Raw genomic sequence first — 57,120 nt, forward strand, 5'->3', positions numbered from 1 at the left:
CGCTCGGCTCTCTCTGCGATATTGATCCAAAGCCGGAGTTCATGCTGCTGGGCACAGGCAGTGGTCTCATCCAGCCGCCCCGGGCCTTCGTGCGGGCGATGGAGGAGCAAGGCATCGGCGTCGACGTGATGGACAGCCGCGCCGCCGCCCGCGCCTGGGGCGTGCTGCGCGCAGAGCAAAGATGGATCGTTGCGGCGTTGATGCCTTTGTGAGTCTGGACGGAAGGCCAAATACCCTCCGTTCGCCCTGAGCCTGTCGAAGGGCTGCCCTTTCTTCAAGTAAGACAGGGCTTCGACAAGCTCAGCCCGAACGGAACAGGGAAAGCGATCTGCTCAACCCTTCCCCGCAATCCCCCGCAAATGCTCTAGCAGCCCATCGCCATTCGCCTGCCAGGTGAAGCGGAGCGCCGTTTCCCGCACAGCCGCCGGATCGGGCGGATTGTCGATCAGGGACCGGATCGCTTGCGCGATCGCCTCCGGCTCACGGTCGACGATATAGCCAGCCTCCGGACGGTCCATCAGTTCCCGCGCGCCGCCGACATCGCTGATGACGATCGGCCGCCCGCAGGCCAGCGCCTCGACCCAGGCATTGGCCAGCCCTTCCGATGCCGAGGGAAGCGCCATGACATCCGCCGCCGCGAACAGGCGGGGCAATTGGTCATGCGACACCGCGCCAAGGAAGCCGACGCGGTTCGACACGCCCTCCGCCTCCGCAAGCTGCTCGTAGCTGCGCCTGTGCGATCCCTGACCCACCAGCATCAGGGTGACGTCCGGCAGATGTTTCAGCGCCCGGATCAGCAACTCCTGTCCCTTGCGCGGGATCAGCGCGCCAACGCTCAGCACCACGGGGCCGGAAAGCTGAAAACTCTCCTTGGCGGAGGCGCTGTCGCCGGGCTGGAACCGGTCAAGATCGACGCCGGTATAATGGACCCGTATGCGCTCGCCATCCATGCCGAGCGAGATCATGGACCGGCGCATGGTCTCGGACACAGCAAGCAGACCCGCCGCCGCATCCGCCGCCTTCAGCACCGCCCGCCGGGTGGAGGGCAGCTTGCCCCAATAATGGATGTCGGCCCCGCGCGCCTTGACGGAGAAGGGAATGCCCAGCTTCTTCGCGATCCGCGCGGCAACCGGTCCGTCGGGATAGAAGAAGCTGGCGTCGATGACGTCGAATGGCTCCTGCCGGTGCAGCTTGCGCACCAGCGGCAGGATGGCGCGGGTCATGAAGGCCACGTTCATCGCGCCGCTGACCTTGGGGATCACGGTAAAGCGTGGGCGATAGACCGTCAGGTCGCGCCAGAACTCCATGCGCGGAATGTAGCGCAGCTCCTTGTACGGCGCGGCCATGGACAGGGGCCAGGGCGGAATGCCGATCGGCGCGACCACCGTCATTTCGACACCCGGCCTTCCCGCCAGCTCGCGCGCCTGCCGTTCGACGAATACACCGAAATTGGGTCTGCTCACATCCGGGAACAGGGTGGAGAGCATGAGGACGTGAAGCGTCATGGGGTGAGCTATACCAGCGTGGATCAACAAGCGTTAGATGCGCAAACGCAACAAGCCGTGCCCATGCGTCCTGTCATGGCGATTTTCTACAACCGGCGGACCAGCCGGGACACCACCGCAGCCCATGGCGGATCGTTCACCACCTGCTGGCGCGAACCTGCTTCGAGCGGCAGAAGCTGCAGCTTGTCGCCCTCCCGCCCGATCAGCCGGCCGAACAGGAACCGGCCGCCGGGGCGGGGCACCAGCATGTCGCGATTGAGCGCAGAGCCATAGCTGTCCGGCGCAAGCTTCTCGCACCACAATTCGTCGCCCGCCCGATATTCGCCCAGCGACGTCGCCAACCGGACGCCCACCATATCGGGCGCGGGGAGCGGCGGCGCCATCATCAGCGGCTGGGTAGGGGCCTTTGCGCCCTCCTGACCCAATAATGCCGCCACGGGCAGCGATTCCTGACCGGGCATGTCCACCAGATCGGCGGCGGTCACTTCAAGTGCGGCGGCGATGCGGTTCAGCCAGTTGACCGAAACGGTGCGGGTGCCGGTCTCCAGCCGTCCGATGGTCTGCGCGGTGGTGGGGGGATCGCATCGTTCGGCGACCTGCTCAAGCGTCAGCCCCTTGGCTTTGCGCATGTCACGGATACGTGTGATCATGATGATCTCCATAACCCATATGGTTTTTATTCTTTCCTACATTTTGCCGGGCGTGGCAAGCGATCTGCGGCGGATGGAAAGGATGGATGATATGACCCAATCGGCGCAGCATGTGGAACGCAGCGTGCAGGATCAGCAGGGGCAACCGCAACATGTTCGGGTCAATCTGGGTGAATCTCCGCTCTCCTGGCTCCATGCGCGCGGCAGGCTGAGCGATCGGCAGTTCCTGGCAGGGGAAGCGATACGGCTGGACTGGGAAAAGGCCGGGCTGGGGTCAAAGATAACGATGCGGTGGGATGCGGCTCCGCTATCAAAAGCGCGCCGTGGCGCCCCATCGGCGGCGGATCCAACATTGTCGCAAATGTCAGCGCGTAACCGGTTCGATGGCGCGATCGCGATGGCCGGGCCGAGGCTTGCCGATGTGCTGTGGCGTGTCGCCTGCGCCGGCGAAGGGTTGGCGGCGGCCGAAAAGGCGCTGGGCTGGCCGGCCCGCGCAGGCAAGCTTGTGCTCACGCTCGCGCTGGACAGGGTGGCGGAATTTTACCGGATACCGGATTAGCTTCCAGACCGAACAGGGTTTGCCATGTTCAGAGGGGGTGTGCTCCTGCGAAAGCAGGAGCCCAGTTCGGAGCTTGCAACTGGGTTCCTGCCTTCGCAGGAACACGCTACATTATCGGCGCGTCTAGGCAGGTCGAAAACGAGCGACCCATTTATACGTCGTCCCTCTATCCCGCCATGCCCTCCGCCTTCTCGGCCAGTTCCAGCCAGCGCTCCTCCGCAGCGTCCTTCTCTGCGCGGGCCTGCTCTATCGCCGTGGTGAGCGCGGCGAACCGGCCGGGATTTTTCGTGTAGAGTTCGGGATCGGACAGCGCCGTCTCATCCTTCGCGATGCGCGCTTCGATCTCCTCTATCTGCCGGGGCAGCATTTCCAGGTCGCGCTGGTCCTTATAGCTCAGCTTCGTGCGAGTTCTTACGGGCGCAACGGGTTCGGCCTCCGCCTTCTTGGCGGCCTTGGGTGCATTCCGCTGCCGCCGCTGCTTCACCCAGTCCTCATAACCGCCGACGACGATGTCGACATCGCCCGATCCGTCCAGGCCCAGCGTCACCGTCACCGTCCGGTCCAGGAAATCGCGGTCGTGGCTGACGATCAGGACAGTGCCGTCATAGTCGGAAATCACCTCCTGTAGCAGGTCGAGCGTCTCCAGGTCGAGATCGTTGGTCGGCTCGTCCAGCACCAGCAGGTTGGACTCGCGCGCAAATTCCCGCGCGAACAGCAGCCGCGACCGCTCGCCGCCTGATAGCGTCCCGATCCGCGCCTCCGCCAAAGACGGATCGAACAGAAATTCCTTCAGATAACCGTGCACATGCTTGCGTACGCCGCGCACGTCGATCCAGTCGCCGCCCTCGGCCAGCACTTCGCGCACCCGCTTTTCCGGGGCCATCAGGCTGCGCTGCTGGTCGATGAAGATCATGTCCAGCGTCTTGGACAGGGTGACAGTTCCGCTGTCCGGCTCCAGCTCGCCGGTCAGCAGCTTCAGCAAAGTCGTCTTGCCCGCGCCATTGCCGCCGACCAGGCCGATCCGGTCGCCGCGCCGCACCCGCAGGCTGAAGTCGCGAATGACTGTGCGGTCTCCGAAACTCTTGCCCGCATGCTCGGCGGTGATGACGCTCTTGGTTTTCGATCCGTCGCTCGCCACCGCGATCTTCGCCGTGCCCTGCGGCCCGACCATCGCCGCCCGTTCGGCCCGCATCTCATACAGCTTCGACAATCGCCCCTGGTTGCGCTTGCGCCGGGCGGTGACGCCGCGCTCCAGCCAGTGCGCCTCGATCTTCAGCTTCGCGTCCAGCTTCTCCGCCGCGCGCGCTTCTTCGGCATAGACGGCCTCCATCCACGCCTCGAACCCGCCAAAGCCGATCTCGTTGCGGCGGATGCTGCCCCGGTCCAGCCACAGCGTCTGTTTCGTCAGCCGCGTCAGGAACGTCCGGTCATGGCTGATGACGACGAATGCGCCGGTGTAGCGGTTGAGCCAGCTCTCCAGCCAGTCGATCGCCGCAATGTCCAGATGGTTGGTCGGCTCGTCGAGCAGCAGCAGGTCCGGTTCACTCGCCAGCGCCCGGCAGATCGCCGCCCGCCGTCGCTCACCGCCGCTCGCCGTCGCCGCCTCGCGCGACAGGTCGATGCCGAGCTGGTCGGCGATCGCCTCAATCTCGTGCAGCGGCGGCGCGTTGTCGCCGGACAGGGTGAAGTCGCGCAGCGTTGCGAAGGGGCGGACGTCCGGGTCCTGTTCCAGCGTGATGATGCGCGCGCCCGGCTGGACCGACCGCGTGCCCTCATCCGCCTCTATGCTGCCCGCGAGCAGTTTCAACAGCGTCGTCTTGCCCGCGCCGTTGCGCCCGATCAGCGCCAGCCGGTCGCGCTGGCCGATGAAGATGTCCAGTCCCCTGAACAGCCACTGGCTGCCTTGATTAAGGCCGAGATTTTCGAAAGAGAGAATGGGTGCCGCCATGCCGGAGCAGCTAGGCGTTTGGCCGGTGCGGGGCAAGTACCACCCTCGCATTCCCCTTCGCTTTCGCAATGCTGCAAGGACGGGTCAGCCGCCATTCAGCCGTCATGACGCTATGGCAATGAAACTTCCACGGCCGGTCGAGGGTTCGGGCGGCTGGAAGCCTGTAAGGAGTCGATGAACATGAAACTGGCCGCATTCGCCCTTTGCACCGCGGCGCTGGGCGCCGCCATTCCGGTCGCCGCGATGGCGCAGACCAGCGTCAACATCGCTGATCAGGGACCGGTCGTGACGCTGAACGTCACGGAAAGCGTGGAGGCCGCGCCCGATGTCGTCAATGTCGGCACCGGCGTAGAGACCCGCGCCCCGACCGCGAAGCAGGCGATGGCGGATAATGCGCAGCAAATGACCGCGCTGATTGCCGCCCTGTCGAAAGCCGGGATTGCGAAGAAGGACATCCAGACCAGCGGCGTGCGCCTGAACGCGCAGTTCGACTACAGCCCGCGCAACCCGGACGGGACGCAGGCCCCGCCGAAATTCATCGGTTATGAGGCGTCGAACCAGCTTTCGGTCACGCTGCGCGATGTGAAGAAGGTCGGCGACCTGCTCGACCGCATGGTGGAGGCGGGCGCGACGACGATCAGCGGGCCGAACTTCGCCATTGACGATCCTGCGCCGTTGCTGGTGCAGGCGCGCGGGGCGGCGCTCAAATCCGCCAGGGCGCAGGCCGATTTCTACGCGCAGGCGGCAGGGTATCGCGCGGCGCGGCTGCTCACCATTTCGGAAAGCAACAGTGGCGGCAATCCGCCGATGCCGATGATGGTGCGCAGCTTCAAGGCGGACGCCGCCGCCTCGACGCCGATCGAGCCGGGCCAGGTCTCGGCATCTGTGACGCTGACGGTGCAATACGCGCTGGAGAAGTAGGTCCATAAACCGCGTCACCCCTGCGGAGGCAGGGGTCCCGCTATCTTTGCCAAGCCGGAGAAAAGCGGGATCCCCGCCTTTGCGGGGATGACGGGGTTGGGATTAGGTCGGCTAAACTCACCACCCAACCCGCGCAATGCTCCATTCACCACCTGTTCAATGCCGCGCGGCTATGCCATTCACCATGTCCATGCCCGGAAAACTCCTGATTGGCGGTTTCTTCGCCGGCCTTTTCCTGACTGCGGTGTCGCCGCAGGCGGATGCGCTCGGCCGCCGCGATGAGCAGGATGAAGCGCGCCGCGCGATGCTGGATGGGCAGATCATGCCCTTTTCCATCCTCAAGCGCAGGGCGGACGCCGCCATGGGCGACGCCACCTATCTGGGACCGGAATTCTTGCCAAATAACCGCTACCGCCTCAAATATGTGAAGGACGGCCAGGTTGTCTGGATTGATGTGGACGGACGCACGGGCGATATCATAGGCCGGGCGCGCTGACGCGGAACCGGTGAAAATTGAAGGAAAAGGGGCCATATGCGGCTGCTGATCGTTGAGGATGAGCCCAGTCTGGGCCAGCAATTGAAATCCACGCTGATGGGGGCGGGCTATGCCGTCGACCTGGCGACGGACGGAGAGGATGGCCATTTCCTCGGCTCGACGGAAAATTACGACGCCATCGTCCTGGACCTTGGCCTGCCGGAAATTGACGGCCTGACCGTGCTGGATCGCTGGCGCAAGGAGGGCAAGACCTTCCCCGTGCTCGTCCTGACGGCGCGCGATAGCTGGTCGGACAAGGTGGCGGGGCTTGATGCGGGCGCCGACGATTATCTCGCCAAGCCGTTCCAGAGCGAGGAACTGATCGCCCGTCTGCGCGCCCTCATCCGCCGCGCTTCCGGCAATGCGTCGAGCGAGCTGATCGCGGGTGACGTGCGCCTCGACACCCGGTCGGGCAAGGTCACGCTGAACGGCGAACCGGTAAAGCTGACCGCGCAGGAATATAAGCTCCTGTCCTACCTGCTCCACCACAAGGGCAAGGTGGTCAGCCGCACCGAGTTGATCGAACATATTTACGATCAGGATTTCGATCGCGATTCCAACACGATCGAAGTGTTCGTCACGCGCATCCGCAAGAAGCTGGGGCCGGACGTGATCACCACGATCCGCGGCCTCGGCTACAGCCTGGAAGAACCGGCGCATTAGTCGCCCACCTTTCCCCGTTCGTCCCGAGCGAAGTCGAGGGACGGGGACTAGGCGCAGCGTGTCTCGACTTCGCTCGACACGAACGGCTTGATGAACGATTCCGTCGAAAATCCCCCCGTCAAATCCACCGGCTCGCTCAGCCGGCGGATGATCGGCATCGCCGCGCTGTGGATCAGCGTGCTGCTGATCGGCGGCGGCGTGGCGCTGGACCGGGTGCTGGCGGATGCGATCACCCGCAATTTCGACGACGGCATGAATTATGTGCTGACGGCGATGATCGCTTCGGCCGAAATCGGGCCGGACGGCGAAGTGCTGTTCAACCGCGCCCCTGCCGACCAGCGTTTTCTGGAACCGAACAGCGGCCTTTATTATCAGATCAGCGCGCCGGGGCATGAGGACTGGCGCTCCCGCTCCCTCTGGGACCGGGCGTTGAAGGTCAATGCCGACCATATCGACCGGGATTTCCACGCCTATAACAGCAAGCAGTTTCCGGGCGAGGACCTGCGCGTCATGGAGCGGACGATCATCCTCCCGGGGTCGCAGTCCCGCTGGACCTTCATGGTTGCGCAGGCGCGCTCCAGCCTGGACGATCAGATCGCGGCGCTGCGCTCCACCCTGTTCGAAAGCTTCGCACTGCTCGCGCTCGGCCTCATCTTTCTCGCCGGGGTTCAGACCGTCTACGGCCTCCTACCGCTGCGCAAGGTGCGCAAGGAAATCGTGCGTATGCGCGGTGGTCAGCAAAGCCGCGTGACCGAACCGATGCCCGCCGAGGTGCTGCCGATGGTCGAGGAACTGAACGCGCTGCTCGCCCATAATGAGCGGCAGGCGGAGGAGGCGCGGACCCATGCGGGCAACCTCGCCCATGCGCTGAAAACGCCGCTGACCGTCATCATGAACGCCGCCACCGCGCAGTCGCCCGACTTGGGCGACACCGTGATCCGAGAGGCGACGACGATGCGGCGTCAGGTCGATCATCATCTCGCCCGCGCCCGCGCGGTGGGCCGCCGCGGCGCCGCGCAGAGCCGGGCAGAGGTCTGGCCCAGCCTGCAGGCGGTGGAGCGCGCCGTCGGGCGGCTCTATCCCGAAGCCCGCATCGACATGGATGGCGACAAGGAGGCAAGCGTGCGCGTGGAGCGGCAGGACCTGGACGAACTGCTCGGCAACCTCATCGAAAATGCCGCAAAATATGGCGGCGGCAGCGTGTTCGCCACCGTCACACCCGCCGACGATATGGTCGAGATACTGATAGAAGATGACGGCGCAGGCATCCCCGCCGCCGACCGCGTCCGCATCTTTGACCGCGGCGCGCGGCTGGATTCGGGCAAGCCCGGCACTGGCCTCGGCCTCGCCATCGTGCGCGACGTGGCGGAAATCTATGGCGGTTCGGTCACGCTGGAGGAAAGCGAGGATCTGGGCGGGTTGATGGTGCGGCTTAGGTTGCCTGCGGGGTGAGGGGCGCCATTCGGGGGCGTGCGCGGGCGAGAAGCGGCATTCTCATCATCGTCATCCCAGCGCAGGCTGGGATCTCAGGCCCAGTGGCGCATCATCTCTTGAGATGGCGAAGCGAGTCTCATGCCTCGCATCGCCCTGCGCTGGCATGACGAGGAGGGTAGAAAGCTGACACCATCATGTTAAGTGTTTGTCGCCCCAGTCGGAGACGGAAGCGTGATCGTTATCATGATGCTGGCCAGTATCGGTCGCTGTGCATCCCCGGCGCTATGCCCTACTGATGCGGAGTTAATAACTGCCGTGCGTGGTCGCGACAACGCAGCGGTACGGGCCGTCTCGGACCAAGCATATCAAGACGATCCTAGCAGCGTATACCTCGTGCATTCCGAGCGCATAAGGCGTATTTCCGACGTAACCTGTGGCGATAAGCTGCCCAATGAGCAAGACACCAAACTGACGACGATCAACTGCAAGTTCACCGTGCGATATTGGAGCCGGAATGCTTATCAAGTCGCTCGATTGATCTTTCGGGACGGCAGTTGGGAAATCGCTGATGCTCTCATCGTGACACGGGATCGGCGCTAGATTTGATGTCCGCTCTTGGCCGCACCAAGCCGTTCGCCCTGAGCTTGTCGAAGGGCTGCACTTCCCCCGTTCAAGAAGAACAGGGCTTCGACGAGCTCAGCCCGAACGGAAGATAGTGTCGCAATACAACCCCGCCCTTGCGCGGCGGGCCTTGCCATTCCCCTGTCCTACATCCCGGCGTTCATGCTTCACTGCCGCGCATGAAGCCGCACGCCGGACCTGCCCTGCATTCCCCTGCGCCGATGATCGGGGGGCGCTCGGGATACGACCCGGCTACGACGCAGGCGCGACGCGCATGAGACGTACATGCGACCTACATGAGACGCATATGCGACGTACCTGCGACGTAGATGCGAAGCACATGGGACTCACCTGCGACGTAGATGAGACGCACATGAGACGTGGATGCGACGCAAGTGAGACCAACATGCGACTTTCGGGCAAAACCGCGTCACAACCCGCAACTTCCGCAACTTAGCCCCCGAACAGCGTCGCCGCCGCCCCACTGGCCGGGATTACCCCTCCCGCATCCTCTCATGATGCCGGATCACCTCGTCGATGATGAAGCGCAGGAATTTCTCGGTGAAGTCCGGGTCCAGTTTCGCGTCCAGCGCCAGTTGCCGCAGGCGGGCGATCTGCCGTTCCTCGCGGCCCGGATCGGCGGGGGGCAGGGCGTGGGTCGCCTTATATTGGCCCACCGCCTGCGTGACCTTGAATCGCTCCGCGAGCATGAAAACCAGCGCCGCGTCGATATTGTCGATGCTTTCGCGGTAGCGTTGCAGCGTCTCGTCCAAGGCCGTCTCCGTCGTTTCGCCCGGCTTTTTGCCGGATATGGCCGCGCAGGCAAGCTATTCCGCTTGCCTAATGCATTTTGCATCGCCACATCGCGTCGATATGACCGCTACGATCCATCGCCTTGGCCGCGATCAGGCCCCTTCGCTCGAACCCATGATGGCGCTGGTCGCGGAGGATATGAACAGCGTCAACGCCGTCATCCTGGACAGGATGCAGTCGCGCATTCCGCTGATTCCCGAACTGGCCGGTCACCTGATCGCGGGCGGCGGCAAGCGGATGCGGCCCATGCTGACGCTCGCCAGCGCCCGGCTGCTCGACTATTCCGGCACCCGTCATCACAAGCTGTCCGCTGCCGTGGAGTTCATCCACACCGCGACCCTGCTGCATGACGATGTCGTCGATGGATCGGGCCTGCGCCGCGGCCGCAAGACGGCGAACATCATCTGGGGCAACAGCGCCAGCGTGCTGGTCGGCGATTTCCTGTTCAGCCGCTCGTTCGAGCTGATGGTTGAGGACGGCTCTCTCAAGGTATTGAAAATCCTCTCCAATGCCTCGGCCGTGATTGCGGAGGGAGAGGTCAACCAGCTCACCGCCCAGCGCCGCATCGACACGGATGAGGAGCAATATCTGGAGATTATCGGCGCCAAGACCGCCGCGCTTTTTGCCGCCGCCTGCCGCATCGCCGCCGTGGTGGCGGAGCGCGACGAGAAGCAAGAGCAGGCGCTCGACGCTTATGGCCGCAACCTCGGCATCGCCTTCCAGCTTGTCGATGACGCCCTTGATTATGAATCGGACGGCGCGACCATGGGCAAGGATGCGGGCGACGACTTCCGCGACGGCAAGGTGACGTTGCCCGTCATCCTGGCCTACGCGCGCGGCAACACGGATGACCGCGCATTCTGGAAAGCTGCGATCTCAGGACATCGCATATCCGACGAGGATCTCGCCCACGCCACCGGCCTGCTGCGCAGCACGGGCGCTATCGCCGATACGCTGGCCCGCGCCCGCCACTATGGCCAGCGCGCCATCGATGCGCTCGGCATGTTCGGCAACGGCAAGGCGAAGGCGGCGCTGATCGAGGCGGTTGAGTTCGCGATCGCGCGGGCCTATTAACGCCACCGCCTGTTTGGGAGAGGACATATGCGCCAGGCCGAAGCCTATGAACGCTTCAGGGCGCTTCACGACCGGCCTGGTCTTTTCGTCATGCCCAACGCCTGGGATGGCGCTTCTGCGGCGCTTATGGCGCATGAAGGGTTCGAAGCGCTGGGCAGTTCTTCGCTTGCTATCGCCTTTGCTCTTGGCCGCCGCGATGGCCGTCACGCCATAGATCGCGACATGGCGATCGCGAACGCAACCCTGCTTGGCGATGTCAGTGGCCTTCCGGTCAATGGCGATCTGGAGGATGGCTTTGGCCCAGATCCGGAAGATTGCGCGGCTACCGTGGAGGCCGCTATCGCAGGAGGATTGGCTGGTCTTGGCATAGAGGATACGACCGCCGACCCCGATCATCCAATTCATGATTTCGACATTGCCGTGGCGCGTGTCCGCCGGGCGGCGGAGGCAGCGCGGGGCCGTATCCTGCTCACCGGGCGAACGGACAATTATCTGCAGGGGCGTCCGGATCTCGACGATACCATACGCCGTCTGGTGGCTTTTGCGGAGGCGGGCGCCGATGTGCTTTATGCGCCCGGTGTTCCCGACATGGCCTCGATCAGCGCTATTGTCCGCGCCGTGGCGCCAATGCCGGTAAACATCGTCGTGGGGCCTGGCGCTACGCTCGCCGAGCTGGAAGCGGCAGGGGTGAAGCGGGTCAGCCTGGGCGGCGCGCTCTATCGCCGGGCCATGGCGTCACTGGTCGATGCCGCCGCCCTATTGCGTAACGGCGACATTGCCGGGGCGGCGCGGGGCATTCCCTCTGCGCAGATCGATGCGCTCTTGCCCCCTGAGCGTCCGGCTTGAGGCATTGGCGTTCGACCCCGTCGGGTCTATGAACCGGCTGAAGGAGAGGTCATGCACGTCAAATCGCTGGATCACGTCAATATCCGTACCACACGTTATGACGAAGCGGTCGCATTCTACCGTGACTCCATAGGTTTGCAGATCACGCCTCCGCCAACCGCAAAGGACATCAGCAACAGCGCCTGGGTCCACGACGCTAGTGGCCGTCCGATCATTCATCTGGTGCGTGCGGGGCAGGTGGTCAGTGCGCTTGGATCAATGGAGGTGGACGATGACGCGGCAGTTGGCACAGGCCCGTTGCATCATGTCGCGCTGGACTGCGCGGACTATGAGAATTTCCGTAACCACCTTGAGGCGTCGGGCCGGGAACTGCGCTTCAACGATATCCCGCAGGCAGGGCTTCGCCAGATATTCGTGCGCGATCCCAATGGCCTGCTGGTCGAGCTGAACTTCCGTTAGGATGCCATGCCGCTTCCGATAGAGGCCGTTCTTCCCGATATCCGCGCTGCGCTGCGCGCCGGGTCGAACGCCGTGCTCGTCGCGCCGCCGGGCGCGGGCAAGACCACTGCGGTTGCCCCGGCATTGCTGGACGAGCCGTGGTGTACGGGGCAAATCCTGCTGCTCTCGCCCCGCCGCCTTGCCGCCCGCGCCGCCGCAGAGCGCATCGCCGAGCAGATGAGCGAACAGGCCGGGGGTCTGGTCGGCTATGCTACCCGTATGGACAGCCGCCAGTCGGCCCGCACCCGCATCCTTGTCCTGACCGAAGGCATTTTCCGTAACCGGATACAGGATGATCCCGAACTGTCCGGGGTATCGGCGGTGCTGTTCGACGAAGTGCATGAGCGCAGCCTGGACAGCGATTTCGGCCTTGCGCTGGCCCTTGACGCACAAGGCGCTCTCCGTCCCGACCTGCGCCTTGTCGCCATGTCGGCGACGCTGGACGGCGCGCGCTTTTCCACATTGATGGACGGCGCGCCGGTCGTGGAGAGTGAAGGCCGCATCTTCCCGCTCGACCTGCGCCATATCGGCCGGGCGGGGGAAAAGCGGATAGAGGATGACATGGCCGCCGCCATCCGCCGCGCTCTGGCCGAAGAAGGGGAGGGTGATCTGCTCGCCTTCCTGCCCGGCGTGGCGGAGATCGAACGGACGGCCGAGCGTCTGGACACGCTGCCCGGCACTGTAGTCATCCACCGTCTGCACGGATCGCTCGACCCTGCAGACCAGCGCGCCGCGATCCGCCGCGCCGCGCCGGGCGCGCGCAAGGTGATATTGGCGACCAGCATTGCCGAAACCAGCCTGACCATCGATGGCGTCCGCATCGTCATCGACAGCGGTCTCGCCCGCCGTCCCCGCTATGATCGCGCAGCAGGCGTCACCCGGCTTGTCACGGAGAAGGCCAGTCAGGCGGCCGCTACGCAGCGCGCGGGGCGCGCGGCGCGGCAGGGGCCGGGCGTCGCCTACCGCCTGTGGGAAGCGGCGGCGACCAGCGGCATGCCGCCCTATGATCCGCCTGAGATATTGGAGCGCGACTTATCCGCCCTGCTCCTCGATTGCGCAGGATGGGGCGTGGCCGATCCGGCAAGCCTGAGATGGCTGGATGCGCCGCCAGTCGCCGCCGTCGATGAGGCGCGCAGGCGGCTGCAAACGCTAGACGCGCTCGATTCGGATGGCCGCATTACCGCGCATGGGCGGGCGCTGGCGGCTTTGCCCGTTGAACCCCGCATCGGCCATATGCTGGTGCGGGCAGGGGAGATGGGCCTTGGCAAAATGGCGGCGGAGGTCGCGGTATTGCTAGGCGAACGTGGCCTTGGCGGCAGCGATACCGACCTGACGGCGCGGCTCCAGCGCTGGCGGCGGGAGAGCGGCAAGCGGGCCGAGGCGGGCAGGCGCCTTGCCCGGCGCTGGGAAGCCTTGGTCGTTCAGCCCAACGCGGATGCCGCATGGACATCGAACGGCGTAGGCATGGCGCTCGCGCTGGCCTTTCCCGACCGGGTGGCGAAACGCCGTTCCGCCGATGGGGCCGACTGGATCAGCATTGGCGGCCGGGGCTTCCGTCTCGATCCGCTAAATCCTCTCGCCCGTGAGGCGTGGCTTGCGGTTGGCGAGGTGCAGGGCAGCGCCGCCGGCGCACGCATCATCTCGGCCGCGCCATTGGATCAGGCGGCCGTCGAAAGGCTTTTTGCCGGCCGTATGGAGGAGAAGCGCATCGTCCGCTTCCGCCCGGAAACACTTGGCGTGGAAGCGGTGCGGGAGCGGCGTCTGGGCGCGATCCGGCTGTCCTCCGGGTCTGACGACAGGCCCGATCCGCAGGCTGTTTCGGACGCGCTGCTGTCCGGTGTCCGAACCGGTGGCCTCGACTTGCTCCCCTGGTCGGAAGCGGCCCAGTCGCTGCGCATGCGCGCCGCCTTTGCAGGGATAGCTGCCCTGTCCGATGCGGGCTTGTCGGAAACGCTGGAGGAATGGCTCCCGCCCTTGCTTGCGGGTATCCGCCGCTTATCGGATATCGACCGCTCGGCCCTGTCGAACATGTTGGAGGGCGTGATCGGCTGGGATGGCAAGCAGCAACTTGATCGTCTGGCGCCCGTCAGTTTCACATCGCCGGCCGGGAGCAGCCACGCCATCGACTATGCGGCGGAGGGCGGGCCGCGCGTCGAGCTGCGCCCGCAGCAGCTTTTCGGGCTGACCGAGCATCCCTGCGTCGGCAGCGCGCGCATCCCCCTTGTCCTCAGCCTGACCTCGCCCGCCGGACGGCCGATCCAGACGACGCGGGACCTCCCCGGCTTCTGGGCCGGGAACTGGGCGTCGGTGGCGAAGGAGATGCGGGGGCGCTATCCACGTCACCCCTGGCCTGACGATCCGGCAGGCGCGGCGGCGACGATGCGGACCAAGAATGCCGACGCCCGTCTTTCCGGCAAGGCTTGACGGGACTCGGCGATTTGATGCAACGCAGCGAAAGACGAACCGGAGAATGATCGTGGCCGCCCGTATCTATCAGATTCAGAAGAACGCGATGCAATCGGGTAAGGCGCTGACCCACAAATGGGTGCTGGAATATGTGCCTGCCGAGGCGAAGAAGCCTGATCCGCTGACCGGTTGGGCCGGGTCCGGCGACACGAAACAGCAGTTGCGCCTCACCTTTCCCAGCGCCGATGCGGCCAAGGCTTATGCTGAGAAGGAAGGCATTGCCTACACTGTCACGGCGGCCGCACCCAAGACGCTGAAGATTCAGGCCTACGCCGACAATTTCCGCTAAAGATTAAGCCGGGCATCAAGCTAAAATCCGTTCGTTTCGAGCGTAGTCGAGAAACGGATGCGCGAGGCTTCTCGACTACCCTCGAAGCGAACGGGCGTGGAATATGGTTATGGGATGTAATTCCTAACCCACCATCCCCACGCCAAGCATCAGCAGCATCTTGACGTCGATCGCATATCCTTCGTCGCGCTTTTGCGACAGGAAGGCGGGCAGGGCGTCCAGTGAAACGCGATGAACGCGAATATCCTCGTCGTCCACGCCGCCGCCATCTCCGATTTTGGTCAGCCCTGAAGCCCTGAACAGGGTGAAGCTTTCTGACACCATCCCAGGCGAGCTGTAATATTCGCCCAGATTTTCCATCGCCTGTGCACTGTACCCGGTCTCCTCCTCCAACTCGCGCAGGGCCGCGACGGATGCATCCTCATCCTCGCCATGATCGCCGACGAGACCTGCGGGCAATTCGATGCAGCGCTTGCCCAGCGGCACGCGGAACTGGTCGACCAATATGACATGGCGGCCATCCGCGGTTTCCTCGATGGCCAGGATGACGGCGGCCCTGATGCCCCGGCTGCGTCCCACATATTCCCACCGTCCGCGCTGCTTGGCGGCGATGAACTTGCCCTGCCACTTCACTTCTTCAGGCAGGGTCATTTCAGCTTCGCTCATAATTCTATCAACCTGTCCGGCAATTCGTTGCGATCGTCCGCGCTGCGCGGAAAATGTTCGGCCAGGACTGCGCCGACGCTCGCCACCGCCTGCGCCAGTCCGTGTCCCGCCCGGTCGGCGCGCACCTGTTCGATCAGGGCGGCCATGATGTCGCCCCAGGTTTCGGGCGCAACCCTGGATGTGATCGCTGCGTCCGCCACAATCTCCGCCCGGTGCTCGTCGAGCGAAAGGTAGATAAGGACCCCGGTGCTGCCACGCGTACGGCCCTCCGCCGCTGCCCGGAAAAGGGTGATCGCCCGCCGCCTGACGCGCCGCGCCTTGGTGGATTTCGGCGTCAACGCCATCCGCAGCGGCATCCACGCCAGCAGGTAGCGCACGAAAAGGAACTTCAGGATCAGCGCGCAGAGCAGCGCCGTCAGGAACATGCGGTCGGTCAGCTCATGCTCCCATCCACCCATGATGGCCAGGATCAGTTCCCGGTAAAAGCCAGGGAAGGCGGCGTAGACCGACATGGCGAGAAAGACCGTCCCGATCGCCCAGTGCAACCCGGCGTCATGATAGGAATCCGACCTGCGCGCCACGATCGTCACGATCTCGCCGTCGGTCGAAAGCTCCGCCTGCGCCACGGCGGCCGTCACCAGATCATGATCCGCTTCGGACAGGGAGGGGAGGGCGCTCATCACCAGCCCCCCGATGCGCCGCCGCCGCCGAAGCTGCCGCCGCCGCCCGAAAAGCCGCCGCCGCTGCCGCCGCCCCAACTGCTTCCACCGCTGCCCCAGCCGGAGCCGCCGCCTCCGCCGATCGTCGGTCCCCAGATGATCACCGGCCCCGATCCGCCGCGATAGCGCCGCCCGCCGCGCCGTCCGAAGATCATCGGCAGAATGATGAACAGCGCGATGGCGATCCAGAAAATGACCATCACCGAATTGCCGTCATCCCCGCGTTTCCGTTCCGCTGCTTCGGCCTGTTTGGCGAAGGCATCCGCCTCATCGGGGGGCAGGGTCAGTATCTTGCCGATCTGGTCCGCGCCTGCATCTATCCCGCCGGGAAAATCGCCTGCCTTGAAACGCGGCGTAATGTCGTTGCGGATGATACGGGAGGACACGGCGTCGGTCAGCACGCCTTCCACGCCATAACCAACCTCTATCCGCACCTTGCGGTCGTTCGGCGCGACGATCAGCAGCGCGCCGTCATTTCTCTCCTTGTCGCCAATGCCCCAGGCCCGGCCGAGGCGGTAGCCATAATCGGATATGTCATAGCCCTGCAGATCGGGAATGGTCGCCACGACCAGTTGCCGCCCGCTCTGCGCCGACAATGCCGCCAGTTTCGCGGTCAGCGCCTGCTCCTGCGCGGGGTTCAGCAGGCCGGCCTCATCGACCACCTGCCCCGACAGCTTGGGAAAAGTCTGCGCGGCGGCCAGCGGCGCCCACAGGAGCGCCGCTAACGCCAGCAATGCGCGCAGATAGGGTGTCACGGCTTTGGCCTCAGGCGCCGAAGTCGACCTTTGGCGCGTCCTCAGCTTTCGGGCTTTTCGCCTGATAGGGCGTCATGGGCTTAGCCCCGTGGATCAACTTTGCGCCGATGGCATCGGGAAAGGTCCGGATGCGCGTATTATAAGCGCGAACCGCATCATTATAGTCGCGGATCGCGTAGGCAATCCGATTTTCGGTGCCTTCAAGCTGCGATTGTAGGTCACGGAAATTCTCGTTGGATTTAGTTTGGGGATTAGCCTCGACCGTTGCGATCAGCCGACCCAACGACTGATTCAAAGTCGTTTGCGCCTGTTGAAATTGCTGAACTTTTGAAGGGTCTGACAAGTCGTCAGTGTTGATTTGAATCGACGTAGCTTTCGAGCGCGCTTCCGCGACGCGGACAAATGTGTCTTGCTCTTGTTTGGCAGCGGCTTTCACCGTTGCCACCAAATTGTCGATAAGATTGTAACGCCGCTGATATTGCGCCTGAACATCCGCCCACTTCGCCTTGGCCTCCTCCTCTGCGGTAGGGACGCTGTTGATGCCGCATGCGCTAAGCGAAAGCGCAGCCATCGCCGCCAATATCGCAGGTGCAAAGCGCCGGAAAAAACTGCCGGAGCGGTGGGCTTGGGTCATGGTCGAACATCCTCCCATTTGGCGCGGTGACGCCGTGCGTGACGCATTGAATAGGGATTGGCCGACCTTCCCGCAACTGGACATCGCGTGGTTAACATTCCAAGATACCGGCTCAACAGGAGGAGCCGGTCATGGGAATCGTGTCGGAATTCAAGACTTTCATCGCGCGCGGCAATGTTATCGACCTGGCTGTCGGCGTCATCATCGGCGGCGCTTTCGGAACGATCACCAAGTCTTTGACGGACGACATCATCATGCCGGTCGTTGCTGCGATCTTCGGCGGCGTGGACTTTTCCAGCCACTTTATCCGGCTCGGTGAAATTCCCGCCACGTTCAAGGGCGATCCCTCAAGCTATGCCGATCTGAAGGCTGCGGGCGTGGCGATGCTGGGGTGGGGCGAATTTCTCACCGTCTTTGTCAACTTCGTCATCCTGGCCTTCATCATCTTCCTGATGATCAAGGCGATCAACAAGATGATGCCGCCCGAAGCGCCCGCAGCCGAAGCCACGCCGGAGGATGTTCTGCTGCTCCGCGAAATCCGGGATTCGCTTAAGAAATAGGTAAGGGTTGCGATGAGCCGAGCGGAAATGGGGAACCATCCGCCTTCCTGCCGGTTGATGGGCGTCAAGCGGCGACTGGGATTTACCCCTGCGCCGCTTGTGTGCAGATCGTCAGCCCACCGGGGCGTAACAGGAGAATGAGCCGTGAAGATCGCCATCAAGACCACCGCAATGATGCTTGGTCTTTCAAGCCTCGCAGTGCTCGCCGCATGCGATTCCAAGCAGGAAACCGCTGTCGAGAACGCCTATGATAATCAGGCGGCCATCATCGACAACCAGGCCGACAATGTGGAGGATATGGCGGACAACATGACCGGCAACGCCGCCGTCGCGGCGGAGAATGCCGCCGACGCTCTGGAGGATAAGGCTGACGCTGTGCGCGCGGCTGGCGAGAAAGCTGGCGATGCTGTCGAAAACAAAATGAAATAAGCCCCCGCGCCCGTCATGGGCGCCAGGCTTCATGGAAAGGCCCCGCCATTGCCAATGGCGGGGCCTTTTCATTTGCCTGTATCGTCTACTAGCGCTGATATGGGGTGGCTTGGACTACGCCCGGACAGCTTTCCTTGCGCCGGTCACTTTTCATTCATGCGCAATGGCCTATATAGGAAGGTGCCGGAGCAATCCGGCTATGGTGATAAAGTATGCCGTGTAATAGACGCAGCGGACGCGGGGGCAGTACCCGCCGGCTCCACCAAAAGCCCTGAGCGATCAGGGTCTCTGACGGGGCCGAACCAGGATCGACGTGTGTTCAAAGACGGTGTTTTTGCCCGGCCCGAGTAAGCCGTGAAACTGTTCAAAACCTACAAGTGCCAACGATAACGAGGCTCTTGCTCTAGCTGCGTAATTGAGGGGCTCACGCCCTGACATTACACAAATAGAACGCGGTTGGACCCACCGGGCAACAGAAGGGATTCCAGCGGTACGGGGAGCACCGGGCAACAGAAGCTCCCCACTTCCTCTCAATCATGGTCTTTTATGCGATGTTTTTCCGCTATTTGGCGGGGAGGCGCGTCTTTCGTGCGCGCATTGCGGTCATATTACGACCATCGAATCAGATGCTTGTATGACCTGTTATTTGTGTTACAGTTTGATGACACAAACCCGAATATCTCCTAAGGATCTGAAAAACAACAAAACTTAGTTTTGTTACACTGGTCCTCTCCATCTTGTCGTCATGTCATTAAAGTGAAATACTTCTCGCTATAGTAAGAAGTTTTTTTCGTTGGAGGGTGACATGGTTCGCGCTGTTTCTGCATCTCTGGGTATCCTGCTTGTCGCAGGGGTTTTCGCAACTCCCGCGCTGGCGGGCGGGCCGAGTGAGGTAGGGTATCGCCAGGGCGCGCTGGGCGTGTCCGCCATCAGCGCCGCTGACTATCGCACTGCCGAGGCGCAGCTCAATCGGATGGATGGTGTTGCGGCAGGTGATCCCCTGCGGCTGATCAATCTCGGCAATGTATATGCTGGCACCGGCCGGATGTTCGACGCCGAAAAGGCCTATGTCGCAGCGCTCAACGCAGAGTCTGTGGATGTTCTGACGGCGGACGGTGCGGAAACCAACACGCACGCTGTGGCGCGCAAGGCGTTGGGCCGGGTGCGTGCGGTGGTCGCCGCGCGCTAAACCGCTTTTGTAATGTAAGGAGAGGGCGGCTTTTTGCCGCCCTTTTTCGTGTCTTTCTCGATGCCTATCCGTCTGTGTCACACGTTCGTCATCAATGACATAAAACAGTAATTTTTCTGTCATTCCAAAGACGCACAAACACAATCTGATTGTCATGCCCCGCCTCTAGTGGCCCGTCCCAGGGGAAACGGGGGGCAGCGACGATTCGCCTCTCTTGCTCCGATCACTGTTCACAACCCGGCGTTGCCGGAGCGGAGAAGATATGGCTAAGATTTCGCGCATTTCCAAGATGTTGCTCGCAAGCTGCGGCTGTGCGGCGCTCGCCGCATGCGGCGCTGACGACGTGGCATCGCCAGGGGAAGGCACTGTCGTCATTCCCGCACCCACGCCGACCCCCACCCCGACCCCGACCCCCACGCCGACCCCTGGCGCGGCAGTGACTCCTGCTTCGGCCTGCCCGACCATCGCCGGTCCTGACCAGCTCACCAACCTCAGCACGATCACAGACGGCACCAACACCTGGCTCAACTGCCAGCTCCCGGCGCGCTTCACGGCGTCGACCGCGCTGGCCAAGGTTGCAGGCGTTGTCTATTCGCTCGGCGGCCGCGTTGATGTCGGCACGGACCAGGGCGCTGCAAGCACCAGCAGCGTCGTGACCCTGACCATCGATCCCGGCGTCGTGATCTTCGGCGGCACGGGCGCTTCCTATCTTGCCGTCAACCGCGGCAACAAGATCAATGCCGTCGGCACCGCATCGCAGCCGATCATCTTCACCAGCCGCGACAATGTCCGCGGTCAGAACAATGATCAGTCCTCCGGTCAGTGGGGCGGCGTCGTGCTGCTCGGCCGCGCCCGCATCACTGACTGTCTCGCGCCTGCGGCTGCGCCCGGCACCACGGCGTGCGAACGCGATACCGAGGGCACCAGCAACGCCCTGTACGGCGGCGCCAACGACGCGGACGACAGCGGCCGCATGAGCTATGTGCAGATCCGCTATTCCGGCTTCGTGCTTGCCAACAATTCGGAGCTTCAGGGCCTGACCCCCAGCGGCGTCGGCACCGGCACCCGGCTCGACCATATCCAGATCCACAACAGCTCGGACGACGGCATCGAAATCTTCGGCGGCAGCGCCCACCTGAAATATCTGGTCCTGACCGGCAATGAAGACGATCAGCTCGACAGCGACGTCGGCTATCGCGGCACCGCCCAATATGTGATCTCGGTTCAGCGCGCCAATAACAACATCGGCGACACCTTCACCGAAACCGACTCGAACGGTTCGACCGTGAACACCAACGCCGGTGAAGACGCACTGCCTCGCCAGTATCTGAAGGTGGCCAACTTCACGCATATCCAGCGGTCGACCACCGGTGCCGACCTTGCCAGCATGATGATCCGCGGCGGCGCCGACCTGACGATGGTCAACGGCATCGTGGTCAGCCCCAACTATCCCTGCATCAACCTCGCCAGCACCGCCACGAGCCGCGCTGCCGACGGCGCGCTGCAGGATGCAGGCCCGCCCAGCTATCGCTCGGTCGTGATGCAGTGCTCCAGCACGCCGTTCCTCGGAACCCGCGGCGTCACCAATGCTGAAGTGCAGGCCATCTTCGCCGCCGGCGCGAACAGCAGCTTCGCCTACACGCCGTCGCTGACCAGCCTGTTCATCAATGGCGCAACCGAAACCGCCGTAGTCGCGACCGATCCGAAGACGATCGACACGAACTTCGACACCACCAACTATGTTGGTGCGGTGAAGGATGCGACGGACACCTGGTATGCCGGCTGGACCTGCAACTCGGCCACCGCGACCTTCGGGACCAGCAACGGCAACTGCACGGCCATCCCGACCACCTGAACTCTTGTTTGACAGGGCGGGGCGCGCGGCAACGACCGGCGCTCCGCCCCCATTTTTATTAACCTCTCTGGGGGAAATTCCATGTCGAAGTCGCTGACTCTGGCGAGCCTGCTTCTGCTCTCATCTGCGCTGGTCGCTCCTGCGGCTCTCGCCCAGTCGGACGTCTCTGCGCCCGCCGATGGCGCGGCGACCGGCACGACCAACACCGGCGCTGCCAACCCCGGCATGCCGACGGCGGCGGAGGAGGCTGCAGACCAGTCCGGCAATGTCGACGTGTCCATTCCGGGCGCGGACATCGTTGTGGTCGGCCGTCGCGGCGCCAATATTGAGCGCGCCGCTCCCCAAGTGGTCAGCGTTCTGTCCGCAGCCGACATCAAGCGTACGGGCGAAGGCGATATCGCCGGCTCGCTCCAGCGCGTTACCGGCCTCAGCGTTGTTGGCGGCGGCTATGTCTATGTCCGTGGTCTTGGCGATCGCTATTCGCTGGCGCTGCTCAACGGAGCGCCTCTGCCCAGCCCCGAACCGCTGAAGCGCGTTGTTCCCCTCGATATCTTCCCGACCAGTGTCATCGCATCGACCCTGGTCCAGAAAAGCTTCTCGCCCAACTTCCCCGGCGAATTTGGCGGCGGCGTGATCAACCTCACGACCAAGGCGATCCCGGCGGAAAGCTATCTGGAAATCAGCGGCGGCGTATCCGGCAACAGCGAGACGACCGGCAAGCTTGGCTACACCTATTTCGGCAGCGGCTCCGACTGGACCGGCTTTGACAGCGGTTCGCGCGACGTGCCGCCGCTGCTTCAGTCGGTATTCGACGATCGCGTCCGCCTTTCGGACCTGTCCCTGACGGAGCAGCAGGCCATTGCGATGCAGTTCAAGAATGCGCGCACCACCTTGCTGCAGAAGAACAACAATATTCCCGTCAACTGGTCGGCGAGCCTGAATGGCGGCACCGCCTTTGACATGGGCGGCTCGACCCTGGGCGTCATCGCCACGGCGTCGATCAGCAATAAGTGGCGGACGCGCGACGCTCTGCAGCAGGCGTCGATCGACCTGACGCAACCGGCCGGCAAATCGTTCGAGCAGGTTACCACCGACAATGAGATCACGGTGAACGGCCTGGTCGGCGTTGGTCTGGAATCGGATGTCGCAAAGGCGCGCTGGACCGCGCTTTACATTCGCGACACGTTGAAGCGCGGCCAGCTCGCCGTGGGCCAGAATGACGGCGGCCTCATCGGCGCCGACTATATGCAGCAGAACACTGCCTGGTATGAGCGCCAGCTTCTCGACCTGCAGTTCACTGGCGAGTTCAAGCTGTCCGATCCGCTCTCGTTCAACGTCCGCGCCAGCTATGCGAATTCGCAGCGTGAAGCGCCCTATGAGCGCGAGTTCGAATATGTCCGCTCCAATCAGGACCTGGCGATCGATCCGGTGGGCAACCGGTTCATCAACCGCCTGGACCGTCAGCGCGGCGACGCCTCGGTCACGTTCAGCGATCTGAATGAAGACCTGATGTATGGCGGCGCAGACCTTACCTACGAACTGACCCCGGACATCAAGGCGACGGTCGGCTACGCCTATCAGAATACTGAGCGCACCTCCTCGCGCTACGAACTGCACTATGACGCGACCAATCTGCCGATCCCGGTGCAGCAGCAGCGTCCTGATTATCTGACGTCGGACTATACGATCCAGTATTTCGGCCTCCGTCTGCTCGACTTCTCGGACAATTATCCGATCTACGAAGCGAAGCTTCGGGTGCATGGCGCCTACGGCCAGCTTCAGGCGCAGATCACGCCGGAAATCGCGCTGAACGGCGGCGTCCGCTTTGAATCCGGCCGTCAGGAGGTCACGGGCCGTGACATCTATCTGACCGGCACGGTGCCATCCAACACGATCAGCAAGGAATATTGGCTGCCTGCGGCGACGCTGACCTGGGAGTTCCAGGAGAATATGCAGCTACGCTTCAGCGGGTCCAAGACGATCGCCCGTCCGCAGTTCCGTGAGCAAATCGCCCAGATCTATATCGACACGGAATCCAGCCGCGCCTTCCGCGGCAACCCCTATCTGCTCGACAGCACCTTGTGGAATGCGGACGCGCGCTACGAATGGTATTTCGCGCGTGATCAGCGGGTGTCGATCGCCGGCTTCTACAAGAGCATCAAGAACCCGATCGAAGCCTATACCACGATCAACGACCGTTATGACGTCGTGACCAGCTTCGCCAACGCGCCGAAGGCGACGCTGTACGGCGCGGAAATCGAAACACAGAAATATTTCGATCTTTCCGACTGGTCGAGCAGCGGTTTCTTCGCCAGCCGCCGCGCAGTGCTGATCGCGAACTATACCTACACCCAGTCGAAGATTAAGGTTGGGGATACGGATACGACGATCCCTTATACCTTCGATCCCGCCAACGGCTCGGCGCCTCCTCTGGCGTCGGACTATTTCATCGATGGCCGTCCGATGACGGGCCAGTCCGATCACCTGGTCAATCTGCAGATCGGCCTGGAGGATACGGATCGCCTGTCGCAGCAGACCCTGCTTCTGACCTATGCCAGCAAGCGCGTCACCAGCCGTGGTCCCAACCTGCAGCCGGACATTATCGAACAGCCCGGTCTCAGCCTGGACTTCGTGGCGCGTCAGGGCATCGTTCTGGGCGGCGTGAATGCCGAACTGAAGGTTGAGGCGCGCAACATCACTGGCCGGAAATATAAGGAATTCCAGAGCCTTGGTGACAACCGGGTCTATTATAACCTGTATGACATCGGCACGTCCTACGCCGCGTCGCTGTCCGTCAACTTCTGACGAACCCTGCCGTCACCCCGGCGCAGGCCGGGATGACGGCGTGGCGCTGCTCAGCCCCAGGGCCGCTCCCGGAACCATTTCGTGATGATATATTTGGCGCCCGCCCGCACCTTCATGCCGTGATGGATGGAGGCCGGGTTGGGTTCGCCGGTCGGCAGGCGATTGTTCCACGCCAGCAGCTTGCCCGGCTCCGGCTGGATGATCTTGTTTACCTTGGTGAAACGGGTTGCGCCGCCAGCGCCGGGTTCATTCAGATAGATCATGAAGGTCCATGTCCGGTTGCCAGCGACCGAACAGAAGCGCGCGAAATCCTCGCCCTTGGGATCGAAATAGTCGGTATGCGCCTTGAACTCCTGTCCGGGGGCGTAGCGCTGTCCCTGGATCGGTTCGCCATGTGAGGGAGCGATCCCGGCATAGGCGGCGATCTTCGCGTCGATCGCCGCGACAAACGGATCGTCAATGCTGAGGTCGCATGTCTCGCTGGTGCGGAAATAATGGTCGCCGTTGGAATCCGCGATTGTCGAGGGACGGCGGTTCGCATCGATCCGTTCGATCAGCCCCATGCATTCATCAGCGTCCAGAAAATCGCGCTGGATAAACAGGGTCAGGTCGCGGTTGGGGAATCGCTGCACACGCCCATGCCCGGAAAGGCGAACGGGGTCGGCGTCAGTTGCAATGGGAATGACTGTTTCCATGATGAAAGACGCCTAACGCCGACCGGCCGTTATGCAAACATGGTAAAGCGACACTTGCATGACGTAATATTTTCGTCACAAATTGGTCATGCAAGCGTAAGAAGGCGTGCCTAGGCCCCGTCATGCGAACGCGCCCTGGGAGGGCCGATCAACCGGGACATTTTATTTCAATGCCCATGCCGACATTCGACACGCTGCGTGGCCGGGGAAGCAGGACGATTGCGTCCGGCCGCTGGCTGTCGCTTGTCGAACTGCTGCTCCTGGCGCTCCTGGCGATACAGCTCGCGCGGCTGGTCTGGGCGGTTGTGACGCCAGTGGGCAGTTTCGGCGACTGGCGAGGGCGTCAGGCGGCGATTCCGGCTCCGGCGGCCCGTCAGGCGCTTTTTGCGGCGTTCGATCCCTTTTACCGCACGGCGGACGGCGCGCAGCCCGGCTCGGTTGTGACCTCGCTTGCCCTCACGCTGTACGGCACGCGCGTCAATGAGGGGTCGGGCATCGGTTCGGCCATCATCGCGACGCCCGATGGCGTACAGAACAGCTTCGCTGTCGGCGATGAGATCATGCCGGGCGTCATCCTGAAGGATGTGGCTTTCGACCATGTGGTGATCGACCGGGGCGGGGCGGTGGAGAATATCTTCCTGGACCAGTCGGTCGCCGCGCCGGTTGCCGACCCGGAGAGTTCGGGTGCCGCTGCCCCGGAATCGGCCGTTCCGCCCATTACGCCGGGCGGTGGAGAGCCTGCCGCTGCGGAGGGCGCACGCCGTTCCCCCAACGTCGCATCGATCAAGTCGGATATCGGGTTCGCCCCCCGGCTTCAGAATGGCAAGGTCACCGGGCTTGTGCTTTCGCCCAAGGGGCCGGCTTTCCAGTCGGCAGGGTTCCAGCCTGGCGACATCATTGCGCAGGTCAATGGCCGGCCCATTTCTTCGGCCGCCGACGTGCAGGCGCTCCAGTCGCAGCTTGCTCCCGGCGCGCGTATTTCCCTTTCCGTTGAGCGCGGCGCCGCCGTCGTGCCCATCGCTCTCATCCTGCAAGGCCAATGAAAAGCAGAACCCTTCTTCACGCCGGCGCTGCCGTCGCTCTCATCCTCTCGACGCCGTTCCTGCCTGCGCCTGCCTTCGCGCAGCAGACGTTGAACGTGCGTGACGCCGATATTCGCGCCTTCATTCAGGATGCGGCGCGCGTTACCGGCCGCACCTTCATCATCGACAACCGGGTGCAGGGGAAGGTGTCGGTCGTCACCGACCGCCCGCTCAGCAAATCGGAATATTTTGAGATCGTGCTGTCCACCCTGCGCGCCAACGGCCTGATCGCCGTGCCCGCGCCGGGCGGAGCCTATCGCATTCAGCCAGCCGATGGCGCGGCGGGCCAGCCCAGCGCGGTCGGCGCGGGCGCGACGCGCAACCAGTTCGTGACGGAGGTTTTCCGCCTGCGGTCCATTGACGCCGCCTCTGCTCTTGAAACGCTGCGTCCGCTGGTCAGTAAAGACGGCTCCGTCACCGCCAACCGGGCTGGCAACAGCATTGTCGTCGCTGACTATGCCGACAATATCGCCCGCATCCGTCAGGTGATCGCGCGGGTTGACCGGGACTCCTCCTCCACGCAGATTGTTACCCTGCGCAACGCAGGCGCGCGAGAAATCGCGCAGTCTCTGCAGGCGCTGGTCGGCGGCGGCGCGGGCGAAGCGGGCAGTTCTGCCGCAGCCGCAACCGTGGTTCCCATCGACAGCAGCAACAGCGTCGCCATTCGCGGCGACGCAGGCACTGTGGCGCGGCTATCGAACATCGCCCGCGATCTGGACAAGCAGGCGGCAAGCGGCACGGAAATCCGGGTCTATTGGCTTGAACATGCCGATGCGGAGAAACTGCTCCCGGTTCTCCAGCAGCTTGTCGGCCAGACACCTACGGTGTCCGGCGTCAGCTCCTCTGACGCGTCCTCCTTCATCACATCATCGTCATCCGCGGCGCGCGGCATGGGCGGCAGTTCTGCGGGCAACGCTAGTCCTGTTCCCGCGCCGTCAGCGGCGCCCTCGGCTGCTCCCGCCGCCACGGGCGGCTCAGGCGGCGGCATCGCCACGCGCGGGCCGGCGATCGTCACGCGCTATGAAGGCGCGAACGCCATCATTGTCGCCGCCAACAGTGATGTGCAGCGGATGCTGGGCGAAACCATCCGTCAGATCGACACGCGCCGCGAGCAGGTGCTGGTCGAGGCGATCATCGTCGAGATCGGCGATGTCGCCGCCAAGAATCTGGGCGTCCAGTTCCTGATCGGCAGCACCAAGACAGGCTTTGCCGCAACCAACTATTCCAACGCCACGCCGAACCTGCTGACGCTGGCCGGGGCCTATGGCGCTACAAAGCTCGGCAATCAGACGACGACGGTCGTTGCGGCGGACGGCACCACGACCACTACCACCGTTCCGCAAAGCGGCGACCTCGCCACCAATCTGCAGGAGGCGGCCTTCAACTCGCTTACCTCCGCGACTGGGGGCATCGCGGGGCTTGGCGGACAAATCGGCAAGAACGGCATTTTCGGCGCGATCATCAATGCCGTGAAGTCGGACACCGGCTCCAACCTTCTGTCCACCCCGTCCGTCATGACGCTGGATAATCAAAAGGCGTCGATCCTTGTCGGGCAGGAGGTTCCGGTCACTACCGGCGAGGCGCTCAGCCAGAATTTCGACAATCAGTTCCGCACCGTTCAGCGCCAGAATGTCGGCATCCAGCTCGACGTGAAGCCGCAGATCAACACGGGCGGTGCGATCAAGCTGTTCCTGCGGCAGGAGGTTTCCAGCATCGCCGGCCCCGTATCGAACAACAGCAATGACCTGATCATCAACAAGCGCGAGATTGAGACCACCGTCACCGTCGACGATGGCGAGATCATCGCCCTTGGCGGCCTGCTCGACGATAATGAGCGCAAGACGATCGAGCGCATTCCGCTCCTGAGCGATATTCCCGGCATCGGCGAACTGTTCAAATCGCGCAGCCGCAGCCGCAGCAAGACCAACCTGATGGTCTTTATCCGCCCGACCATATTGCGCAGCCGGGAGGACGCCCGCGCGCTCACTGCTCAGCGTTACGGCTATATCCAGAACCAGCAATTGCTGCGCAGCCCGGACCGGGAGCCGACGATCGACGAACTGTTGCGCGACTATATGGGCGTGGAACCGCCGGTGTCTCCTCCGGGCGCAGCCGCTCCGCCGCCTGCGGCTCCAGCCGCTAGCGCTGCCCCAGCCCAGGGACAGGTCATCACGCCGCAGTCACGCCAATCCTCCACAGTCGTCCGCCCGGTCGATGTTCCGCCCAGCGAGAAACCGAAATGAGGATGGCAGACGGCTCCCCACATCCGTTCGCCCTGAGCCGGTCGAAGGGCTGTCCTTTCTTTGAGACCTGTTCTGGCAAAGAAGTGCAGGGCTTCGACACGCTCAGCCCGAATGGTTTTATAAGTGCGCCTCCAATTAATGGTGGCCAATCATGAAAAAGGGCTCCGAAATCAAGCCTGAGGCTCCAAACGAGCAAGAGAGCGGCTTTGCGATCACGCCGCATATCGCCCCCCGGTTGATCGACATCCCCTATGCATTCGCCCGGAAATTCGGCGTGGTCCTGATGAACGGTACGGATACCGGCCGTCTCGCCGTCGCCATGCGGGAGGGGGGCGATCCACGCGTGCTGCTGGAGGTGCGCCGTCATCTCGCGCAAAGCTTCGACATCGAATTTGTCGATGCAGCGCAGTTCGACCGGCATCTGTCGGATCATTATGCGATGGATGGCAGCGCGGCGGCGGTCGCCGGTACGCTGGCGGTGGGCGCGGATGAGCTGGACATGCTGGCGAGCGACCTGCCGACGGCCGACGATCTGCTCGACAGCGCCGACGACGCGCCCGCCATCCGCCTGATCAACGGCATCATTGCGGAGGCCGCGCGGCAGGGTGTGTCGGACATCCATATCGAACCCTATGAGACTGGCCTTGTCGTGCGCATGCGCATCGACGGCGTGCTGCGCGAGACGCTGCGCATGCCGCCGCACGTCGCCCCCGTCGTCGTCAGCCGCATCAAGGTCATGGCCCGCCTGGACATTGCCGAGCGGCGCGTGCCGCAGGATGGCCGCATCGGCCTGACGCTTGGCGGCAAGCTGCTTGACGTGCGCGTGTCCACGCTCCCCAGTCGCGCGGGCGAGCGTGTTGTGCTGCGTATCCTGGACAAGGAGAATGCGGGCATTTCGCTTGACGTGCTCGGCATGACGGGCGCTGCGGACCGCATCTTCCGTGAAGCGCTGGCCGAACCCAATGGCATCATCCTGGTTACGGGTCCCACCGGTTCGGGCAAGACCACGACCCTCTATGCGGGCCTGCGCAACCTGAATGACGGCAGCCGCAACATCCTGACGGTCGAGGACCCGGTCGAATATGCGATTGAGGGCGTCGGCCAGACCCAGGTCAATCCCAAGGTCGGCCTGACTTTCGCGGCTGGCCTGCGCGCCATTCTGCGTCAGGACCCTGATGTCGTGATGGTAGGCGAAATCCGCGACCGCGAAACCTCCGAAATCGCCGTGCAGGCGTCGCTTACTGGCCATCTTGTGCTGTCCACCGTTCACACCAATGACGCGGTGGGCGCGATCACGCGCATGCGGGACATGAAGGTGGAGCCGTTCCTGCTCGCTTCCACCCTGCGCGCCGTCGTTGCCCAGCGCCTCGTTCGCCGCCTCTGCCAGCATTGCCGCGAACCGCATCAGGCGGACAAGTCGGCGAGCGCGCTGCTTGGCTTCGACCCCGGCACCATCGTCTATCAGGCGAAGGGCTGCGGCGAATGCAACGGCACCGGCTATAAGGGCCGGATCGGCGTGTTCGAAGCGATCCGGGTGGACGACACCATCCGCCGCCTCATCAATGATGGCGGAGACGAATCCCTTATCGCCCGCCACGCCTTCCTCAATGCGCCCAATCTTGGCTCGGCCGCTCGCGCGCTCGTCCGCGATGGGCAGACCACGGCGGAGGAGGCCATCCGCATTTCCCGTCGCGATGCGATGGATGTCCCGGACGAGGTTCTGGGTGATGCCTGATTATGACTATCTCGCCATCGACACTGCCGGACGGGAACGCCGGGGTAGCGTCAAGGCGGACAGCATGGACGCGGCCAGGGCGCAGCTCGACAGCCGCCGCCTGTTCGTCGTCAAGATGGATCCCGGCCAGGAAAAGGCGTCAAAGGGCAGGGCGCTTTTCTCGCTTGGCGGCAAAAAGCTTTCGCCCAAGGAATTGACGCTTTTCACTCGCCAGCTTTCCACGCTGATTCAGGTCAGCCCGCTTGAGGAATCCCTGCGCACCATTGGTCGCCAGAGCGAGACTGAACATGTCCGCGCCATCGTCGGCAGCGTGCATTCCGGAGTGATGGAGGGCCGCCGTCTCGCCGAGGCGCTGGGCACCCAACCGCGCAGCTTTCCGCCGCTCTATCGCGCCATGATCTCCGCGGGCGAAAGCTCCGGTAGTCTCCCCACGATCATGGAGCGTCTCGCTGAGTTGATGGAGCGGCAGGCGGTGATCCGGTCGAAGGTGATGACCGCCATCGCCTATCCGTCCGTCCTTGCCGGTTTCGCGGTGTTCGTGGTCGCCGCGCTGATGATTTTCGTCGTGCCGAAGGTTGTGGAGCAGTTCGACACGGTGGGCCAGACCCTGCCGCTCCTCACCCGCATGGTCATGGCGGTTTCCGCCTTCCTGGCGGGCTGGTGGTGGGCGTTGCTGATCGTCATTGGCCTTGCCGGGTTCGGCGCATGGCGCGCGTTGAAGGTGGAGAGCATTCGCCACCGCTTTGATAGTTTCCTGCTGCGCCTGCCGATCATCGGCCGTCTGATCCGCGACCTCCATGCCGCCCGCATGGCGCGTACGCTGTCCACCATGATCGCCAGCCGCCTGCCGCTGATGGAGGGCCTCGCGCTCACCGCCAACACCATCCACAATCGCGCCTTGCGCCGCGCATCGGATCAGATCGTCGAGGCGATCCGGGGGGGGGGCAGCCTCTCGGCTGCATTGCGCCGCGCGAATATCTTCCCGCCGCTGCTCGTCTATCTCGCCGCCAGCGGAGAGGCGGCGGGCCGCCTCGACACGATGCTGGAGCGCGCAGCCGACTATCTGGAGCGGGAGTTCGATTCCTTCACCTCGACCGCGCTCGCCATGCTGGAGCCAGCGATCATCATCCTGATGGGCGGCATCGTCGCCGTCATCATCCTGTCCATTCTGCTGCCGATCCTGCAGCTTCAAAGCCTTACGGGTGTGTGATGCTTTCTGTTTTTTCCTCTCTAGTCCGTCATGCCCGCGAAGGCGGGCATCCCGCTGCCTTTTATGTGCGGGGAGAGAAGCGGGACCCCTGCCTCCGCAGGGGTGACGGAGAAGGCGCAATTCCCGCCCGCCGCTCCGCCGAACACGGCTTCACGCCAGTGAGGCGTTCCGCCGAACACGGCTTCACGCTGGTCGAGCTGATGGTCGTTATCGTCATCATTGGCCTCCTTGCCACCATCGTCGCCATCAACGTCATCCCCGCCACTGACACGGCGCGGGTGGAAAAGGCGAAGGCGGATATCTCCACCATCGAGCAGGCGCTGGAGCAATACCGGCTCGACAATCTGACCTATCCGGCCGGCACTGACGGTCTGCAGGCCCTGCTGACGCCGCCGCCTTCGCTGGCGCAGCCGCAGCGCTACCGTCGCGGCGGTTATATCAAGAAGCTGCCGAAGGACCCCTGGGGCCGTAACTATAATTACGCCGTTCCGGGCAGAAAGGGCGCGTTCGACATCTACTCGCTGGGCGCCGATGGCCAGCCGGGCGGGGACCAGGAAAATGCCGATATCTATTCCAGCGATATCTAGGAACCATCCGCTCCGGATTGACCAGACCTCCGTTGGTAAAGGTCGCACGGCTCATGAGGCTGACAGTCCGTGGCCCTCACGCGCCACCGAACGCGGCTTCACCCTGCTGGAACTGATGGTCGTGGTGGCGATCATCGGCTTCGTGTCGGCCGCCGTCGTCCTCGCCATGCCCGATCCGCGCGGACGGGTGATCGAGGATGCGGAGAAATTCGCCGCCCGCGTGTCCGCCGCGCGCGACAATGCCGTCATTCAGGCGCGGCCTATGGGTGTGTGGATTTCAGCCTCCGGCTATGGCTTTGAACAGAGGGGCGCTGGCCGGTGGATGCCGCTGGAGGATCGCCCCTTCGCCACCACGCAATGGCGGCAGGGCACGGGCGCGCTGGTGGGGGAAAGCGGCCGCGCCCAGATCAGCTTCGACAGCACCGGCCTGCCCAGCGAGCCGCTCGTCATCCGCCTGGTGCGCGAGGGGGAGCGCGCTTCGGTCAGCGTCGACATGGCCGGAAAGGTGATGGTCGGTGGCTGACAGGCGGTCCGAGCAAGGGTTCACCCTCCTTGAAATGCTGGTCGCGCTCGCCGTTTTCTCGCTCGCCGCGCTTGCGCTTATCCGGCTGCAGAGCGTGACGGTCCGCACCGCCGCTGATCTCGACAGCAAGGTTATGGGCCAGATCGTCGCCCATAATCTGATGGTCGATATTCAGGGCGATCCGACGCCACCCAGCACTGGCGAAGAACAGGGCGAGGTCGATAATGGCGGCCATCGCTGGCGCTGGACTCGGGTCGCGACGGCGACCGACGATCCCCGCCTGCTGCGCGTCGACCTTGTCGTCAATGGCGGTTTCGGACAGTCGCCCGCCGCGCTCACCTTCATGCGGGCCACACAATGATGGGCATGGACCGCACACGCCATCTGTTCTCCTGCGAAAGCAGGAGTCCAGGGACGAATGAACGCGGCTTCACGCTGATCGAGCTTCTGGTCGCGCTGGTGATCTTCGCCATGCTTGCTGCGGCGGGCGTGCTTCTGCTCGGCAACAGCGTATCGGCGCAGGGCGCCATTCGGGGCCACCTCGATGGAATGGCGGCGATTCAGCGCGCCAATGGCGCGCTGACCGCCGATCTCGCCCAGGCGGTTCCGCGTATCAGCCGCACTGAAAATGGCCTGCTCGCCCCGGCCTTCTTCGCGCAACCTCAAGGGGAGAATGCCCCGGTCATGCAGTTCGTCCGGGCCGGATGGACCAATATGGACGAGTCGCCGCGCCCGACTCTGCAGAAGGTTGAATATTGGGTGCGGCAGGGGCGTCTGGAGCGGCGGACCTATCCGCTGGTCGACGGCGCGCAAGGCGCGCAACCCGCAACGCTTCTGGAAGGGGTTGATGGCGCGGTACTGCGCTTTCGGGACGCGCGCGGCGACTGGCGAGAAAACTGGGCGTCGACCCAGCCGGACCTGCTGCCACGCGCGGTGGAGCTTGTGCTGCCCCGCGCCGGTGCGCCGTCGCTCACGCTCAAATTTCTGGTCGGTCCCGGTCCTGTCGAAAAACAGGATGAGGCGGAGGCTCCCGCCAATGGCTGACCGGCCGCAGAAAGACTCTGCCTCCGGCGAGTCGGGCATGGCCCTGCTCACTGTGCTGCTGCTGGTGGCGGTGATGGCCATAGTCGCCGCGACAGCGCTTGAGCGCCTGACCATCGCGACGCGCCTCACCGCCAATGCGGGCGCCTTGGATCAGGCGCGCGCCTTTGCCGAAGCTGCGGAGAATGTCGCGCGCCTGCGTATCGGCGATCTTGTCGCCGCGCAACCGGGCAAGGTCACGCTGCAGGGCGGGTGGCTCGGCGCGCCGCAGCCGCTGCCTGTCCCCGCCGGCTCCGCGACGGCGCGAGTCACGGATGGCGGTAACTGCTTCAACCTCAACAGCGTCGTCGCGGCCAACGAAGGCGAGGGGGAGGAGAATCTGAAGGTGCGCCCGACCGGCGTGACCCAGTTTCAGGCGCTGATGCGGCTTCTCGGCATTGATGACCGGCAGGCGCAGACAGTGGCGGCGTCGCTCGCTGACTGGATCGATACCGATACGGTGCCGCAGCCGGGCGGGGCGGAGGATGAAACCTATGCCCGCGCCCCCACGCCCTATCGTACGGCCAATCGCTTCATGGCGTCGGCCAGCGAACTGCGGGCGGTAAATGGCGTTACTCCGGCCATTTATCAGACATTGCGCCCCTGGATCTGTGCGCTGCCGACGGCCGATCTGTCGCCTATCAATGTCAATACGCTGCTGCCTGCCCAGGCGCCGTTGTTCGCTATGCTGCTGCCTGGTCAGTTGACTGTCGATCAGGCGCGGCAAATGCTGGCGCGCCGCCCTGCCGATGGCTATGGCAGCACCGTTGCCTTCTGGGCGCTTCCCGCGCTTCAGAAACTTACGCCGATGGGCGATGTGCAGGCGCAGACGAAACTTGTGACCCGCTTTTTCCGGGTAGAAATCTTGGTGGACCTTGGGGGCACGGAATTGAACGAGACCGCGCTGATAGACGCGCAGCCGCAGAAGCCGGCCCGGCTTGTCAGCCGCGAGTGGGGTGAGGGCGCATGACCGCGCGTGAGGGCCTTATCGTTACCCTGCCGGAAACGGCCGAGGGTCAGCCGCTATGGATGCGCGTCATTGACGGAACCGTGGTGCAGGGCGGTTCCGGCACCCACTGGCTTGACGCCTGCGGTCTTTCCAGCCTGCCGGACGGGTGCAGCGTCATGCTGGTGCCGCCGGCCGGACTCACCACGCTCCATTGGATATCCAATGACGGCATGCCCGCGCGGCAGGGCAGGGCAGCGGCGCGCCTGGCCGCCCTGTCGGACAGTATCGACCCGCCGGAAACCCTGATCGCCGCCGCCAATGAGAATGACGATCCCGCACGGCCGCATATCGTGGCGGTCGCCGCGCGCGCCGACATGCAGCATTGGCTGCTCTGGGCGCAGCATAACGGCCTGGACCCCGATTTCGTGGTGCCGGCTGGCTTGATCCTGCCGGAGCCTGATGAGGGCTATGTCATGGGCACGGTGGGCGGGACCAGCCTGCTGCGGGGCAGGGAGGCTGCGCTCCCCGCCGACGAACCGATGGCGGAACTGCTTGTGGCCGATGCGCCGGTGGCGGTTCTTTCGCCCGAAACGGTCAGTCGCGCTGCCATCGCCATGCTCGCCGATCCGGCGCTCAACATGCGTCAGGGGGATTTCGCCAAGCGCGCCCGCCGTCCGCTTGACCGGCAACAACTGACCCGCATCGCCATCTGGATCGGCTTTATCGCGCTGGTCAGCCTGCTTCTCTCCCTGATCGCGATCATTCGGTATAACGCCGCCGCCAGCAGCCTTGACCGGGATAGTATCGCCCTCGCCTCTACCGTCCTCCCCGGCGTCACGGACCCGGAACGGCTGGAGCCTGATCTCGACGCCCGCCTGGCCGATCGGGGGGCGGGCGCCTACACTTTCTCCGGGCCGGTGGCGGGCCTGTTCACCGCCATGCAGCGGACGGAGAATGTCAGCCTGACCAAGCTTGGCCGAAGCGCGGATGGCATGTTGACGGCCACGCTCGCCAGCGCGCAGGCGGCTGACATCAATGTTGTGCTGCTCGCCCTGCAGGATGCTGGCTTCACGATCACGGCAACATCCTCACAGGGCACTGACGGCCGCGTGCTCGCAGACATTACGGTGAAGCCATGATCGCGAATCTCGCCGCCTGGTACAAGGAACTCAGCAAGCGCGAACAAGTGCTGGTCGGCATCATGGCCGTGCTGCTTGCGATCGTCATCCTCTGGCTCGGCATTGCCCGCCCCGTCGAGTCCGGCCTGAAAAGCGCGATAGAGCGGCATGGCGCGGCGCTGGACCGCAATGCCGCCGTCCGCGTCAAGGTCGCCTCGCTGAAAGCCCTGCCGCGCGGCGCGGCCGCTCGTCCCGCTGCGCCGATTGCCCAACTTGTCAGCCAGAGCGCGGGTGAGGGCGGCTTCACCCTTGAGCGCACTCAGGAACAGGGGCCGGGCCGCGTCGATATCGCGATCGCGTCGATCAGGCCAAAGGCGCTGTTCACATGGCTTTCGAGCCTTGAGGCGCAGGGCGTTGTGGTGGAGACCTTCTCCGCCCAGCCTTCGGGGACTGCGGGCGCAGTCTCCATGCAGGCGGTGCTGAAGGCGGCGGGACAATGATGGGGCTTGCGCTTTCGCGCCGCGCCCGTCTCGGCCTGCTCGCGATATTCCTGATCGCGCTGGTCGCCCTGTTCCCGATGCGCCTGGCTTTCGGCATTTTCGGCATGGACCGCTACGGCCTTGCCGCCCGCTCGGTGACGGGAAGCATCTGGTGGGGCCGCATTGGCAAGCTCAGCCTCAGCGATGTGTCGCTCGGCACCGTGGATGCCGGTCTGTCCCCGCTTTCGTTGCTCATCGGCCGCGCCCGCATAGGCGTCAGCCGGAAAAATGGGCAGGCGGACGATATAGAGGGCGCGTTGACGGCGGGTTTTGGCCGGATTGGCATAGACGACGCCACCGGCATGCTGCCGCTGGGCGCGGCCGCCGCGCCCCTGCCGATCGCCTCGGCCGATCTCAGCGACGTGTCCGTGCGCTTTTCCGGCGGCCTTTGCGGCGCGGCGGAGGGGCAGGTTCGCGCCCATCTATCGACGCAGATTCCCGGCCTCAATCTGTCGCAGGGTTTGAGCGGCGCGGCCCGGTGCGAGGGGCCGGCTCTGCTCCTCCCGCTCGTCAGCCAGTCCGGCATGGAAAAGATCACCCTGCGCATCTCGCCCGATGGCCGCTATGCCGCCGAAATGCGGGTGACGACGGCTGATCCCGCGCTTCAGCAGGCTCTCGGCAATCAGGGGTTCGCGCAATCGGGCGACGCTTCCGTGATCAAGGTCGAAGGCATATTGTGACGCCTCTCGCCTTGCCGCTGCCCATCTGGTCCTTATCGGGCGGCGTGCTGGGGGCGATTGTCGGCAGTTTTATCGCGACATGCATACTGCGCTGGCCGCAGGGCCGCTCGGCGCTCGGCGGCCGCTCGGCCTGCGACGGTTGCGGCAAGACGCTCGATCCCGTGGAGCTGTTCCCGCTTCTCAGCATCCTTGTCCAGCGGGGGAAATGCCGGTCATGCGGCGCGCGTATCGATCCGCTTCACTGGCGGGTCGAACTCGCCTGCGCGGCTGCGGGCGCCATTCTTCTCGCCCTGATGCCAAACATAGCGGGGCTTGGCTCCCTCATTCTCGCCTTTTTCCTTATTCCGCTCGCCATTCTCGACTGGCGGCATTTCTGGCTGCCGGACAAATTGACGCTCCCGCTCGCCTTCCTCGGCCTGACGCTCGGCCAATGGGTGACGGATGTATCGCTGCCAGGCCGGATCATCGGCGCGGCGGCGGGCTATCTCAGCCTGCTGGCCATCTCGCTTGCCTATCGCCGCCTGCGGGGCCGGGAGGGGCTGGGGCTGGGCGACGCCAAGCTGCTGGGGGCGCTTGGAGCCTGGTTCGGCTGGCAAAGCCTGCCGTTCCTGCTGCTCATCGCCAGCATTCTCGCCCTGCTGACCGTCGCCGTCTCGGCGGTCATGCACAGGTCGGTAAGTATGACCACGCGCATCCCGCTCGGTACCTTCCTCTGCCTGGCAGCGGTGCCCGCCTGGCTGACGGTGCGGCTGATGCTCATCCCCACATGACGATTTTGTAATGCTGCGGTCAGCACCTGGCTGGCCGCGCTGCGCTAGGACGGTTCTCGCCGATCTTATGCTCCTTCGACCGGCAGACCCAGGTGGCGGTCGCCGGCTCCTCTCGGCGGCCGCCATCTTTGCCTTCTGGGATCAGGGATGCACCGTCCGGTATTCTATGACGAGAGCGGCCGCCGCAAGCGGCTGACCCTGCCGCTGGTGTTCGCGCTGATCCTGCTGATCCTCGCCGCCGCAACTGCCTTCGCCATCACGATCCTTGACGTGCCGACACCCGCGGCGCTCGCCCTAGATATGGAGCGCCCGCACCCGGAGCCGCTGGCGCAGCAAGTGGGAAGCATCGGCCACGCCCTGCGCAAGCGCGCTCATTCGGCGGGGCAGACGCTGCGCAACTGGCTTCCCGCATTGTCCGCCCATCCGGTCCATCCGGTCAGCGTCGGCTTCTATGTCCCCTGGGATGACGCAAGCCGCTCCTCGCTGCGCCGTCATGTCGGCGCGCTCGATTGGGTTGCGCCCTCGCTCCTGTCGGTCACTGGCCCCGCTCACCAGCTTCGCGTGACCCGCGATCCGCAGTTCGACGCCATCGTCCGCCACGGCGCGCGCCGTCCCCGCATCCTGCCGGTCGTCCAGAATGTCGTCGACGGCGCGTGGGAAGGGACGAACATGGCCGCATTGCTCCATTCCCCCGCCGCCCGCGCAACCCTGCTCGACCGGCTGGTTCCGGTCCTGACTGGAATGAAGGCGCGGGGCGTGGTCTTTGATTTTGAGGCGCTGCCCGCTTCCGCCCAGCATGACTATCTCGCCTTCCTGAACGAAGCGGCCGCCCGTTTCCATCCGCATGGCTGGCTGGTGACCGCCACGGTCCCGGTCGACGATATGGACTGGAACCTGTCCGCCTATGCCCGCGCCGCCGACCGGCTGTTCCTGATGGATTATGACCAGCATTATATCGGCGACGCCCCCGGCCCGATCGCCGCCCAGCCATGGTTCGTCGCCCACTTGCGCCACGCGCTGGAACAAGTGCCCGCCGCCAGGGCGATCGTCGCTATCGGCAATTACGGCTATGACTGGACGGACGGACAGCCCGCCGCCGATGCGGTTTCGATAGAGGATGCATGGCTGACCGCCCATGATTCCGGCGCGCCGATCCGGTTCGACGCCGCCACCGGCAACGCTGCCTTTGATTATGCCGAGGACGGCCACACCCACCATGTCTGGATGCTGGACGCCGCCAGCGCCTGGAACCAGATCCGCGCCGCGCGGCAGGCGGGGGCGGGGGGCGTCGCGCTCTGGCGGCTGGGGTCGGAGGATCCCGGTTTCTGGCCAGCGCTCAAGGATCGCACGGGCGCCATCCCGGCCGAAATGAATCGCCTCACCAGCCTCAATTCCGTCGATGTGGAGGGCAATGGCGAGATACTGCATATCGATGATGTGCCGACCACCGGCAACCGCACCCTGCGCCTCGACCATGGCCTGGTCACAGATGAGCGATATCGCGCGCTGCCCACGCCCTATGTCATCCGCCGCACCGGCTATCGTCCGGGGCAGGTCGCCCTGACATTCGATGACGGTCCCGACGCGGTATGGACGCCGCAGATACTGTCCATCCTGAAGCGCGCGCATGTGCCCGCAACCTTCTTCGTCATCGGCGAAAATGCGATGCCGCATCCCGGCCTGTTGCGCGCGATCCTTGCGCAAGGCAGCGAGATTGGCAGCCACAGCTACACGCACCCCAATCTCGCGCAGGTTTCCCCTGAAGGCGCGCGGATAGAGCTGAACTCCACCCAGCGCTTGATAGAGGCCTATACCGGCCGTTCCGTCCGCCTGTTCCGCGCACCCTATTTCGGCGACGCCGAACCGACGACTGCGGACGAGATCGGCCCGGCGCTGGAGGCGCAGAATGCCGGTTATGTGAATGTCGGCCTGCATGTCGATCCCGGCGACTGGACCCGGCCCGGCGCAGACGCCATCGTTTCGCGCACCATCGCGCAAGTGGAAGCGGGCAACGCCGAACGCTCCGGCCAGATCATCTTGCTCCACGACAGCGGCGGAGACCGGGCGCAGACGGTGGCCGCGCTCCCCCGCATCATCGCCGCGCTCCGGGCGAGGGGCTATCAGTTCGTCCCCGTCTCCAGCCTCGCCGGGCTTACCCCCGCTCAGGTCATGCCGCCGGTCAGGGGCGCGGACCTGCTCGCCGTCCGGGTGGATGTCGGCATATTCCTGACCTTGGCGGCCATTTCGGTCGCGCTCAAATGGCTGTTCTTCGCCGTCATCCTGTTCGGCATGGCGCGGGCGGTGATGCTGGCCGCGCTGGCGCTGGGCAGCCGGATGAAGCGCAACCGCGTCACGCCGCCGCCGGTTGATACGGGCCTGTTCGTCTCCGTCCTCATCCCCGCCTTCAATGAGGCAAAGGTGATCGAGGCGTCGGTGCGCCGGGTGCTGGAAAGCCGGGACGTCTCGCTGGAGGTCATTGTCGTCGATGACGGGTCGACGGACGGCACCAGCGATATCGTCGCCGCCGCCTTTGCGAACGAGGACCGGGTCGGCCTGCTCACGTTGAAAAATGGGGGCAAGGCGGCCGCGCTCAACGCCGCGCTCCAATATGCCAGGGCGCCGATCATCGTCGCGCTGGACGCCGACACCCAGTTCGAACCGCTCACGATCGCGCGTCTCGCCCGCTGGTTCGCCGATCCGGATATCGGCGCAGTGGCGGGCAACGCGATGGTGGGCAACCGGGTCAACCTTGTCACCCGCTGGCAGGCGGTGGAATATGTAACGGCCCAAAATCTGGAACGCCGTGCGCTTGCCCGGTTCGACGCGATCACGGTCGTCCCCGGCGCGGTGGGCGCATGGCGCAGGGCCGCGCTGGATGATGTCGGCGGCTATCCGCTCGACACGTTGGCGGAGGATCAGGACCTCACCATCGCCATCCAGCGTCAGGGCTGGCGCATCGCCTATGATACGGAGGCGGTCGCCTGGACCGAAGCGCCGGAAAGCTTCCGCGCCCTGTCCAAACAGCGGTTCCGCTGGGCCTATGGCACGCTGCAGTGCCTGTGGAAGCATCGCGGCATCTGGCGAAACGGCCGACCGGCCGGCCTGTCATGGGTAGGATTGCCCCAGGCATGGCTGTTCCAGATCGGTTTCGCCATGATCTCGCCGATCATCGACCTTGCGCTGGTCCTCAGCATGATCGACACGGCCGTCCGCGTGCATCAGCATGGCTGGGCGCAGACGCAGAGCGACCTGCTGCGCATGGCGCTTTACTGGCTGGCCTTTACGGCCGTGGATGTCGCCTGCGGCTGGGTCGCCTACCGGCTTGAACCGCGCGCGCCCCGCTATCCGGCGCTGCTGCTCGTGGCCCAGCGCTTTATCTACCGCCAGATCATGTACGGCGTCGTCATTCGCGCTGTCGCTACCGCGATCGGCGGGCCATGGGTGGGCTGGGGCAAGCTGGAGCGCACAGGACGGGTCGCGCAGGCGCAGTCGCCGGACCGGCTGGTGAAGGCGTGAATATCGGCGTTGATTAGCGCCTTTAGTTCGTCATCCCGGCGAAAGCCGGGACCCAACACGCCTCCGGCAAGCTGCTTATATTGAGGCGATATGGGTTCCGGCTTTCGCCGGAATGACGAATGAAGGAAGAATGGCGGACCTTCCGCTCCTCTGTCCTACAGTCCGGCCATCCTGTTATTCCATTGCCATGCTTCAGCCCGTCTCAGCCATATCGACCGCGCCTCTGCGTTGCGTCCGTGCGACGAAATCAAGACCTGACTGGGACTCGACTGCGACGTGGATGAGACTCAGGTGCGACCAACATGAGACTCAGATGCGACGCAAGTGCGACGCACATGAGACTCAAGTGAGACGCATATGCGACGAAGGTGAGACGCACATGAGACCTACATGCGACCTTATTGCGACTTTCCGGGTCAAAATGCGTCACAACCCGCAACTTCCGCAACTTCGTTGGAATTGCAGCATAGCGTTGCGCCGAAAAACTGCCGGTTCAGTCGCGCGCGGCCGCCAGCTCCTTGTTGGCCCGCAGCGCCACCAGCGTACAGATCGCGCCGGACAGCAGATAGGCACCTGATGAGAACAGCCCGAAATTGCTGGACAGCCACAGCGCCCAGAAGGGCGCAAAGCCCGCGCCGAACATCCATGCTAGGTCAGACGTCAGCGCCGATCCGGTATAGCGCGTCTGTTGCGAGAAGTTCGACGCGACGACGCCGGACGATTGGCCAAAGGACAGGCCGAGCAACATGAAGCCCAGCACCATGAACGCCACTTCGCCCAGATCGCCGCCATTGAGCAGCAGCGGCGCGAAGATGCTGAACAGCGCAATCCCGCCCGCCGACCAGCCAAGCAGAGACCGGCGGCCGATCTGGTCTGCGATAAAGCCCGATGCAACGATGGCCAGCACGCCCACAGCGCCGCCGATGATCTCGATGATCAGGAAGCGTTCGATCGATTCCTTGGTGAACAGCGCCACCCAGGAGAGGGGGAACACCGTCACCATATGGAACAGCGCAAAGCTCGCCAGCGGCGCGAATGCCCCGATGATGATGTTGCGCCCTTCCGCCTTGACCGTCGGGATAACGGGGGAGGGAACAAGGTCCCTGCTCTCGAACAGCCGCTCAAACTCATGCGTCACGACGATGCGCAACCGGGCGAACAGCGCCACCACATTGATCGCGAAGGCGACGAAGAAAGGATAGCGCCAGCCCCAGTCGAGGAAGTCGGCGGGCGAGAGCGTCGACCAGAAATAGGCGAACAGCGCCGCCACCACGGTCAACGCCAGCGGCGCACCAAGCTGCGGCATCATCGCATACCAGCCGCGCTTGTTCTGCGGCGCGTTGAGGGAGAGGAGGGAGGCGAGGCCGTCCCATGTGCCGCCCAGCGCAAAGCCCTGCCCGGCGCGGAACAGGGTCAGCAGCACGGCGGAGGCATGGCCGATTGTCTCATATCCGGGAAGGAAGGCGATGGCGGCTGTCGATCCGCCCAGCAGGAACAGCGCGATAGTCAGCTTCACGCCCCGGCCATAGGTGCGGTCGACCCACATGAAGAAGAAGGACCCCATCGGCCGCGCGACGAAGGCGATGGCGAAGATGGCGAAGGAATAGAGCGTGCCCGTCAGCGCATCGACATAGGGAAAGACCAGCCGGGGAAAGACCAGGATGGAGGCGACGGCATAAACAAAGAAGTCGAAAAATTCGGACGTGCGGCCGATGATGACGCCGATGGCGATCTCGCCGGGCACCACCTGCTTGTGCCGCGCGGTGATGTTCCGGGCGTCGCGCTCCATGTCGGTGGAGGAGGGGGCGGCAATCTGGGCGCTCATGGGGCTGATCAATCCTTGCGCATATGTTAGGGTCGAAACGATCCTGGGTCGCGTGCGTTGCATACTACCAAACCGACCCGGCCATATAGCAGCATATGGGGGCCGATTTGCCAGATGACTGTGCCAATGCACTTTTCGCGCCTGCAGCGTGATTGGACAAAGTGTCCAATGTCGATAGCCGTGCGCAGCGGCTAGGCGGCAGGCATGAGCACCCGCCCGATCCCTGGCCAACCTTTCGTCCAGCGCCGTTCCATGCGGTTTCTGGCTCCCTTGCTGCTGCTGCCCCTGTCGGCTTGCAATTGGGTCGTGATGAACCCGGCCGGCGATGTTGCGGTGCAACAGCGTGACCTGATCCTGATCTCCACTGGCCTCATGCTGCTCATCATCCTGCCGGTGATGGCGCTGACGGTGCTGTTCGCATGGCGCTACCGCCACTCGGCCAAGAACCCGGATTACGACCCTGACTGGGATCATTCGACCAGCCTGGAGCTGATCATCTGGTCCGCGCCGCTGCTGATCATCATCTGCCTTGGCGCGGTCACCTGGACCAGCACGCATCTGCTCGATCCCTATCGCCCGGTTGAGCGCATCGATGCTGGCCGCAAGGTTGCGCCCGGCGTCAAGCCGCTGGAGGTGCAGGTGGTGGCGATGGACTGGAAATGGCTGTTCATCTACCCGGAACTCGGCATCGCGACGGTCAACGAACTGGCCGCGCCGTTGGATCGACCGATCAGCTTCAAGCTCACCTCCTCGACGGTCATGAACTCCTTCTACGTGCCCGCGCTCGCTGGCCAGATCTACGCCATGCCTGGCATGCAGACGGTGCTCCACGCCGTCGTCAACAAGCCCGGAAATTATGAGGGCTTCTCGGCCAATTACAGCGGCGCCGGATTCTCCCACATGCGTTTCCGCTTCCACGCGCTGGATGAAGGCGGTTTCGACCGCTGGGTCGCGGGCGTGAAGTCCGGCGGCGGCGCGCTTGACCGTCCTGCCTATCTCGCTCTTGAAAAGCCGAGCGAGAAGGACCCGGTCCGCCGCTTCTCCACCGTGGACGCCAGCCTGTTCGACTCGGTTGTCAACCTCTGCGCCCGGCCCGGCCAGCGCTGCATGTCAGAACTGATGCACATTGATGCGATGGGCGGGGCGGGCAAGGAATCGGCCCATGACACGCGCGGCCTGCGCCATGATGGTCCCAATGGCCACGACCCTCTCGAACGCGGCGCGCTCCAGAAGGAGCCGGAGGAAAAAGGCGCCTCGCCGCATCTCATGAAGGATGGCGACCGGCCGCCGCCCGGCAAGACGCCCACGGGTCATCAGCACGATAACCGGGACATGACGATGGACATGCCCGCCCGGCCAGCCGCCCCGCATCATCCCGACGCGCCAGCGCCGGCCCACGCCCACACATCGTAGAGGCCGTCAGAGATCCCTATGTCCGACTCCTACACCCTGGCGAAGATCATCTTCGGCCGCCTCACCTGGGAATCCTTTCCCATCCACGAACCGATCCTGATCGGCACCTTCATCATGGTGCTGATCGGCGGCATCGGCGTCGTCGGCGCGATCACGAAATACAGGCTCTGGGGCTATCTGTGGACCGAATGGTTCACCACCGTCGATCACAAGCGGATCGGCATCATGTATATGATCCTGGGCCTTATCATGTTCCTGCGCGGCTTTGCCGACGCCATCATGATGCGACTTCAGCAGGCAATGGCCTTCAACGGGTCGGAGGGCTATCTCAACGCCCATCATTACGACCAGATCTTCACCGCGCACGGCGTGATCATGATCTTCTTCGTCGCCATGCCGATGGTGACGGGCCTGATGAACTATATCGTCCCGCTGCAGATCGGCGCACGCGACGTCAGCTTCCCCTTCCTCAACAATTTCAGCTTCTGGATGACCACGGCCGGGGCCGTCACCGTCATGATGTCACTGTTCGTGGGCGAATTCGCCCGCACCGGCTGGCTCGCCTATCCGCCATTGTCCGGCATAGCCTATAGCCCGGATGTCGGCGTCGACTATTATATCTGGGCCTTGCAGATAGCGGGCGTCGGCACGCTCCTGTCCGGCGTCAACCTGATCGCGACCATCGTGAAGATGCGCGCGCCGGGCATGAGCATGATGAAGATGCCGATCTTCACCTGGACCTCGCTCTGCACCAACGTCCTGATCGTCGCCGCTTTCCCGGTGCTGACCGCCGTCCTCGCGCTGCTCAGCCTGGATCGCTATGCCGGCACCGCCTTCTTCACGAACGACTTTGGCGGCAACGCCATGATGTATGTGAACCTCATCTGGATCTGGGGCCATCCGGAGGTCTACATCCTGATCCTCCCCGCCTTCGGCATCTTCTCGGAAGTCACCTCGACCTTCTCGGGCAAGCGGCTCTTTGGCTATACCTCCATGGTCTATGCGACGGTGGTCATCACCATCCTGTCCTATATCGTGTGGCTCCACCACTTCTTCACCATGGGGTCGGGGGCCAGCGTCAACAGCTTCTTCGGCATCACCACGATGGTCATCTCCATTCCGACCGGCGCAAAGATTTTCAACTGGCTTTTCACCATGTATCGCGGCCGCATCCGTTTCGAGCTGCCGATGATGTGGACGGTCGCCTTCATGCTGACCTTCGTGGTCGGCGGCATGACCGGCGTGCTGCTCGCCGTGCCGCCCGCCGACTTCGTGCTGCACAACTCGCTGTTCCTGATCGCGCATTTCCATAATGTGATCATCGGCGGCGTGCTGTTCGGCCTGTTCGCCGGGATCAACTACTGGTGGCCCAAGGCGTTCGGGTTCAAGCTCGACACGGTCTGGGGCAAGCGTAGCTTCTGGCTGTGGGTCGTCGGCTTCTGGTTCGCCTTCATGCCGCTCTATATCCTGGGCCTGATGGGCGTCACCCGCCGGATGCGCGTGTTCGACGATCCCTCGCTGCAGATATGGTTCATGATCGCCGCCTTCGGCGCATTCATGATCGCCGCCGGCATCGCCTGCATGCTGATGCAATTCTATGTGTCGATCCGCGACCGGGAGAAGCTGCGCGACACCACGGGCGACCCGTGGGACGGCCGTACGCTGGAATGGGCGACCAGTTCGCCGCCGCCCGACTATAATTTCGCCTTCACGCCGGTCATCCATGATGGCGACGCCTGGGCCGACATGAAGAAGCGCGGTTATCAGCGGCCGGTGGAGGGCTTCCGCCCGATCCACATGCCCAGCAACACCGGCACCGGCATTATCCTTGCAGGTCTCAGCGTCGCCTTCTCGGTCGGCATGATCTGGTACATGTGGTGGCTTGCGGCGATCAGCTTCGTCGGCATCCTCGCCGTCGCCATCGGCCATACCTTCAACTATAAGCGCGACTTCCATATCCCGGTCGAGGATGTGGTGCGCACGGAGGGCGAGCGCACGAAGCTGCTCGCGACGCAGGGCTGACCGGCATGTCGACAGAAGCAACAGCAATGCCGACAGGCGCCAACCCGGTCTTTCACCTGGCCGAGGAACCCCATCATCCCGAAGGGAGCAGCACCGCGCTCGGCTTCTGGATGTATCTGATGAGCGACTGCCTCATCTTCGCCTGCCTGTTCGCCACCTTCGGGGTGCTGGGCGGCAGCTATGCGGGCGGGCCGGGGCCGAAGGACCTGTTCGACCTGCCGCTCGTCGCGCTCAACACCGCGATGCTGCTATTCTCGTCCATCACCTATGGCTTCGCCATGCTGGCGATGGACAAGGGCAGGGTGGGCGCGACCCAGGGATGGCTGGCCATCACCGGCCTGTTTGGCCTGGCCTTCCTGTCGATCGAGCTGTACGAGTTCGCGCATCTGATCCATGAGGGCGCAACGCCGCAGCGCAGCGCTTTCCTCTCCTCCTTCTTCACGCTGGTCGGCACCCATGGCCTTCACGTCACCTTCGGCGTCATCTGGCTGGTGACGCTGATGGTGCAGGTGGGCAAGCATGGCCTGATCGCCGCCAACAGGCGCCGCCTGATGTGCCTCAGCATGTTCTGGCACTTTCTCGACGTCATCTGGATCGGCGTCTTTACCTTCGTCTATCTGATGGGAATGCTGCGATGAGCGCTGAACAGCACACGCACCACGATCAGGGTCATCACGGCCACGATCACGACGATGGCCACGCCCATGGCACGATGGGCGGCTATATGATCGGTTTTGGCCTGTCGGTGATCCTGACGGCCATTCCCTTCTGGCTGGTGATGACCGGCGCACTGGGCAATGCGCAACTGACCGGCTTCGTAATCATGGCGTTCGCCGTGGTGCAGATCGTCGTCCACATGATCTATTTCCTGCACATGAGCGCCCGGTCGGAAAGCGGCTGGACGATGATGGCGCTGATCTTCACCATCGTCATCGTCGTCATCACCCTCTCCGGGTCGATGTGGGTCATGTATCATCTCAATCACAATATGATGCCCGTGTCGGCGCATGACATGAGCCAGATGCCGTGATCCCCGCGGCCCTCCCAGCGGGGGAGGGGCGGCGGTCGCCACGGTCCGGCATGACGGTGGCGCTGACGGGGCTGCTTGCGCTGCTCCTTGTTGCGGGCTTTGTGGCGTTGGGCGTGTGGCAGGTGCAGCGTCTTGCGTGGAAACGCGCGCTCATCGCCAGCGTAGACGCCCGCATCCACGCCCCGCCCATTGCCGCGCCTGCCCCGGCGGAATGGCCTTCAATCACGGCGCAGGCGTCCGAATATCGCCGGATAAGCGCGCACGGCGTCTATCGCTTCGACCGGCAGACGCTAGTCCGCGCCTCCACGGCGCGCGGCAGCGGCTACTGGGTGATGACGCCGTTCGATACCGGCCGGGGCTTCACGATCCTCGTCAATCGCGGCTTTGTGCCCCCCGGCTGGAAAACGGAAAGTGGAAACCGGCCCGCCGCTGTCACCGGCTTGCTGCGCATAACGGAACCCGGCGGCGGTTTCCTGCGCGCCAATGATCCCGCCACAGGGCGCTGGTATTCCCGCGACGTCGCTGCAATCGCCAGAGCGCTTCGCCTAGACCGCACCGCCCCCTATTTCATCGACGCGCAGGCGGCTGGCGGCCCCGACGCGCTGCCGGTGGGCGGCATGACCGTCGTCTCCTTTCCCAACAATCATCTCGTCTATGCGATCACCTGGTTCGCTCTGGCCCTTATGACGGCGGGCGGTTACATGCTGTTCCTGAGAGAGGAACGCAGGCTCCGCACGGCGGGTGGAGGCGCGGGATGAGGGCGCTGAAGATCATTAGCCAGACACGACCGATTTTGCGCAACTGGCCTGCGGAGGCTGCCGGGCGCAAGAATATGCTGCTGCTCATCCAGCTTCGCTGGATCGCCGCCGCCGGACAGCTTTTCACCATTCTGATCGTGCATTACGGCATGGGCATCCGCCTGCCGCTGCTGGTCATGATGATCGTTCCTGTCGCCGCCACGGGCCTCAACCTTGGCAGTCTCGCGGTCCTGCGCCGCCGTCAGACGGTCGCGAATGCGGAGCTGTTTCTGGCCCTGCTTTTTGATGTGGTTGCCTTGACCATCCAGCTCTATCTCAGCGGCGGCGCGACCAATCCGTTCATCTATCTCTATCTGCTTCAGGTGGTGCTGGGCGCGATCCTGCTGGACACGCTTTCCGCATGGGCGATCGTTTTTGCGACCAGCGTGTTCGCCGCTATCCTCGCGAAATTCTACTGGCCGCTGGTTCTGCCGTCGGCGCTCGCCGAATCCCTGTTCGAAATGCACATCATCGGCGCGTGGATATGCTTTGCGCTGATTGCCGTGCTGCTGGTCGTTTTCGTGACCCGGATCAACCGCAACCTGCAGGCGCGCGACGCCCGCCTCGCCGATATGCGCCAGCGTGCGGCGGAGGAGGATCATATTGTCCGCATGGGCCTGCTCGCATCCGGGGCCGCGCATGAGCTGGGTACGCCGCTCTCCTCGCTGGCCGTCATTCTCAACGACTGGAAACGCATGCCGGCCCTTGCCGCTCAGCCCGGCATTATTGGGGAGATTGAGGAGATGCAGGTCGCGGTCCAGCGCTGCAAGACCATCCTCTCCGGCATTCTCCTCTCCTCCGGTGAGGCGCGGGGGGAGGCCCCCACGATCATTTCCATCCGCATCTTCCTTGATTATATCGTCAAGGAATGGAGCGTCGCCCATGCGGGCGTGGAGGTCGATTATGACAACAGCGCCGACGCCGGGCTGGAGATCGTTGCCGATCCGGTGCTCAAGCAGGTCATATATAATGTCCTCGACAATGCGTCGGAGGCCTCGCCCGACTGGATCAGCCTCTCGGTCGATCAGCAGGGGGATTTCCTGCGCCTTGTGGTGCGCGACGACGGCCCCGGCTTTGCGCCCGGAATGCTGGAAAATCTGGGCAAGCCCTATCAGTCGAGCAAGGGCAAGCAGGGCGGGGGGCTTGGCCTGTTCCTGGTGCTCAACGTGATGCGCAAGCTGGGCGGAGAGGTGACGGCCGAAAATGGCGTCATGGGCGGGGCGATCGTGACGCTGTTGTTCCCGCTCGACACGTTGGGCGTTCGCAGGGGGGATGGCGATGTCCGCTGATCGCCATATCGTGATCGTCGAGGATGACGAGGCGTTCGCCAATACGCTTGCCCGGTCGTTTGAACGGCGCGGCTATAATGTCCATCTCGCCCACAGCCATGAGGCGCTGGTCGAATTGCTGGCGCAGCATAGTCCCGGCTTCGCGGTCGTCGATCTGAAACTGGGCAGCGCATCCGGCCTCGTCTGCGTTCAGACCCTCCATGCCCATGACCCGGCGATGAAGATCGTTGTGCTGACCGGCTTCGCCAGCATTGCGACGGCCGTCGAGGCGATCAAGCTTGGCGCGTCCCACTATCTCGCCAAGCCGTCCAATACGGACGACATAGAGGCCGCCTTCGGCCGCACCGATGGCGATGTCACCGCCCCGCTGACTGAACGCCACACCTCGATCAAAACCCTGGAGTGGGAACGCATCCACGAAACCTTGGCCGAAACCGGTTTCAATATTTCGGAAACGGCCCGGCGGCTGGGCATGCACCGCCGTACGCTCGCGCGAAAACTCGGCAAGCGTCAGATTGGCTGAAAATAACGTTCGATATGTGAAACAGCGTAGATTGCGCACGGGATAGCAAATCTTCATTCGAACGGCATTGACCGATAATATCTCTATCACGTAAGTAGACATCATTCGAAAGGCCATGCGGCTTGCCCCCGTATGACCAGCCTCATCAGGCCGGATGTTCAGGGCACGCGGGTTTTGATCGGGATGCAGCTTGCTCCGCGTTATCAACGGCTAAAGCGCACGATGCTAAGGCGACCACGCCAGGGATCGTGTTCCCCCCAATGTAGGGGAAGTAACGATGCATAAGCTTCACTAAACACCGGATCGGGGGATAGGGCGGCTGCCGGTTGTCACCGGCCTGCAGCATCCTTTCGCGCGGTTTCCGTTGGCCAGTCCGCCCGCCGGTCGCCTGACTGCAGCCGCACTTCGACATCGGGAGATTGTCCCGTCGCGACAGGGTCGCGGCGAACGGGTCCTGCATGTCCAAGCCATCCGAAAAGCGCCCGGCGCCTTTCGGAAAGGAGGCGTCATGCCCGGTAGAATTCCATCCAAGGGCGCTTCGCCGCGCACCTATTCCGTGTCCCTTCAACAGGCTGCGGCCGCCATTTTCGGCGTCGCCCTGATTGATGGCGAACCGTCTCGCAAGCCCGCCCGTCCACCGCGCGGGGCGCAACATTCATAAAAGAAATCAGGGAAAAACAGTGACCTATAATGATGTTTCCAAAAGTGATCGCCTTGCCTTCCGGCGCTTTCTGCTCTCCGGCGCTTTCCTTGGCGTGTTGACGGCGACGCCGGGCATGGCCGCAGAGCAGCCCACCGTCGCGCCGGTGGCGGTGGCTGCAGGGGCCGATGCCGCGGATGCGGAAGCGGGCGGCGAGATATTCGTAACCGCCCGCCGCCGGGAGGAGGATGCGCAGGATGTCCCCATCGCTCTGAGCGTCGTCAGCGCGAACTCGCTCGAAAAGACCGGCAATTTCACTCTGGGCCAGGTGCAGCAGCTTGTGCCGAGCCTTCAGGTGTTCAGCTTCAACCCGCGCAATACCAATGTGAATATTCGCGGTCTCGGCTCCAACGTCGCGCTGACCAATGACGGACTGGAAAACGGCGTCGGCTTCTACGTCGACAATGTCTATTACGGCCGCCCCGGTCAGTCGCAGTTCGATCTGGTCGACCTGCAGCAGATAGAGGTGCTGCGCGGGCCGCAGGGGACATTGTTCGGTAAGAACACGACCGCTGGCGCGATCAATATCACGACCCGTGAACCGAGCTTCGATCCTGACTTTTTCGGCGAAGTCACGCTCGGCACCTATGGCTATCATCAGGTCCGGGCATCGGTTTCCGCGCCGCTGGTCGCGGACAAGGTGGCGTTCCGGCTGAGCGTTGCCGACACGCATCGCGACGGCTTCCTGACTAACCTGCATGATGGGTCAAAGGCGCAGGATTACGACAATTTCTCGGTGCGCGGCCAATTGCTGGTCAAGCCCACGGATACGCTATCGGTCAAGATCATCGGGGATTATTCCCATCAGAAACAGCATTTCGCGCTGAATATCCCGGTCAATTACTTCTCGACCTACGACAGCGGCATCACGATCGCCAACAACTTCCTCGCCCGTGTCGGACGCGCCGGATACACGCCGCTTCCCGCCGATCCCTTTGCGCGCAACGGGGATTCGGACGGCCATTACCAGGCTTTCATGAAGGGCTATGGCGTGTCCGGTCAGGTTGACTGGGACCTGGGGCCTGCCGCGCTGACGTCCATCACCGCCTATCGCTGGTGGGACTGGGATCCGGCCAATGACGGCGACTCAACGGGCCTGCCCGTGATCACCAAGGCGCAGCAGGCCAATCGCCAGCGCCAGTTCAGCCAGGAAATCCGCCTCGCCTCAACCGGCAGCAACACAATCGATTATGTCGTTGGCGCTTATTATTTCTGGCAGATCGTGCGCGGCTATGGCGCATCGGCCTATGGCTCGGCTGCGGCCAACTGGAATTTTCCGCCGCCCGGCGTGGCGGGGGCGACCGATCCGGTCATCGCCAACGCTGCATTGAACGGTTTCGAGGCCCGGTCGACATCAACGCCGGAGACCAAGAGCTATGCCCTGTTCGGCCAGGCGACCTGGAACATCAGCGACAGCCTCAGCTTCACCGGCGGCCTGCGCTATACGCATGAGAAGAAGAACGGGGCCTATAACCAATATTGGTACGCCGGGAATGACCTGTCCGGCCTGACCGCCGCTCAGGCGGCTGCGGCGCGCGCCATCCGCACCCGCTTCAATCCCGTCACCAGCTACACTGTCGGCCTCACCGACAACAGTGTTTCGGGCCTCGCCACGCTGAGTTGGAAGGTGACGCAGGATGTCCTGCTCTACGGCTCCTATTCGCGGGGCAACAAGTCCGGCGGCCTTAATCTGACGGTCCTGCCCGCCGGCGCGACCGCAGAGGTGGAGCCGGAAACCGTCGACAGTTTCGAAGTCGGCCTGAAAAGCCAGTTTTTCGACAAGAAGCTGACCTTCAACGCCGCGGGTTTCTGGACGGAGGTCAGCGATTATCAGACCGCGATCACCGTCATCCCGGCCTCTGGACCGGTCATCCAATATATCTCCAACATACCGAAGGTCCGCTCGCGCGGGCTGGAGGCGGACCTCAGCTATGCGCCGAGCAAGTGGATCAGTTTCTCCGCCTCCGGCTCCTATATCGAGACGACCTACCGCAACTATACCAATGCCCCCAATGCGCAGGAGCATAATCCGGTCGTCACGCCGGGCGATCCCACATCCGGCCCGACGCAGGACCTGTCCGGCGTGCAATTGGGCGGGGTGCCGAAATTCACCTACACGCTCGGCGTCGACGTCGCTCAGCCGCTGACGCAATGGGAAGGGCGGGGGGTCGAGATTTACGGCCATGCCGACTTCTCGCACCGCACGGGGTTCAACACCTCCTCGACCAACAGCCGCTATGCCGATGTGCCGGGTTATGGCCTGCTCAATGCGCGCATCGGTCTGCGCGTCGATGACGGGCTTTGGGACATATCCCTCTGGGCGCGCAACCTGACGGACAAGAACTATTTCCAGGCCCTGTCCCCGGGCGCCTTCGGTCTCGTCACCGGCACGATAGGCGATCCCCGCACCATCGGCGTCACCCTTCGAACGAAATTGTGAGGTCATCATGGCGACTGTTCTGCGAAGCACTGTCACGGCCAAAGCTGCGTCCGGTTCGCCGGGCAGGCGAAAGGGCGGCTCCACTGGGCAACTCAGCCCGTGGCGGCTGGCGGGCTTCGCCTCGCTCACCGTGCCGATCTACGCAGCGCAGATGCCGCTGGCGGTGCACCTGCCAGCGATTTACAGCCAGCATTTCGGTCTTTCGCTGGCGGCGATCGGCGCGATCTTCCTGGCGGAGCGGCTCTGGGGCGCTGCGGCGGACCCGTTGATCGGCGCGCTCAGCGACCGCACCCGTTCACGCTTCGGCAGGAGGAGGCCGTGGATCGTCGCCGGCGCCATCGCCTTCGGGCTGGCCGCGATAGCCCTGTTTTTTCCCGTTTTCGGCGTAACGCCCGTCTATCTCGCGGTGTCGCTGTTCATCATGTATCTGGGCTGGTCGATGATCCAGATCCCCTATCTTGCCTGGTCGGGCGAGATTTTCGGGGAATATCATGAGCGCACCCGGATCGCCACGTTCCAGGCCGTGGCGGGGGCGTCCTCGCTGCTCCTCGTGCTTGTCTTGCCCACGATCATCGATCAGGTCGATCCGCAGGATGGCGCGTTGAAACTGGGCGCGATGGGGGCGGTCGTAATCGTCAGCCTCATCCTGTCGCTGAATTTCGCGCTCCGCGCTTTCCCGGAAAAGCCTGCTCCCCTGACCCAGCCGGCCCGCCTGCCGCTGCGGGAAGCGCTTCGCGTGGTGTTCGCCGACCGCCTTCTGCTGCGCGTGCTGGCCTCCGACCTCGCCGTGACGACGGGGCAGGGCATTCGCTCCGTGCTGATCGTCTTTTTCGTCACCCATTATATGGGCCTGCCCCAATGGGCGAGCGGCCTGTTCCTGCTGCAATTCATCTTCGGCATCGTCGCCGGGCCGATATGGGCGCAGATCGGCTACCGCATCGGCAAGCATCGCGCGGCCGTTGCCGGAGAAGTGGTGCAGATCGCCATAAATCTCGGCCTGCTGCTCGTCACGCCCGGCAATCTCCCCTTGTTGCTTGGTCTTACCGTGGCGCAGGGTTTTGCGCAGGGATCGGGCAATCTGATGCTCCGGGCCATCGTCGCGGACGTCGCTGACCGCCACCGCCTGGAAACCGGGCATGATCGCGCCGCGCTCTTTTTCTCGGCTTTCAGCCTGTCGATGAAGGGCGGCATGGCGCTGGCGGTGGGCATCGCTCTGCCTCTGGTCGGCTGGCTCGGTTTCGATCCCACAGCGCCCGCCAACACGCCCGCGGCGCTGAACGGCCTTCTCTACGTCTTCGCCTTTGGCCCCGCCGTCGCCCACCTCATTTCCGCCGCCTTCATTCACGGCTTTCCGCTGGATGAGGCAGAGCACAGCCGAATTCGCCGGGCGCTGGATGAACGCGACCACGCGCTCCAGCCCGCCGAATGACCCCGCCAACCCCCAACCCGACAATCCCACGGAAGGACAATGCCATGACTGCTCAGATCAACAATTTCATCAACGCCGCCGATGCTGCCAGCCCGCTCGACATCGTGCCGGTCGCCGGACGGATTGGCGCGGAAATCAGGGGCGTTGCGCTCTCCGGGGATATCGATCCGGCGACGCTTGCCGCGATCCGCGCAGCGCTCGTCCGGCACAAGGTGATCTTTTTCCGCGATCAGGACGCCCTGAATGATCAGCGGCATGAGGATTTCGCTGCCCTGCTCGGCGAACCCGTGGCGCATCCGACCGTGCCGGTGGCGGAAGGATCGCGCTACCTGCTCGAACTGGACTCGAAGGAAGGCTATGCCGCGTCGAGCTGGCACACCGATGTCACTTTCGTCGAAGCCTATCCGCAGGCGTCGATCCTGCGGGCGATCACCATTCCGCAGGCTGGCGGCGACACATTGTGGGCGAACACCGCGACGGCTTATGAAGATCTGCCGGAGGCGTTGAAGCCGCTGGTGGACACGCTGTGGGCCACCCATTCCAACAAATATGACTATGCCGGCGCGCTCAGCATCAAGGACGCCAAGCGGTCCGAGGAATATAGCAAGATCTTCGCGTCGACCGTGTATGAAACCGAGCATCCGGTTGTTCACGTTCATCCGGAATCCGGCGAGCGCAACCTGCTGGTCGGCCATTTCGTCAAGCAGTTCGTCGGCCTTAACAGCGCGGATTCGCAGCGGCTGTTCTCGATCCTTCAGGATCATATCACCCGTCCGGAAAACACGGTGCGCTGGCGCTGGCGCGCCGGTGACGTCGCCATCTGGGACAATCGCGCAACCCAGCATCGCGCCATTGCCGACTTCGGTCTCCAGCGCCGGACGCTGCGCCGCGCGACCGTCGCCGGCACGGTGCCGGTCTCGATCGATGGCCGCCCCAGCCGCACGGTGAAGAAGGAGCGCGCGGTCGAATTGCAGCCTGCGGAATAACCGATCCGCCCGGCGTTCCGCGACGCTCCGGCCATTTTTGCCGCATCGGTCCAACATGACCGGTGCGGCCCTATATTCCAACAATCCAACAGGTGGATGATGCGACTGAAAAATATGCTCTACACCCTCGCGTTCACCGTCGCATTCCAAGCTCATGCGGCGGAGAAAAAGCCCAATTTTCTAGTGATTGTGGCCGATGACCTTGGCTATTCGGACATCGGCGCATTTGGCGGGGAAATCGACACGCCGAACCTGGATGCGATCGCGTCGTCGGGCCTTAAGCTGACTGGTTTCCACACAGCTCCGACCTGCTCGCCGACCCGTTCCATGCTCTTGTCCGGCACCGACAATCACCGCGCCGGTCTTGGCACGATGGCGGAACTGATCTCCCCGAACCAGAAGGGGCAACCGGGCCATGAGGGCTATTTGCGGCCGGAGGTCGCGGCGCTTCCTGAACTGCTCGTGAGCGGGGGATATCGCACCATCCTGTCGGGCAAATGGCATCTCGGCCTGACAGCGCAGCAGGACCCCCATGCCCGTGGTTTCCAGCACAGCTTCGCTCTGTTGCAGGGCGGCCATAATCATTTCGGCAATAATAGCGGGCCGAGCACCGCCACCTACACGCAGGACGGCAAGCCCGTCGCCAAGCTGCCGGACGATTTCTATTCCTCCGACTATTTTGCGACCAAGCTGATCGAGCAGCTCAAGGCCAGCGGCAAGGGCGCGGAGGGCAAGAAGCCGTTCTTCGCCTATCTTGCCTTCACCGCGCCGCACTGGCCGTTGCAAGCGCCAAGGGCCGACATCGCCAAATATAAGGGCCGTTATGACGCCGGTTTCGATGTGCTTCGCGCGCAGCGGCTGAAGCGTCAGGCGGAACTGGGCCTGATCGACCCCGCAAAGGCGGCGCATATCCCCGCACTGCGCAGCGGCGGCTGGGACTCGCTTAGCGCAGAGGACAAGCGCGTTGCCGCCCGCGACATGGAAATCTACGCAGCGATGGTCGACCGGCTGGACAAGAATGTCGGCCGCGTGATCGATGCGCTGAAGCGCAGCGGCGAATATGACAACACCGTCATCCTGTTCCTGGCCGATAATGGCGCGGAAGGGCTGGACGTTGCCCGCACGGAGATGGTGGGCATCAACAAGGCCGCGGCGGCAGCGGACAACAGCTTCGACAATCTCGGCGCTGCGACGAGCTATGTCAGCTATGGCCCCGGTTGGGCGCAGGCGGCGACCGCGCCGTCCTGGCTCTACAAGGCTTATGCGACGGAGGGCGGAACCCGCGCGGTGTCGTTCATCAGCTATAAGGGGTTCGAGCGGAAGGGCGTGAACGGCGCGTTCCTCTCCGTTGCGGACGTCAGCCCGACATTCCTCGAACTGGCGGGCGTGGCCGATCCGAAAGGCAGCTTCCAGGGCCGGAGCGTTGAACCCATTCGCGGCAAAAGCTGGGTATCCTATCTCAGCGGGAAGGCCGATCGCGTCTACGCGCCAAACGACAGTTTCGG

At 63.8% G+C, this 57,120-nt stretch carries 52 protein-coding genes and 1 other RNA gene (2 of these 53 running past the window's edge); 43 read left to right on the forward strand and 10 right to left on the reverse strand.

What is annotated here, in order from left to right:
• Positions 1-212, forward strand: partial view of an Mth938-like domain-containing protein gene (locus BHQ40_RS00850; RefSeq protein ID WP_070151404.1) — the 3' portion only. The gene continues 97 nt to the left of window position 1, outside the view; the window shows 212 of its 309 coding nt (coding positions 98-309); the start codon falls outside the window, past its left edge; its stop codon occupies positions 210-212.
• 120 nt (positions 213-332) lie between these two features.
• On the opposite strand, the gene BHQ40_RS00855 is transcribed toward BHQ40_RS00850, so the two are convergent.
• Positions 333-1,505 carry a glycosyltransferase gene (locus BHQ40_RS00855; protein WP_070151170.1) on the reverse strand — a complete coding sequence of 391 codons (1,173 nt, stop codon included), beginning with the start codon at positions 1,503-1,505 and terminating at the stop codon, positions 333-335.
• An 86-nt stretch (positions 1,506-1,591) separates the two neighbouring features.
• Complete coding sequence (locus BHQ40_RS00860) at positions 1,592-2,155, reverse strand: helix-turn-helix domain-containing protein (protein WP_070151409.1); 564 nt, start codon at positions 2,153-2,155, stop codon at positions 1,592-1,594.
• 91 nt (positions 2,156-2,246) lie between these two features.
• On the opposite strand from BHQ40_RS00860, the gene BHQ40_RS00865 reads away from it, so the two are divergent.
• Positions 2,247-2,714 carry a DUF6456 domain-containing protein gene (locus BHQ40_RS00865; protein WP_070151411.1) on the forward strand — a complete coding sequence of 156 codons (468 nt, stop codon included), beginning with the start codon at positions 2,247-2,249 and terminating at the stop codon, positions 2,712-2,714.
• A gap of 166 nt (positions 2,715-2,880) precedes the next feature.
• On the opposite strand, the gene BHQ40_RS00870 is transcribed toward BHQ40_RS00865, so the two are convergent.
• A complete protein-coding gene (locus BHQ40_RS00870) occupies positions 2,881-4,662 on the reverse strand; it encodes an ABC-F family ATP-binding cassette domain-containing protein (protein ID WP_070151172.1) in 1,782 nt (593 codons plus the stop codon).
• A gap of 180 nt (positions 4,663-4,842) precedes the next feature.
• On the opposite strand from BHQ40_RS00870, the gene BHQ40_RS00875 reads away from it, so the two are divergent.
• From BHQ40_RS00875 to BHQ40_RS00890, 4 genes are all read left to right on the forward strand, one after another.
• Positions 4,843-5,583 carry an SIMPL domain-containing protein gene (locus tag BHQ40_RS00875; RefSeq protein ID WP_070151413.1) on the forward strand — a complete coding sequence of 247 codons (741 nt, stop codon included), beginning with the start codon at positions 4,843-4,845 and terminating at the stop codon, positions 5,581-5,583.
• Positions 5,584-5,755: 172 nt separating this feature from the next.
• A complete protein-coding gene (locus BHQ40_RS00880) occupies positions 5,756-6,079 on the forward strand; it encodes a hypothetical protein (RefSeq protein WP_083276599.1) in 324 nt (107 codons plus the stop codon).
• Between the two features lie 36 nt (positions 6,080-6,115).
• Positions 6,116-6,781 (forward strand): response regulator transcription factor, encoded by a 666-nt coding sequence (locus BHQ40_RS00885; RefSeq protein ID WP_070151174.1) that lies wholly within the window; start codon positions 6,116-6,118, stop codon positions 6,779-6,781.
• 147 nt (positions 6,782-6,928) lie between these two features.
• The gene (locus tag BHQ40_RS00890) at positions 6,929-8,233 is read left to right on the forward strand and encodes a sensor histidine kinase (protein WP_070151417.1); all 1,305 of its coding nucleotides are present in this window, start codon (positions 6,929-6,931) and stop codon (positions 8,231-8,233) included.
• A gap of 1,097 nt (positions 8,234-9,330) precedes the next feature.
• On the opposite strand, the gene BHQ40_RS00900 is transcribed toward BHQ40_RS00890, so the two are convergent.
• Complete coding sequence (locus tag BHQ40_RS00900) at positions 9,331-9,609, reverse strand: chorismate mutase (RefSeq protein WP_070151178.1); 279 nt, start codon at positions 9,607-9,609, stop codon at positions 9,331-9,333.
• Between the two features lie 100 nt (positions 9,610-9,709).
• Between BHQ40_RS00900 and BHQ40_RS00905 the strand changes: the two genes are divergently transcribed.
• The 5 genes from BHQ40_RS00905 to BHQ40_RS00925 are packed head-to-tail and all read left to right on the forward strand — an operon-like array spanning position 9,710 to position 14,822.
• Complete coding sequence (locus BHQ40_RS00905; protein WP_070151419.1) at positions 9,710-10,723, forward strand: polyprenyl synthetase family protein; 1,014 nt, start codon at positions 9,710-9,712, stop codon at positions 10,721-10,723.
• A 27-nt stretch (positions 10,724-10,750) separates the two neighbouring features.
• Positions 10,751-11,569 (forward strand): isocitrate lyase/PEP mutase family protein, encoded by an 819-nt coding sequence (locus BHQ40_RS00910; protein WP_070151180.1) that lies wholly within the window; start codon positions 10,751-10,753, stop codon positions 11,567-11,569.
• A 51-nt stretch (positions 11,570-11,620) separates the two neighbouring features.
• Positions 11,621-12,028 (forward strand): VOC family protein, encoded by a 408-nt coding sequence (locus BHQ40_RS00915; protein ID WP_070151182.1) that lies wholly within the window; start codon positions 11,621-11,623, stop codon positions 12,026-12,028.
• A 6-nt stretch (positions 12,029-12,034) separates the two neighbouring features.
• Entirely contained in the window at positions 12,035-14,491 is a 2,457-nt protein-coding gene (hrpB, locus tag BHQ40_RS00920; RefSeq protein WP_070151185.1) for an ATP-dependent helicase HrpB, read from the forward strand.
• Positions 14,492-14,543: 52 nt separating this feature from the next.
• Positions 14,544-14,822 carry an ETC complex I subunit gene (locus BHQ40_RS00925; protein ID WP_070151421.1) on the forward strand — a complete coding sequence of 93 codons (279 nt, stop codon included), beginning with the start codon at positions 14,544-14,546 and terminating at the stop codon, positions 14,820-14,822.
• A gap of 123 nt (positions 14,823-14,945) precedes the next feature.
• Here the strand turns inward: BHQ40_RS00925 and BHQ40_RS00930 are convergent, their stop codons facing one another.
• From BHQ40_RS00930 to BHQ40_RS00945, 4 genes are read right to left on the reverse strand one after another with little or no spacing between them, the layout of a single operon-like run.
• A complete protein-coding gene (locus BHQ40_RS00930) occupies positions 14,946-15,488 on the reverse strand; it encodes an NUDIX hydrolase (protein WP_070151187.1) in 543 nt (180 codons plus the stop codon).
• On the reverse strand, positions 15,485-16,168 hold the full coding sequence (locus BHQ40_RS00935) for a TPM domain-containing protein (RefSeq protein WP_070151189.1): 684 nt from the start codon (positions 16,166-16,168) through the stop codon (positions 15,485-15,487). The genes BHQ40_RS00930 and BHQ40_RS00935 overlap by 4 nt, the downstream gene beginning before the upstream one ends.
• Positions 16,168-16,962: a TPM domain-containing protein gene (locus BHQ40_RS00940; RefSeq protein ID WP_083276600.1), complete on the reverse strand. Its 795-nt coding sequence runs from the start codon at positions 16,960-16,962 to the stop codon at positions 16,168-16,170. Before BHQ40_RS00940 ends, BHQ40_RS00935 begins: the two co-directional genes overlap by 1 nt.
• Positions 16,963-16,972: 10 nt before the next feature.
• On the reverse strand, positions 16,973-17,533 hold the full coding sequence (locus BHQ40_RS00945) for a LemA family protein (protein ID WP_253183215.1): 561 nt from the start codon (positions 17,531-17,533) through the stop codon (positions 16,973-16,975).
• A 194-nt stretch (positions 17,534-17,727) separates the two neighbouring features.
• Here BHQ40_RS00945 and mscL point away from each other — a divergent pair, with 194 nt between their 5' ends.
• The 6 genes from mscL to BHQ40_RS00975 all read left to right on the forward strand — a co-directional run bounded on the left by mscL (position 17,728) and on the right by BHQ40_RS00975 (position 24,434).
• Entirely contained in the window at positions 17,728-18,156 is a 429-nt protein-coding gene (mscL, locus tag BHQ40_RS00950) for a large conductance mechanosensitive channel protein MscL (RefSeq protein WP_070151193.1), read from the forward strand.
• Positions 18,157-18,327: 171 nt separating this feature from the next.
• Entirely contained in the window at positions 18,328-18,585 is a 258-nt protein-coding gene (locus BHQ40_RS00955; protein WP_435593898.1) for a hypothetical protein, read from the forward strand.
• A gap of 143 nt (positions 18,586-18,728) precedes the next feature.
• Positions 18,729-19,072: a transfer-messenger RNA gene (ssrA, locus tag BHQ40_RS00960) on the forward strand.
• 318 nt (positions 19,073-19,390) lie between these two features.
• Complete coding sequence (locus tag BHQ40_RS00965) at positions 19,391-19,774, forward strand: hypothetical protein (RefSeq protein WP_070151194.1); 384 nt, start codon at positions 19,391-19,393, stop codon at positions 19,772-19,774.
• A gap of 262 nt (positions 19,775-20,036) precedes the next feature.
• A complete protein-coding gene (locus BHQ40_RS00970) occupies positions 20,037-21,629 on the forward strand; it encodes a beta-helix domain-containing protein (RefSeq protein ID WP_070151197.1) in 1,593 nt (530 codons plus the stop codon).
• Between the two features lie 81 nt (positions 21,630-21,710).
• Positions 21,711-24,434 (forward strand): TonB-dependent receptor domain-containing protein, encoded by a 2,724-nt coding sequence (locus BHQ40_RS00975; protein ID WP_070151199.1) that lies wholly within the window; start codon positions 21,711-21,713, stop codon positions 24,432-24,434.
• Between the two features lie 50 nt (positions 24,435-24,484).
• Here BHQ40_RS00975 and BHQ40_RS00980 read toward each other — a convergent pair whose 3' ends face one another.
• Positions 24,485-25,129, reverse strand: coding sequence for a prolyl hydroxylase family protein (locus tag BHQ40_RS00980; RefSeq protein ID WP_070151201.1), 645 nt, complete (start codon positions 25,127-25,129; stop codon positions 24,485-24,487).
• Between the two features lie 170 nt (positions 25,130-25,299).
• On the opposite strand from BHQ40_RS00980, the gene BHQ40_RS00985 reads away from it, so the two are divergent.
• The 14 genes from BHQ40_RS00985 to BHQ40_RS01050 all read left to right on the forward strand — a co-directional run bounded on the left by BHQ40_RS00985 (position 25,300) and on the right by BHQ40_RS01050 (position 41,161).
• The gene (locus BHQ40_RS00985) at positions 25,300-26,172 is read left to right on the forward strand and encodes a type II secretion system protein N (RefSeq protein ID WP_070151204.1); all 873 of its coding nucleotides are present in this window, start codon (positions 25,300-25,302) and stop codon (positions 26,170-26,172) included.
• Positions 26,169-28,454, forward strand: coding sequence for a type II secretion system secretin GspD (gene gspD, locus BHQ40_RS00990; protein ID WP_070151206.1), 2,286 nt, complete (start codon positions 26,169-26,171; stop codon positions 28,452-28,454). Before BHQ40_RS00985 ends, gspD begins: the two co-directional genes overlap by 4 nt.
• Positions 28,455-28,605: 151 nt before the next feature.
• On the forward strand, positions 28,606-30,189 hold the full coding sequence (gspE, locus tag BHQ40_RS00995) for a type II secretion system ATPase GspE (RefSeq protein ID WP_070151208.1): 1,584 nt from the start codon (positions 28,606-28,608) through the stop codon (positions 30,187-30,189).
• Positions 30,182-31,399: a type II secretion system inner membrane protein GspF gene (gene gspF / locus BHQ40_RS01000; protein WP_070151210.1), complete on the forward strand. Its 1,218-nt coding sequence runs from the start codon at positions 30,182-30,184 to the stop codon at positions 31,397-31,399. Before gspE ends, gspF begins: the two co-directional genes overlap by 8 nt.
• Positions 31,399-31,986 (forward strand): type II secretion system major pseudopilin GspG, encoded by a 588-nt coding sequence (gspG, locus tag BHQ40_RS01005; RefSeq protein WP_425516668.1) that lies wholly within the window; start codon positions 31,399-31,401, stop codon positions 31,984-31,986. The genes gspF and gspG overlap by 1 nt, the downstream gene beginning before the upstream one ends.
• Positions 31,958-32,509: a GspH/FimT family pseudopilin gene (locus BHQ40_RS01010; RefSeq protein ID WP_083276601.1), complete on the forward strand. Its 552-nt coding sequence runs from the start codon at positions 31,958-31,960 to the stop codon at positions 32,507-32,509. Before gspG ends, BHQ40_RS01010 begins: the two co-directional genes overlap by 29 nt.
• Positions 32,502-32,870, forward strand: coding sequence for a type II secretion system minor pseudopilin GspI (gspI, locus tag BHQ40_RS01015; protein WP_083276602.1), 369 nt, complete (start codon positions 32,502-32,504; stop codon positions 32,868-32,870). Before BHQ40_RS01010 ends, gspI begins: the two co-directional genes overlap by 8 nt.
• A 5-nt stretch (positions 32,871-32,875) precedes the next feature.
• Positions 32,876-33,553, forward strand: a complete 678-nt coding sequence (gspJ, locus tag BHQ40_RS01020) for a type II secretion system minor pseudopilin GspJ (protein ID WP_139139126.1) — start codon at positions 32,876-32,878, stop codon at positions 33,551-33,553.
• A complete protein-coding gene (gene gspK, locus BHQ40_RS01025) occupies positions 33,546-34,559 on the forward strand; it encodes a type II secretion system minor pseudopilin GspK (protein WP_070151218.1) in 1,014 nt (337 codons plus the stop codon). The genes gspJ and gspK overlap by 8 nt, the downstream gene beginning before the upstream one ends.
• Complete coding sequence (gene gspL, locus BHQ40_RS01030; RefSeq protein ID WP_070151220.1) at positions 34,556-35,677, forward strand: type II secretion system protein GspL; 1,122 nt, start codon at positions 34,556-34,558, stop codon at positions 35,675-35,677. The genes gspK and gspL overlap by 4 nt, the downstream gene beginning before the upstream one ends.
• The gene (locus tag BHQ40_RS01035; protein WP_070151222.1) at positions 35,674-36,156 is read left to right on the forward strand and encodes a type II secretion system protein M; all 483 of its coding nucleotides are present in this window, start codon (positions 35,674-35,676) and stop codon (positions 36,154-36,156) included. Before gspL ends, BHQ40_RS01035 begins: the two co-directional genes overlap by 4 nt.
• A complete protein-coding gene (gspN, locus tag BHQ40_RS01040) occupies positions 36,153-36,875 on the forward strand; it encodes a type II secretion system protein N (protein WP_070151224.1) in 723 nt (240 codons plus the stop codon). The genes BHQ40_RS01035 and gspN overlap by 4 nt, the downstream gene beginning before the upstream one ends.
• Complete coding sequence (locus BHQ40_RS01045; protein ID WP_083276603.1) at positions 36,872-37,645, forward strand: prepilin peptidase; 774 nt, start codon at positions 36,872-36,874, stop codon at positions 37,643-37,645. Before gspN ends, BHQ40_RS01045 begins: the two co-directional genes overlap by 4 nt.
• A 147-nt stretch (positions 37,646-37,792) precedes the next feature.
• Positions 37,793-41,161: a trifunctional glycoside hydrolase family 18/polysaccharide deacetylase/glycosyltransferase family 2 protein gene (locus BHQ40_RS01050; RefSeq protein WP_070151226.1), complete on the forward strand. Its 3,369-nt coding sequence runs from the start codon at positions 37,793-37,795 to the stop codon at positions 41,159-41,161.
• Positions 41,162-41,654: 493 nt separating this feature from the next.
• Here the strand turns inward: BHQ40_RS01050 and BHQ40_RS01055 are convergent, their stop codons facing one another.
• Positions 41,655-42,986: an MFS transporter gene (locus tag BHQ40_RS01055; protein WP_070151228.1), complete on the reverse strand. Its 1,332-nt coding sequence runs from the start codon at positions 42,984-42,986 to the stop codon at positions 41,655-41,657.
• 204 nt (positions 42,987-43,190) lie between these two features.
• On the opposite strand from BHQ40_RS01055, the gene cyoA reads away from it, so the two are divergent.
• From cyoA to BHQ40_RS01110, 12 genes are all read left to right on the forward strand, one after another.
• Positions 43,191-44,399: a ubiquinol oxidase subunit II gene (gene cyoA, locus BHQ40_RS01060; RefSeq protein ID WP_083276604.1), complete on the forward strand. Its 1,209-nt coding sequence runs from the start codon at positions 43,191-43,193 to the stop codon at positions 44,397-44,399.
• Between the two features lie 18 nt (positions 44,400-44,417).
• Entirely contained in the window at positions 44,418-46,421 is a 2,004-nt protein-coding gene (gene cyoB / locus BHQ40_RS01065; RefSeq protein ID WP_070151230.1) for a cytochrome o ubiquinol oxidase subunit I, read from the forward strand.
• 5 nt (positions 46,422-46,426) lie between these two features.
• Positions 46,427-47,059 carry a cytochrome o ubiquinol oxidase subunit III gene (gene cyoC / locus BHQ40_RS01070; protein WP_070151232.1) on the forward strand — a complete coding sequence of 211 codons (633 nt, stop codon included), beginning with the start codon at positions 46,427-46,429 and terminating at the stop codon, positions 47,057-47,059.
• Positions 47,056-47,451, forward strand: a complete 396-nt coding sequence (gene cyoD, locus BHQ40_RS01075; RefSeq protein WP_070151234.1) for a cytochrome o ubiquinol oxidase subunit IV — start codon at positions 47,056-47,058, stop codon at positions 47,449-47,451. The genes cyoC and cyoD overlap by 4 nt, the downstream gene beginning before the upstream one ends.
• 50 nt (positions 47,452-47,501) lie before the next feature.
• Positions 47,502-48,209, forward strand: a complete 708-nt coding sequence (locus BHQ40_RS01080) for an SURF1 family protein (protein ID WP_070151236.1) — start codon at positions 47,502-47,504, stop codon at positions 48,207-48,209.
• The gene (locus BHQ40_RS01085; protein WP_083276605.1) at positions 48,206-49,537 is read left to right on the forward strand and encodes an ATP-binding protein; all 1,332 of its coding nucleotides are present in this window, start codon (positions 48,206-48,208) and stop codon (positions 49,535-49,537) included. The genes BHQ40_RS01080 and BHQ40_RS01085 overlap by 4 nt, the downstream gene beginning before the upstream one ends.
• Positions 49,527-50,060 carry a response regulator transcription factor gene (locus BHQ40_RS01090; protein WP_070151432.1) on the forward strand — a complete coding sequence of 178 codons (534 nt, stop codon included), beginning with the start codon at positions 49,527-49,529 and terminating at the stop codon, positions 50,058-50,060. The genes BHQ40_RS01085 and BHQ40_RS01090 overlap by 11 nt, the downstream gene beginning before the upstream one ends.
• 508 nt (positions 50,061-50,568) lie before the next feature.
• Positions 50,569-50,721, forward strand: a complete 153-nt coding sequence (locus tag BHQ40_RS26005) for a hypothetical protein (RefSeq protein WP_171905722.1) — start codon at positions 50,569-50,571, stop codon at positions 50,719-50,721.
• Between the two features lie 19 nt (positions 50,722-50,740).
• Positions 50,741-53,200 (forward strand): TonB-dependent receptor, encoded by a 2,460-nt coding sequence (locus BHQ40_RS01095; RefSeq protein WP_253183209.1) that lies wholly within the window; start codon positions 50,741-50,743, stop codon positions 53,198-53,200.
• 7 nt (positions 53,201-53,207) lie between these two features.
• Positions 53,208-54,629 carry an MFS transporter gene (locus BHQ40_RS01100; protein WP_070151238.1) on the forward strand — a complete coding sequence of 474 codons (1,422 nt, stop codon included), beginning with the start codon at positions 53,208-53,210 and terminating at the stop codon, positions 54,627-54,629.
• 44 nt (positions 54,630-54,673) lie between these two features.
• Positions 54,674-55,615 (forward strand): TauD/TfdA dioxygenase family protein, encoded by a 942-nt coding sequence (locus BHQ40_RS01105; protein WP_070151239.1) that lies wholly within the window; start codon positions 54,674-54,676, stop codon positions 55,613-55,615.
• A gap of 96 nt (positions 55,616-55,711) precedes the next feature.
• Positions 55,712-57,120, forward strand: the 5' portion of a protein-coding gene (locus tag BHQ40_RS01110) for an arylsulfatase (RefSeq protein ID WP_253183210.1). Its footprint extends 223 nt past the window's final position; 1,409 of the gene's 1,632 nt are visible here — the first part of the coding sequence; its start codon is at positions 55,712-55,714; its stop codon lies off the right edge, out of view.

The organism is Sphingobium phenoxybenzoativorans (assembly GCF_001757355.1).
GTDB lineage: Bacteria > Pseudomonadota > Alphaproteobacteria > Sphingomonadales > Sphingomonadaceae > Sphingobium > Sphingobium phenoxybenzoativorans.

Bases quoted from the DNA above. Each gene is read 5' to 3' on its own strand.
- BHQ40_RS00855 (WP_070151170.1), bottom strand. From the start codon at position 1,505: ATGACGCTTCACGTCCTCATGCTCTCCACCCTGTTCCCGGATGTGAGC.
- BHQ40_RS00860 (WP_070151409.1), bottom strand. From the start codon at position 2,155: ATGATCACACGTATCCGTGACATGCGCAAAGCCAAGGGGCTGACGCTT.
- BHQ40_RS00865 (WP_070151411.1), top strand. From the start codon at position 2,247: ATGACCCAATCGGCGCAGCATGTGGAACGCAGCGTGCAGGATCAGCAG.
- BHQ40_RS00870 (WP_070151172.1), bottom strand. From the start codon at position 4,662: ATGGCGGCACCCATTCTCTCTTTCGAAAATCTCGGCCTTAATCAAGGC.
- BHQ40_RS00875 (WP_070151413.1), top strand. From the start codon at position 4,843: ATGAAACTGGCCGCATTCGCCCTTTGCACCGCGGCGCTGGGCGCCGCC.
- BHQ40_RS00880 (WP_083276599.1), top strand. From the start codon at position 5,756: ATGCCATTCACCATGTCCATGCCCGGAAAACTCCTGATTGGCGGTTTC.
- BHQ40_RS00885 (WP_070151174.1), top strand. From the start codon at position 6,116: ATGCGGCTGCTGATCGTTGAGGATGAGCCCAGTCTGGGCCAGCAATTG.
- BHQ40_RS00890 (WP_070151417.1), top strand. From the start codon at position 6,929: ATGATCGGCATCGCCGCGCTGTGGATCAGCGTGCTGCTGATCGGCGGC.
- BHQ40_RS00905 (WP_070151419.1), top strand. From the start codon at position 9,710: ATGACCGCTACGATCCATCGCCTTGGCCGCGATCAGGCCCCTTCGCTC.
- BHQ40_RS00910 (WP_070151180.1), top strand. From the start codon at position 10,751: ATGCGCCAGGCCGAAGCCTATGAACGCTTCAGGGCGCTTCACGACCGG.
- BHQ40_RS00915 (WP_070151182.1), top strand. From the start codon at position 11,621: ATGCACGTCAAATCGCTGGATCACGTCAATATCCGTACCACACGTTAT.
- hrpB (WP_070151185.1), top strand. From the start codon at position 12,035: ATGCCGCTTCCGATAGAGGCCGTTCTTCCCGATATCCGCGCTGCGCTG.
- BHQ40_RS00930 (WP_070151187.1), bottom strand. From the start codon at position 15,488: ATGAGCGAAGCTGAAATGACCCTGCCTGAAGAAGTGAAGTGGCAGGGC.
- BHQ40_RS00935 (WP_070151189.1), bottom strand. From the start codon at position 16,168: ATGAGCGCCCTCCCCTCCCTGTCCGAAGCGGATCATGATCTGGTGACG.
- BHQ40_RS00945 (WP_253183215.1), bottom strand. From the start codon at position 17,533: ATGGCTGCGCTTTCGCTTAGCGCATGCGGCATCAACAGCGTCCCTACC.
- mscL (WP_070151193.1), top strand. From the start codon at position 17,728: ATGGGAATCGTGTCGGAATTCAAGACTTTCATCGCGCGCGGCAATGTT.
- BHQ40_RS00955 (WP_435593898.1), top strand. From the start codon at position 18,328: ATGATGCTTGGTCTTTCAAGCCTCGCAGTGCTCGCCGCATGCGATTCC.
- BHQ40_RS00965 (WP_070151194.1), top strand. From the start codon at position 19,391: ATGGTTCGCGCTGTTTCTGCATCTCTGGGTATCCTGCTTGTCGCAGGG.
- BHQ40_RS00970 (WP_070151197.1), top strand. From the start codon at position 20,037: ATGGCTAAGATTTCGCGCATTTCCAAGATGTTGCTCGCAAGCTGCGGC.
- BHQ40_RS00975 (WP_070151199.1), top strand. From the start codon at position 21,711: ATGTCGAAGTCGCTGACTCTGGCGAGCCTGCTTCTGCTCTCATCTGCG.
- BHQ40_RS00980 (WP_070151201.1), bottom strand. From the start codon at position 25,129: ATGGAAACAGTCATTCCCATTGCAACTGACGCCGACCCCGTTCGCCTT.
- BHQ40_RS00985 (WP_070151204.1), top strand. From the start codon at position 25,300: ATGCCCATGCCGACATTCGACACGCTGCGTGGCCGGGGAAGCAGGACG.
- gspD (WP_070151206.1), top strand. From the start codon at position 26,169: ATGAAAAGCAGAACCCTTCTTCACGCCGGCGCTGCCGTCGCTCTCATC.
- gspE (WP_070151208.1), top strand. From the start codon at position 28,606: ATGAAAAAGGGCTCCGAAATCAAGCCTGAGGCTCCAAACGAGCAAGAG.
- gspF (WP_070151210.1), top strand. From the start codon at position 30,182: ATGCCTGATTATGACTATCTCGCCATCGACACTGCCGGACGGGAACGC.
- gspG (WP_425516668.1), top strand. From the start codon at position 31,399: ATGCTTTCTGTTTTTTCCTCTCTAGTCCGTCATGCCCGCGAAGGCGGG.
- BHQ40_RS01010 (WP_083276601.1), top strand. From the start codon at position 31,958: ATGCCGATATCTATTCCAGCGATATCTAGGAACCATCCGCTCCGGATT.
- gspJ (WP_139139126.1), top strand. From the start codon at position 32,876: ATGGACCGCACACGCCATCTGTTCTCCTGCGAAAGCAGGAGTCCAGGG.
- gspK (WP_070151218.1), top strand. From the start codon at position 33,546: ATGGCTGACCGGCCGCAGAAAGACTCTGCCTCCGGCGAGTCGGGCATG.
- gspL (WP_070151220.1), top strand. From the start codon at position 34,556: ATGACCGCGCGTGAGGGCCTTATCGTTACCCTGCCGGAAACGGCCGAG.
- BHQ40_RS01035 (WP_070151222.1), top strand. From the start codon at position 35,674: ATGATCGCGAATCTCGCCGCCTGGTACAAGGAACTCAGCAAGCGCGAA.
- gspN (WP_070151224.1), top strand. From the start codon at position 36,153: ATGATGGGGCTTGCGCTTTCGCGCCGCGCCCGTCTCGGCCTGCTCGCG.
- BHQ40_RS01050 (WP_070151226.1), top strand. From the start codon at position 37,793: ATGCACCGTCCGGTATTCTATGACGAGAGCGGCCGCCGCAAGCGGCTG.
- BHQ40_RS01055 (WP_070151228.1), bottom strand. From the start codon at position 42,986: ATGAGCGCCCAGATTGCCGCCCCCTCCTCCACCGACATGGAGCGCGAC.
- cyoA (WP_083276604.1), top strand. From the start codon at position 43,191: ATGAGCACCCGCCCGATCCCTGGCCAACCTTTCGTCCAGCGCCGTTCC.
- cyoB (WP_070151230.1), top strand. From the start codon at position 44,418: ATGTCCGACTCCTACACCCTGGCGAAGATCATCTTCGGCCGCCTCACC.
- cyoC (WP_070151232.1), top strand. From the start codon at position 46,427: ATGTCGACAGAAGCAACAGCAATGCCGACAGGCGCCAACCCGGTCTTT.
- cyoD (WP_070151234.1), top strand. From the start codon at position 47,056: ATGAGCGCTGAACAGCACACGCACCACGATCAGGGTCATCACGGCCAC.
- BHQ40_RS01080 (WP_070151236.1), top strand. From the start codon at position 47,502: ATGACGGTGGCGCTGACGGGGCTGCTTGCGCTGCTCCTTGTTGCGGGC.
- BHQ40_RS01085 (WP_083276605.1), top strand. From the start codon at position 48,206: ATGAGGGCGCTGAAGATCATTAGCCAGACACGACCGATTTTGCGCAAC.
- BHQ40_RS01090 (WP_070151432.1), top strand. From the start codon at position 49,527: ATGTCCGCTGATCGCCATATCGTGATCGTCGAGGATGACGAGGCGTTC.
- BHQ40_RS26005 (WP_171905722.1), top strand. From the start codon at position 50,569: ATGCCCGGTAGAATTCCATCCAAGGGCGCTTCGCCGCGCACCTATTCC.
- BHQ40_RS01100 (WP_070151238.1), top strand. From the start codon at position 53,208: ATGGCGACTGTTCTGCGAAGCACTGTCACGGCCAAAGCTGCGTCCGGT.
- BHQ40_RS01105 (WP_070151239.1), top strand. From the start codon at position 54,674: ATGACTGCTCAGATCAACAATTTCATCAACGCCGCCGATGCTGCCAGC.